This window comes from Glycomyces sp. L485 (assembly GCF_022548875.1).
In the GTDB taxonomy this organism is placed as follows: domain Bacteria; phylum Actinomycetota; class Actinomycetes; order Mycobacteriales; family Micromonosporaceae; genus Glycomyces.
In genome coordinates this window covers 1-56007 of the sequence record NZ_JAKZEW010000009.1, presented here as the reverse complement: position 1 = coordinate 56007, position 56007 = coordinate 1, and the positions used below count along the sequence as shown (strand labels likewise).

Annotated in this window: 52 protein-coding genes, 3 tRNA genes and 2 pseudogenes (1 of these 57 only partly in view); 21 read left to right on the top strand and 36 right to left on the bottom strand. The window is 68.6% G+C overall.

Translation table 11 applies throughout. The annotated features are described in order from the left end of the window. Positions 1 to 535: the 5' portion of an SseB family protein gene (locus tag L0U85_RS07290; RefSeq protein WP_241377092.1), read on the bottom strand. The gene continues 1694 nt to the left of window position 1, outside the view; the window shows 535 of its 2229 coding nt (coding positions 1-535); the start codon lies at positions 533 to 535; the stop codon falls past the left edge of the window. 258 nt (positions 536 to 793) lie between these two features. Between L0U85_RS07290 and L0U85_RS07285 the strand changes: the two genes are divergently transcribed. The 9 genes from L0U85_RS07285 (at position 794) to L0U85_RS07245 (ending at position 8373) form a co-directional block, all read left to right on the top strand. Then, entirely contained in the window at positions 794 to 1876 is a 1083-nt protein-coding gene (locus L0U85_RS07285) for a S8 family serine peptidase (protein ID WP_241377148.1), read from the top strand. A gap of 23 nt (positions 1877 to 1899) precedes the next feature. Further along, a complete protein-coding gene (gene nth / locus L0U85_RS07280; protein WP_241377091.1) occupies positions 1900 to 2658 on the top strand; it encodes an endonuclease III in 759 nt (252 codons plus the stop codon). Continuing rightward, positions 2655 to 3224, top strand: coding sequence for a TlpA disulfide reductase family protein (locus tag L0U85_RS07275; RefSeq protein ID WP_241377090.1), 570 nt, complete (start codon positions 2655 to 2657; stop codon positions 3222 to 3224). Before nth ends, L0U85_RS07275 begins: the two co-directional genes overlap by 4 nt. Then, entirely contained in the window at positions 3221 to 3910 is a 690-nt protein-coding gene (locus L0U85_RS07270; protein ID WP_241377089.1) for a CoA pyrophosphatase, read from the top strand. The genes L0U85_RS07275 and L0U85_RS07270 overlap by 4 nt, the downstream gene beginning before the upstream one ends. Positions 3911 to 3931: 21 nt before the next feature. Then, positions 3932 to 5128 carry a MarP family serine protease gene (locus tag L0U85_RS07265; RefSeq protein ID WP_241377088.1) on the top strand — a complete coding sequence of 399 codons (1197 nt, stop codon included), beginning with the start codon at positions 3932 to 3934 and terminating at the stop codon, positions 5126 to 5128. Positions 5129 to 5466: 338 nt separating this feature from the next. Continuing rightward, positions 5467 to 6144 carry a Crp/Fnr family transcriptional regulator gene (locus L0U85_RS07260; RefSeq protein WP_026924818.1) on the top strand — a complete coding sequence of 226 codons (678 nt, stop codon included), beginning with the start codon at positions 5467 to 5469 and terminating at the stop codon, positions 6142 to 6144. A 156-nt stretch (positions 6145 to 6300) separates the two neighbouring features. Further along, positions 6301 to 6579 carry a F0F1 ATP synthase subunit epsilon gene (locus L0U85_RS07255; RefSeq protein WP_241377087.1) on the top strand — a complete coding sequence of 93 codons (279 nt, stop codon included), beginning with the start codon at positions 6301 to 6303 and terminating at the stop codon, positions 6577 to 6579. Between the two features lie 3 nt (positions 6580 to 6582). Continuing rightward, positions 6583 to 7017 carry a DUF2550 domain-containing protein gene (locus L0U85_RS07250; RefSeq protein ID WP_241377086.1) on the top strand — a complete coding sequence of 145 codons (435 nt, stop codon included), beginning with the start codon at positions 6583 to 6585 and terminating at the stop codon, positions 7015 to 7017. Between the two features lie 114 nt (positions 7018 to 7131). Then, positions 7132 to 8373 carry a beta-lactamase family protein gene (locus L0U85_RS07245; protein ID WP_241377085.1) on the top strand — a complete coding sequence of 414 codons (1242 nt, stop codon included), beginning with the start codon at positions 7132 to 7134 and terminating at the stop codon, positions 8371 to 8373. A gap of 52 nt (positions 8374 to 8425) precedes the next feature. Here L0U85_RS07245 and L0U85_RS07240 read toward each other — a convergent pair whose 3' ends face one another. The 4 genes from L0U85_RS07240 to L0U85_RS07225 all read right to left on the bottom strand — a co-directional run bounded on the left by L0U85_RS07240 (position 8426) and on the right by L0U85_RS07225 (position 12328). Beyond that, entirely contained in the window at positions 8426 to 10108 is a 1683-nt protein-coding gene (locus tag L0U85_RS07240) for an AAA family ATPase (RefSeq protein ID WP_241377084.1), read from the bottom strand. 215 nt (positions 10109 to 10323) lie between these two features. Beyond that, the gene (locus tag L0U85_RS07235) at positions 10324 to 10551 is read right to left on the bottom strand and encodes a helix-turn-helix transcriptional regulator (protein ID WP_241377083.1); all 228 of its coding nucleotides are present in this window, start codon (positions 10549 to 10551) and stop codon (positions 10324 to 10326) included. A gap of 5 nt (positions 10552 to 10556) precedes the next feature. Continuing rightward, positions 10557 to 11408 carry an ABC transporter permease gene (locus L0U85_RS07230; protein ID WP_241377082.1) on the bottom strand — a complete coding sequence of 284 codons (852 nt, stop codon included), beginning with the start codon at positions 11406 to 11408 and terminating at the stop codon, positions 10557 to 10559. Continuing rightward, a complete protein-coding gene (locus L0U85_RS07225) occupies positions 11405 to 12328 on the bottom strand; it encodes an ABC transporter ATP-binding protein (RefSeq protein ID WP_241377081.1) in 924 nt (307 codons plus the stop codon). The genes L0U85_RS07230 and L0U85_RS07225 overlap by 4 nt, the downstream gene beginning before the upstream one ends. Positions 12329 to 12528: 200 nt before the next feature. Here L0U85_RS07225 and L0U85_RS07220 point away from each other — a divergent pair, with 200 nt between their 5' ends. Next, positions 12529 to 14643: a heavy metal translocating P-type ATPase gene (locus L0U85_RS07220; protein ID WP_241377080.1), complete on the top strand. Its 2115-nt coding sequence runs from the start codon at positions 12529 to 12531 to the stop codon at positions 14641 to 14643. 48 nt (positions 14644 to 14691) lie between these two features. On the opposite strand, the gene yjfF is transcribed toward L0U85_RS07220, so the two are convergent. The 5 genes from yjfF to L0U85_RS07195 form a co-directional block, all read right to left on the bottom strand. Next, a complete protein-coding gene (gene yjfF / locus L0U85_RS07215) occupies positions 14692 to 15714 on the bottom strand; it encodes a galactofuranose ABC transporter, permease protein YjfF (RefSeq protein ID WP_241377079.1) in 1023 nt (340 codons plus the stop codon). Beyond that, positions 15711 to 16763 (bottom strand): ABC transporter permease, encoded by a 1053-nt coding sequence (locus L0U85_RS07210; protein WP_241377078.1) that lies wholly within the window; start codon positions 16761 to 16763, stop codon positions 15711 to 15713. The genes yjfF and L0U85_RS07210 overlap by 4 nt, the downstream gene beginning before the upstream one ends. Then, a complete protein-coding gene (locus tag L0U85_RS07205; protein WP_241377077.1) occupies positions 16760 to 18283 on the bottom strand; it encodes a sugar ABC transporter ATP-binding protein in 1524 nt (507 codons plus the stop codon). Before L0U85_RS07205 ends, L0U85_RS07210 begins: the two co-directional genes overlap by 4 nt. Positions 18284 to 18395: 112 nt before the next feature. Beyond that, positions 18396 to 19391: an ABC transporter substrate-binding protein gene (locus tag L0U85_RS07200; protein WP_241377076.1), complete on the bottom strand. Its 996-nt coding sequence runs from the start codon at positions 19389 to 19391 to the stop codon at positions 18396 to 18398. Between the two features lie 167 nt (positions 19392 to 19558). Then, entirely contained in the window at positions 19559 to 20140 is a 582-nt protein-coding gene (locus L0U85_RS07195; RefSeq protein WP_241377075.1) for a cob(I)yrinic acid a,c-diamide adenosyltransferase, read from the bottom strand. A 25-nt stretch (positions 20141 to 20165) separates the two neighbouring features. Here L0U85_RS07195 and L0U85_RS07190 point away from each other — a divergent pair, with 25 nt between their 5' ends. Continuing rightward, positions 20166 to 21014: a 3-hydroxyacyl-CoA dehydrogenase family protein gene (locus L0U85_RS07190; RefSeq protein WP_241377074.1), complete on the top strand. Its 849-nt coding sequence runs from the start codon at positions 20166 to 20168 to the stop codon at positions 21012 to 21014. On the opposite strand, the gene L0U85_RS07185 is transcribed toward L0U85_RS07190, so the two are convergent. From L0U85_RS07185 to L0U85_RS07155, 7 genes are all read right to left on the bottom strand, one after another. Beyond that, complete coding sequence (locus L0U85_RS07185) at positions 21001 to 21420, bottom strand: MaoC/PaaZ C-terminal domain-containing protein (protein ID WP_241377073.1); 420 nt, start codon at positions 21418 to 21420, stop codon at positions 21001 to 21003. The genes L0U85_RS07190 and L0U85_RS07185 overlap by 14 nt on opposite strands. After that, complete coding sequence (locus L0U85_RS07180) at positions 21417 to 21785, bottom strand: MaoC family dehydratase N-terminal domain-containing protein (protein WP_241377072.1); 369 nt, start codon at positions 21783 to 21785, stop codon at positions 21417 to 21419. The genes L0U85_RS07185 and L0U85_RS07180 overlap by 4 nt, the downstream gene beginning before the upstream one ends. A gap of 44 nt (positions 21786 to 21829) precedes the next feature. After that, positions 21830 to 22000, bottom strand: coding sequence for a 50S ribosomal protein L33 (gene rpmG / locus L0U85_RS07175; RefSeq protein ID WP_347177382.1), 171 nt, complete (start codon positions 21998 to 22000; stop codon positions 21830 to 21832). A 98-nt stretch (positions 22001 to 22098) separates the two neighbouring features. Then, positions 22099 to 22170 (bottom strand) — tRNA-Met (locus L0U85_RS07170). Between the two features lie 111 nt (positions 22171 to 22281). Beyond that, positions 22282 to 22354 (bottom strand) — tRNA-Thr (locus tag L0U85_RS07165). A gap of 103 nt (positions 22355 to 22457) precedes the next feature. Continuing rightward, positions 22458 to 24902, bottom strand: coding sequence for a GGDEF domain-containing protein (locus L0U85_RS07160; protein WP_241377071.1), 2445 nt, complete (start codon positions 24900 to 24902; stop codon positions 22458 to 22460). Positions 24903 to 24992: 90 nt separating this feature from the next. Then, a complete protein-coding gene (locus L0U85_RS07155) occupies positions 24993 to 25265 on the bottom strand; it encodes a hypothetical protein (protein WP_241377070.1) in 273 nt (90 codons plus the stop codon). A 277-nt stretch (positions 25266 to 25542) separates the two neighbouring features. Between L0U85_RS07155 and L0U85_RS07150 the strand changes: the two genes are divergently transcribed. Continuing rightward, on the top strand, positions 25543 to 26532 hold the full coding sequence (locus L0U85_RS07150) for a biliverdin-producing heme oxygenase (protein ID WP_241377069.1): 990 nt from the start codon (positions 25543 to 25545) through the stop codon (positions 26530 to 26532). 120 nt (positions 26533 to 26652) lie between these two features. Then, the gene (locus L0U85_RS07145; protein ID WP_241377068.1) at positions 26653 to 27441 is read left to right on the top strand and encodes a M23 family metallopeptidase; all 789 of its coding nucleotides are present in this window, start codon (positions 26653 to 26655) and stop codon (positions 27439 to 27441) included. On the opposite strand, the gene pcrA is transcribed toward L0U85_RS07145, so the two are convergent. The 4 genes from pcrA to L0U85_RS07125 form a co-directional block, all read right to left on the bottom strand. Then, a complete protein-coding gene (pcrA, locus tag L0U85_RS07140; protein ID WP_241377067.1) occupies positions 27438 to 29684 on the bottom strand; it encodes a DNA helicase PcrA in 2247 nt (748 codons plus the stop codon). The two genes, L0U85_RS07145 and pcrA, sit on opposite strands and share 4 nt — an antisense overlap. A gap of 59 nt (positions 29685 to 29743) precedes the next feature. Next, entirely contained in the window at positions 29744 to 30013 is a 270-nt protein-coding gene (locus L0U85_RS07135; protein ID WP_241377066.1) for a chorismate mutase, read from the bottom strand. Between the two features lie 235 nt (positions 30014 to 30248). After that, entirely contained in the window at positions 30249 to 31424 is a 1176-nt protein-coding gene (locus L0U85_RS07130; RefSeq protein ID WP_241377065.1) for a thioester domain-containing protein, read from the bottom strand. A gap of 394 nt (positions 31425 to 31818) precedes the next feature. Beyond that, the gene (locus tag L0U85_RS07125) at positions 31819 to 32925 is read right to left on the bottom strand and encodes a Cys-Gln thioester bond-forming surface protein (RefSeq protein WP_241377064.1); all 1107 of its coding nucleotides are present in this window, start codon (positions 32923 to 32925) and stop codon (positions 31819 to 31821) included. Positions 32926 to 33166: 241 nt separating this feature from the next. Between L0U85_RS07125 and L0U85_RS07120 the strand changes: the two genes are divergently transcribed. Then, on the top strand, positions 33167 to 34417 hold the full coding sequence (locus tag L0U85_RS07120; RefSeq protein ID WP_241377063.1) for a phosphatidylserine decarboxylase: 1251 nt from the start codon (positions 33167 to 33169) through the stop codon (positions 34415 to 34417). Here L0U85_RS07120 and L0U85_RS07115 read toward each other — a convergent pair. Together L0U85_RS07115 and guaA are read right to left on the bottom strand one after the other, a co-directional pair. After that, complete coding sequence (locus L0U85_RS07115; protein ID WP_241377062.1) at positions 34398 to 35327, bottom strand: NUDIX hydrolase; 930 nt, start codon at positions 35325 to 35327, stop codon at positions 34398 to 34400. The genes L0U85_RS07120 and L0U85_RS07115 overlap by 20 nt on opposite strands. 65 nt (positions 35328 to 35392) lie before the next feature. Next, positions 35393 to 36937, bottom strand: coding sequence for a glutamine-hydrolyzing GMP synthase (gene guaA, locus L0U85_RS07110; RefSeq protein WP_241377061.1), 1545 nt, complete (start codon positions 36935 to 36937; stop codon positions 35393 to 35395). 58 nt (positions 36938 to 36995) lie between these two features. Between guaA and L0U85_RS21195 the strand changes: the two genes are divergently transcribed. From L0U85_RS21195 to L0U85_RS07090, 4 genes are all read left to right on the top strand, one after another. Continuing rightward, on the top strand, positions 36996 to 39074 hold the full coding sequence (locus L0U85_RS21195; protein WP_241377060.1) for an FUSC family protein: 2079 nt from the start codon (positions 36996 to 36998) through the stop codon (positions 39072 to 39074). Positions 39075 to 39286: 212 nt separating this feature from the next. Next, positions 39287 to 40051 (top strand): ATP-binding cassette domain-containing protein, encoded by a 765-nt coding sequence (locus L0U85_RS07100; RefSeq protein ID WP_241377059.1) that lies wholly within the window; start codon positions 39287 to 39289, stop codon positions 40049 to 40051. Beyond that, the gene (locus L0U85_RS07095; protein WP_241377058.1) at positions 40048 to 41316 is read left to right on the top strand and encodes a hypothetical protein; all 1269 of its coding nucleotides are present in this window, start codon (positions 40048 to 40050) and stop codon (positions 41314 to 41316) included. Before L0U85_RS07100 ends, L0U85_RS07095 begins: the two co-directional genes overlap by 4 nt. Continuing rightward, positions 41309 to 41938, top strand: a complete 630-nt coding sequence (locus L0U85_RS07090; RefSeq protein ID WP_241377057.1) for a hypothetical protein — start codon at positions 41309 to 41311, stop codon at positions 41936 to 41938. Before L0U85_RS07095 ends, L0U85_RS07090 begins: the two co-directional genes overlap by 8 nt. A gap of 110 nt (positions 41939 to 42048) precedes the next feature. Here L0U85_RS07090 and L0U85_RS07085 read toward each other — a convergent pair whose 3' ends face one another. The 4 genes from L0U85_RS07085 to L0U85_RS07070 form a co-directional block, all read right to left on the bottom strand. After that, positions 42049 to 42714 (bottom strand): ABC transporter ATP-binding protein, encoded by a 666-nt coding sequence (locus L0U85_RS07085; protein WP_241377056.1) that lies wholly within the window; start codon positions 42712 to 42714, stop codon positions 42049 to 42051. Between the two features lie 2 nt (positions 42715 to 42716). After that, positions 42717 to 44051, bottom strand: a complete 1335-nt coding sequence (locus L0U85_RS07080) for a hypothetical protein (protein WP_241377055.1) — start codon at positions 44049 to 44051, stop codon at positions 42717 to 42719. Then, positions 44048 to 45034 carry a hypothetical protein gene (locus L0U85_RS07075; protein WP_241377054.1) on the bottom strand — a complete coding sequence of 329 codons (987 nt, stop codon included), beginning with the start codon at positions 45032 to 45034 and terminating at the stop codon, positions 44048 to 44050. The genes L0U85_RS07080 and L0U85_RS07075 overlap by 4 nt, the downstream gene beginning before the upstream one ends. A gap of 282 nt (positions 45035 to 45316) precedes the next feature. After that, positions 45317 to 45670 (bottom strand): lactococcin 972 family bacteriocin, encoded by a 354-nt coding sequence (locus L0U85_RS07070; protein ID WP_241377053.1) that lies wholly within the window; start codon positions 45668 to 45670, stop codon positions 45317 to 45319. A 368-nt stretch (positions 45671 to 46038) separates the two neighbouring features. Here L0U85_RS07070 and L0U85_RS07065 point away from each other — a divergent pair, with 368 nt between their 5' ends. After that, the gene (locus L0U85_RS07065; RefSeq protein WP_241377052.1) at positions 46039 to 46296 is read left to right on the top strand and encodes a hypothetical protein; all 258 of its coding nucleotides are present in this window, start codon (positions 46039 to 46041) and stop codon (positions 46294 to 46296) included. A gap of 137 nt (positions 46297 to 46433) precedes the next feature. Beyond that, positions 46434 to 46547: pseudogene (locus L0U85_RS21190) on the top strand (DUF397 domain-containing protein); the annotation flags it as partial. Between the two features lie 50 nt (positions 46548 to 46597). Here L0U85_RS21190 and L0U85_RS21185 read toward each other — a convergent pair. From L0U85_RS21185 to L0U85_RS07045, 3 genes are all read right to left on the bottom strand, one after another. Beyond that, positions 46598 to 46882: a hypothetical protein gene (locus tag L0U85_RS21185; protein WP_347177381.1), complete on the bottom strand. Its 285-nt coding sequence runs from the start codon at positions 46880 to 46882 to the stop codon at positions 46598 to 46600. Positions 46883 to 46914: 32 nt separating this feature from the next. Further along, positions 46915 to 47724 carry a Bax inhibitor-1/YccA family protein gene (locus tag L0U85_RS07050; RefSeq protein ID WP_241377050.1) on the bottom strand — a complete coding sequence of 270 codons (810 nt, stop codon included), beginning with the start codon at positions 47722 to 47724 and terminating at the stop codon, positions 46915 to 46917. A 140-nt stretch (positions 47725 to 47864) separates the two neighbouring features. Beyond that, positions 47865 to 49589: a bifunctional metallophosphatase/5'-nucleotidase gene (locus L0U85_RS07045; protein ID WP_241377049.1), complete on the bottom strand. Its 1725-nt coding sequence runs from the start codon at positions 49587 to 49589 to the stop codon at positions 47865 to 47867. A gap of 404 nt (positions 49590 to 49993) precedes the next feature. Here L0U85_RS07045 and L0U85_RS07040 point away from each other — a divergent pair, with 404 nt between their 5' ends. Continuing rightward, positions 49994 to 51187: an acyl-CoA dehydrogenase family protein gene (locus L0U85_RS07040; RefSeq protein WP_241377048.1), complete on the top strand. Its 1194-nt coding sequence runs from the start codon at positions 49994 to 49996 to the stop codon at positions 51185 to 51187. Positions 51188 to 51263: 76 nt separating this feature from the next. On the opposite strand, the gene L0U85_RS07035 is transcribed toward L0U85_RS07040, so the two are convergent. The 6 genes and pseudogenes from L0U85_RS07035 to L0U85_RS07010 all read right to left on the bottom strand — a co-directional run bounded on the left by L0U85_RS07035 (position 51264) and on the right by L0U85_RS07010 (position 55488). Continuing rightward, positions 51264 to 51839, bottom strand: coding sequence for a GAF domain-containing protein (locus L0U85_RS07035; protein ID WP_241377047.1), 576 nt, complete (start codon positions 51837 to 51839; stop codon positions 51264 to 51266). Between the two features lie 22 nt (positions 51840 to 51861). Beyond that, positions 51862 to 52455: pseudogene (locus L0U85_RS07030) on the bottom strand (ATP/GTP-binding protein); the annotation flags it as partial. Next, positions 52433 to 52804 (bottom strand): DUF742 domain-containing protein, encoded by a 372-nt coding sequence (locus L0U85_RS07025; protein ID WP_241377046.1) that lies wholly within the window; start codon positions 52802 to 52804, stop codon positions 52433 to 52435. The gene L0U85_RS07025 and the pseudogene L0U85_RS07030, both read right to left, overlap by 23 nt. Beyond that, positions 52804 to 53238 carry a roadblock/LC7 domain-containing protein gene (locus tag L0U85_RS07020; protein ID WP_241377045.1) on the bottom strand — a complete coding sequence of 145 codons (435 nt, stop codon included), beginning with the start codon at positions 53236 to 53238 and terminating at the stop codon, positions 52804 to 52806. Before L0U85_RS07020 ends, L0U85_RS07025 begins: the two co-directional genes overlap by 1 nt. Next, positions 53238 to 54887 carry an ATP-binding protein gene (locus tag L0U85_RS07015; protein ID WP_241377044.1) on the bottom strand — a complete coding sequence of 550 codons (1650 nt, stop codon included), beginning with the start codon at positions 54885 to 54887 and terminating at the stop codon, positions 53238 to 53240. Before L0U85_RS07015 ends, L0U85_RS07020 begins: the two co-directional genes overlap by 1 nt. Before the next feature lie 518 nt (positions 54888 to 55405). Beyond that, positions 55406 to 55488: transfer RNA gene (locus L0U85_RS07010), tRNA-Leu, on the bottom strand. Positions 55489 to 56007: the final 519 nt, after the last annotated feature.

The window sequence follows — 56007 nt, the reverse complement described above, 5'->3', positions numbered from 1 at the left end:
CGGGGACGGGCGGGGCGGCCGGCATGAAGCTGTTCTCACGGGCCGGCGGGGCCGGCTCCATGGGGTTGGCGAACGGGTCGGACTGCGCCATGGAGGCGAAGGACTGCTCGTTGGAGTGCTGCTCGGGCTGGACCGGGGCAGGGTCGGCGGGGACGGTCGTCATGCCTTGGGCCACTTGCGAGACGAACCATGCCGGGAGGTATCCCTCGATGGGCAGGCCGGGGTTGACCGCCAGCCACCACTCCTCGTCGGGCCAGGCCTCGGCCAGCGCGGAGAAGCGGACGCGGCGAGAGGACCCGGCATTGTCCCTGAGGCACATGCCGAGGGAGGTCTCGGAGGTGAAGGCGAGGATGTGGGTGCGGTCGTCGGTGGTCCACGTGGCCCAGGTGTCGGCTCCGCCCAGCCCGTTGGGGTCCTCGTACGACAACGGGAGCACGAGCTCGATCTGGGAGAGGATGCGGAAGTAGCCGTCCTGGTCGTCGGCTCGCAGCGCTTCGCGAAGACGATGCTCGATCTCGTTACTCGGTTCCCACATCGATCCCATTCAGCCCTTCCCCCCTACCGGTCCTCGATGGGGCAACGACGAGCGAACTCGGCGTTCCCTCGCGATGGTCACCGTAACGCGAGGCTGTTGTCAAGTTTCCGTCAGTAGGGCAGAAATAACGAATTCATAAAGGCGCACGCGTGTCATTCCCGTGCGCACGCCGTTCCGCTGTGTGACGATCCCGTTCTCATGGGGGACCGCTCTGCACGCATCACCGTCGCATGTCTTTGCTCAACGTTGTTGGCAGTCATGCTGGTCGCCCCTGCAGGCTGGTCGTCGCCGACACTGGCGTGGCATCTGCGCGCGGTCGGCGCGGAGGAGGCGTGGGCCTCGGCGACCGGTTCGGGTGTGACGGTCGCCGTGATCGACTCCGGGGTGGATGCGGACCATCCGGATCTCGCCGGAAGGGTGCTGCCGGGCCGCAGCTTCATCGACGCCGACCGGGGCGCCGAGCCTCGACTGCTGGCATTGGGCGCCGATCCGGGTCCGGCGTTCGATCGGGCGTTCGCGCAGGCCGATCCGGTGGGGCACGGCACGGCGGTGGCAGGGCTCATCGCGGGCCGGTCGGCGTCGCGGCACCCGGGGGTGGCGCCGGGGGCGCGGATACTGCCGGTGCGGGTGCTCGACGACCAGAACCGGTACCACGATTCGGCGATGGTGGGCGAGGCCGTGCGGTGGGCGGTGGACAACGGCGCCGACGTCGTCAATCTCTCACTGGGCGGGCACTACGACTCGCAGGCGTTCGCGGAGGCGATCGACTACGCCGAGCGCCGGGACGTGCTCGTGGTGGCCTGCACGGGCAATCAGGAGCACGCCGGTTCGGGCGATGCGGTGTGGTTCCCGGCGCGCGAGGACCCGGTGCTGGCAGTCACGGGGGTGGACAGCGACGGCCTGCGATGGCCGACCGCGATCACGGGCGACGAGACGGACCTGGCGGCGCCGAGCGCCCGGTTGACGGTGCCTGCCGCCGGGGGCGGGCACAAGACCGCGACGGGGACCTCGTTCGCGTCGGCGATCGTGTCGGGGACGGCGGCGCTGGTGCGTTCGGCGCGTCCCGAGCTGAGCGCCGCGGAGGTGCGCCATCTGCTGACGGCGACGGCCGGTGCGGACGGCGAGGGCTTGGGTGCGGGGGTGGTGGACGCGGCTCGGGCGGTGGAGGCGGATCTGGACCGCTTGCCGCCGCCGCCGTTCGAGGCGTCGACGCGCCAGGCGGTCTCGCCGCTGTGGGTGGCGGCGGTGACGGGCTCGGGCGCGGCCATGCTGTGTGCGGCGGCGCTGCTGCTGCGGTCGCGCAGTCGCGTCGCGGCGCGGCGCTCTGCTTCGGCCGCGTGACGAAGTCCGCGTAACATGGCCGGGTGACCGCCGCCGACTCCCGCAATGGAACCGAGAGCGAGCTGGCCAAGAAGCGCCGCGCCCGCGTCATCGACCGCCTGCTCGCCGCGGCCCATCCCGACGCGCAATGCGAGCTCGACTACTCCGATCCCCTCGAACTCGCCGTGGCGACGATCCTGTCGGCGCAGTGCACGGACGTGCGCGTCAACCTGACCACGCCGGCGCTGTTCGCGAAGTACCGGACGGCCGAGGACTACGCGCAGGCGAATCCGGAGGACGTCGAGGCGATCATCCGCCCGACGGGTTTCTACCGCAACAAGACCAAGTCGATCATCGGTCTGGGCAAGGCCTTGGTGGAGCGCCACGGCGGGAGGCTTCCCGAGCGCATGGAGGAGCTGGTCAAGCTGCCGGGCATCGGCCGCAAGACCGCGAACGTAATCCGCGGCAACGCGTTCGGGATTCCCGGCCTGACGGTCGACACGCACATGATCCGGCTGACGAACCGGCTCGGCCTGACCGAGGGCAAGGACCCGGTCAAGCTGGAGTTCCAGTTGCAGGAGCTCATTGACCGTCGTGAGTGGACGATGTTCTCGCACCGGATCATCTTCCACGGCAGGAGGGTGTGCATCGCCCGCAAGCCGGCCTGCGGCGCCTGCACGCTCGCGCCGCAGTGCCCCTCGTTCGGCGAGGGCCCGACCGACCCGGCCGAGGCCGTGAAGCTGCTGCGCGGCGACAACGTCGAGGAGCTCGCGAAGCTGGCCGGGATCGAGGCGAGCATATGAGGTCCGCGCCGGGAATCGTGGCTGCGCTGGTTCTTCTGGCGGGATGCTCCAGTGCCGCCGATGACGAGAGCGGCGCCGGCCCCACCGCGCCCGGCCCCGACCCGACCTGGTCGGTGGCGTGCGAACCGGCTTCGACGCCGGTCGAGCCGATCGGCGACCTGGAACTGCCGTGCCTGGGCGACGAGGCCTCGACCGAGGTCGGAGTCCGCGACGGCCGTCCCCTGGTGATCGTCCTGTGGGCCAGCTGGTGCGGTCCGTGTGTCGAGGAGGCCCCCGAGGTCGAGGCGTTCTGGCAGGCGCACGGCGACCAGATCGACGTCCTCGGCGTCGACACCGCCGACACCCGCGACAAGGGCCGCTGGTTCGCCGAGGACTTCGCGTTCACCTACCCTTCGGTGTTCGACGCCGAGGAAGAGGTGCGGATCGCCTTGGGCGTGCCGGCCCTGCCGGGCGTCGCGTTCGTCGCGCCCGACGGGACGGTCGCCGAACTCGTCAACGAGCCGGGCGTGACCACCGAGTCCCTCACGCTGACCGCCGAGGCCGCGTTCGGCCTGGAGCTGTCGTGACCGCCGAGTCCGGGCCGCGCGGAGGGTTCGCCGCCCCGCCGCCGTGGTGGGGCCCGCTCAACGACGCCGCCGGGGAGGCGACCGGTCCCGAAGTGCCGCAGGTCCTCAAGGACTCGGCGCTGCGCCGCTCGCCCGACGACGCCCGCGCCGCCTCGGTCCTGGTCCTGTTGAGCGACCGCGGTTCCGGTCCGTCGGTGCTCCTCCAGCAGCGCGCCACGAGCCTGCGCCACCACCCCGGCGAGGTCGCGTTCCCCGGCGGCGCCGCCGACCCGGGTGACACCGACGCCGCCGCCACCGCACTGAGGGAGGCCGCCGAGGAGCTCGCGGTCGAGCCCGCCAGCGTCGCGGTCGGCGCCGAGCTGCCGCCGATCTGGATCCCCGTGTCGGGCTTCGCCGTCACGCCCATCATTGCATTGTGGACAGATCCGCACCCGGTGACGCCCGTCGACGGCGCCGAGGTCGCCGCCGCGCACCAGGTCGCCATCCCCGCCCTGGCCGATCCGGCTTCCAGGGGATCGGTGCTCTATCCTTCGGGCCGAAGCGGACCGGGCTTTCGCATCCCTGGCGTGCCCTTGATCTGGGGGTTCACGGCCGGAGTACTGTCATGGCTGCTCGACCTGGGCGGTTGGGCCCGTCCGTGGAACACTGGCCGGACGATGGAACTCGAGCGGTTCCGGACCACCTGAGAGCGAAGTCGAGGAGGGCCGATGGAGTCGAACAGCGGGGGCCTGCTGGTGGATGTCGTCATCGTCCTGCTCGCCTTGCTGTTCGCCGTCAACGGCTACCGGCAGGGCTTCATCCTCTCCGCGGCGACCTTCCTCGGCTTCCTCGGCGGGGCGCTGCTCGGCGTCCAGCTCGCCCCGTTCGCCGCCGACATCTACGCCGATCCGCTCGCCAAGCTCATCGCCGCGCTCGTCGTCGTATTCGCGCTCGCGCTCGGCGGCCAGGCGATCGCCACCGCGCTCGGCTTCAGGCTCCGCAAGAGGCTGAAGACCAACGGCACCAGGCGCGTCGACCACCTCGCGGGCCCGGTCGTGTCGGTCCTCGCGGTCCTCCTGGTCACCTGGATGGCCGCCGCGCCGCTGGCGAACTCGTCCATGCCGTCCGTGGCCGCGGCCGTGCGCAATTCGAGCCTCGTCGGCGGCATCGACGAGCACATGCCCGAGGCGGTCAAGGGCGTCTACGACTCGATGCGCGATTCGCTCAACACCTCGCAGATCCCCGACGTGTTCAACGGGCTCAACCCGACCCCGGTCTATCCGGTCGAGCCCCCCGACCCCGAGCTCGCCGCCTCCGGCGTAGTGGTGAACGCCGAGCCGTCGGTGCTGAAGGTCCACGGCTCGGCCCCGCGGTGCGACCGGCAGATCGAGGGCTCCAGCTTCGTGTACGCCGACGGCCTGGTGGCCACGAACGCGCACGTCGTCGCCGGTACCGAACGGGTTCAGGTCGAATCGGACGGGCGGCGGCTCGACGCCGACGTGGTCGTCTTCGAGCCCGCGAAGGACCTGGCGGTCCTGTCGGTGCCCGGGCTCGAGGCGCCCGTGCTGCCGATGAGCGACTCGGTCGCCGACTCCGGTGACGACGCGATCGTCGTCGGCTATCCCGGCGGAGGCCCGTACGCGCCCGTCGCCGCGCGCGTCCGCGAGGCCCGCATGGTCTCCGGGCCCGACATCTACGACTCCGGGACCGTCACCCGCGAGGTCTACCAGCTGTACGCCCGAATCATCGGCGGCAACTCCGGTGGGCCCCTGCTCAACCCCGACGGGGAGGTCTTCGGCGTGATCTTCGCTGCCGCGGTCGACGACCCCGAGACCGGGTACGCGCTCACCATGGCCGAATCGGCGCCGGTCCTCGCCGAGGGCGAGACCGCCTCGGGCGCGGTCGACACCGGTGACTGCACCTGAGTCGCGCCCATACTCGCACGATTTCGCGCGCCGACACGGCGGTTCACTCATGTGATGTCAACTCACTGTTGGGCGGAGCGTCACATTAGCGGTAGGCTGTACCGGTCGTCGCCGATTGCAACTGCCGCTTGCGAGCAAATCCCCTGCTCATCGGGTGAGTCATTGCTCACGCTGTGATTCTCACAAGCGCCGGAACACAGTCATTCGGATACGAAGGTCGATTTTCGGCGTCGACGGTGCGCATGTGGATTTACGGGGGTCTCGCTCCCGCAATGCGGACAAGAGGCATAGACTCAGTACTTGCACTAGCGGTGCGTTGAAGAAAGGTGCGAACGGACATGGAAGATGTATTGGCCAGGGCCGCTCTGTTCAAGGGCGTCGATCCCGAAGCTGTCGAGTCGCTCATCAAAGAGATGGAGTACGTCGACGTCAACAAGGGCCAGACCGTCTTCACGGAGAACGAGCCGGGCGACAGTCTGTACATCGTCATGTCCGGGAAGGTCAAGCTCGGGCGCCGCTCCGCCGACGGCCGCCAGAACCTGATCGCGGTCATGGGCCCCTCGGACATGGTCGGCGAGCTCGCCCTGTTCGACCCCGGTCCGCGCACCGCCACCGCCACCGCGCTCACCGACACCCGCATGGCCAGGCTGTCCAAGACCGCGCTGCGCCCGTGGCTCGCCAACCGGCCCGAGATCGCCGAGCAGCTGCTCCGCGTGATCGCCCGCCGCCTGCGCCGCACCAACGACTCCATGGCCGACCTGATCTTCACCGACGTGCCCGGCCGGGTCGCAAAGGCACTGCTGCACATGGCGAGTCGCTTCGGCACCCGCGACGGCGGCGTCCTGCGCGTCACTCACGACCTGACCCAGGAGGAGCTCGCGCAGCTCGTCGGCGCCTCACGCGAGACGGTGAACAAGGCCCTGGCCGACTTCGCCGGCCGCGGCTGGCTGCGTCTGGACGGCAAGAGCGTCATCATCATGGACCCCGAGCGGCTCGCCCGCCGCGCCCGCGTCTAGCGGATCGAACGACATCCGGGCCCTCGGCTTGCGCCGAGGGCTTCGTCGTCTCATGCGGGTGATCTTCAGGTCCGCCGAGGGTGGGCGATTCGACGCAGGCGCGTCCGCCGTCTAGACTTCCCGTAACCATCCTCGGAGTTTGCTTTAAGGAGCGTTGTGACCAAGCAACTGAACGTCGAACTCGTGGCCGTCGAGTCGAAGGTGTGGTCCGGCGAGGCGGTTGCGGTCTACGCCCGCACCACCGAAGGCGAACTCGGCATCCTGCCCGGTCACCAGCCGCTGCTCGGCGAACTCCAGGTCGGCAGCACCGTACGCATTCAGACCGGCGACGCCGAGCACGCATGGCGGATCGACGGCGGATTCCTTTCGGTCACCACCGACGGCGTCACCATCCTCGCCGAGACCGCCGAAGCGGTCGAGCACGCCGCGGCATAAGCCATGGTCGAAGCACTGCTCGCCGCGGCCGCCCTGGCGGCGTCCATCGCGGTGTTCCTGGTGCTGACCTACGTCCGGCGGTCCTTCCTCTCCAAGTACGGCTCGGTCGCGATGGCCGCGAGGCTCTCGCGGCGCATGGCCGGACGCGGATGGGCCCCCGGGTTCGCGGTGTACGAGCGCGGAACCCTGCGCTGGTACCGCATGTTCTCCCTGGCGTTCGGCCCCCGGTACACGCTCGCCCGCACCGATCTCCAGATCGCCGAGCGGCGCGAGCCGGCGGGCGCCGAGGCCCAGATCTTCCCAGCGGAGGTCGCCATCCTCCGCTGTAAGGGTTCGACCGGTGAGGTCGAGTTGGCGATGACCGACTCCGCCGTCACCGGATTCCTCTCCTGGCTTGAGGCCGCTCCGCCCGGGGCGGCCTATTTCGACGGCAGATGACGGTCCTCCGACCTTCGTAGGAGTTCCGGCCTCTTCACCTCCTCCCTCCGATTTAGGCGAATTTCACTCATCATGGGGTGATATCGGCCTCTCCGGGCCCCTAGGCTCGGTTCCATGACCAAACGCGTACTCACCGCGGCCGCCCTCGCGCTCTGCCTCCTCGCACCGCCCGCCGCCGCGCAAGCGAACCCCCCGACCGACACCGAGCTCGACACCGAGCTGCTCGAAGCCAAACTCGAAGACCTCTACAAGACCGGCGACCACTCCGTCATAGCCGAGGTCCGCTCCGGCGACGCGACCTGGTCCGAAGCGATCGGTCCGCGAAGCATGGATCCGGGCTCGCCCGAGGCGCGGACCGGCGACCGCGTCCGCATCGCCAGCCTCACCAAGTCGATGATCGCCGTCGTCATGCTGCAACTCCAGGACGAAGGCGAGCTCGACCTCGACGACAGCGTCTCCGACCACCTCCCCGGGCTCCTGCCCTACGAGGACGAGCCGACCATCCGGCAGCTCATGCAGCACACCGGCGGCCTGTCCGACTACTTCCCGCACCTGTACCCCTCGCTGTTCGAGAACGGCGACATGACCGATCTCTACGACCACTACCGGGACTACCGCGCCCCGGAGGAACTGGTCGAGATCGGGACGCAGGACCCGCCGCTGTTCGAGCCGGGCACCGACTGGTCGTACTCCAACACCGGCTACATCGCCCTCGGCCTCGTGATCGAGGAGGCCACCGGGCACTGGCTCGGCCATGAGCTGCACCGACGGGTCTTCAAGCCGGCCGGCCTGCGCCACACCTACTTCCCGCCCGGCTTCACCGGCGGGATCTGGGGCCCGCACCCGGTGCCGCACACCACCACCGGCGACGAAGCCGACCCGTACTTCGACTCCACGAAGCTGTCCAACAGCCACATGTGGGCCGCCGGGGCCGCCGTCTCCACGATGGAGGACGTCAACGACTTCTACGACGCGTTCCTCGACGGCACGCTCCTGACCGACGAGCAGCTCGCCGAGGCCACCGAATTCACCGACATCAGCGTCGGCTACGGCTACGGTCTCGGTCTGCTCGGCATGGCCGTATGCAGCGCCGACGACCTCGTCGTCGGCCACACCGGCGGCGGCATCGGCCACCTGACCTACTCGTTCCACTCCCTCGACGGCCAGCGCCAGGTCTCGTTCACCTGGAACGTCGACGACTGGCACGGCTACACCGACCCCGAAGAGTTCGACGCCGCCTTGGCCGGCCTCTTGGTCGCGGGCCTGTGCGGGGTCGACATCGACGACACGACCGGCCTGCGCACGCAGGACCTGCCCGACTTCGCGGCCCTGGACGAACTCATGCACCTCGGCTGACACGCCCGGAAAGAGTGCGGGGGCCGCGCCGTTCGGCGCGGCCCCCGCGCTGTCAGTCGACGAGCTCCTCGTAGGCGTTCGCGATGTCGGTGGCCTGGATCGTGGTCATCTCCGCTGAGGTCGGCGTGCCGCTGTCGCCGTAGTGGTCGAGCAGACGCAAGTCTCGCTGAGCGGAGGCCTTGTGGCAGAGTTCGCGGGCGAAACGGGCGTTCCCGAGCGCGTCGATCCGTCCCGAGCCGACGGCCCTGTCACATCCGGTCTGCAGGTTGATCGCCGCGTTGGTCGTAAGGGTTTCGCCTGCGGCAGTGAGGATCGAGGTGGCGATGGCGGCGAGTTCCTCTGCGGAGTACGACGGGAACTCAATCACCGTGGAGAACCGAGACTTCAGGCCCGGGTTGGTGGACAGCAGTTCGTGGATCTCATCGGTGTAGCCGGCCAGGACGATGACGAGTCGGTCCCGCCGGTTCTCGGCGGCCGTCAGGATCTCCTGCATAGCCTCCTCACCGAATGTGTCCTTGTCGCCGTCGTAACCCTGGTTGGCCAGGGAATAGGCCTCGTCGACGAACAGGACGCCGCCGGTCGCCTCGTCGATCTTCTCCCGGGTCTTCATCGCGGTATGCCCCAGGTATCCCCCCACCAGGTCGCCGCGTTGGGTCTCCACGACTCTGCCGTGCTCGAGCAGGCCGAGACCCGCGAGGATCTCGCCCATGATGCGGGCGACCGTGGTCTTTCCGGTACCGGGTGGCCCGGTGAACACGAAGTGCTGCGGGCGTGTCGAGGACCGCAGGCCGCGCTCCTTCCTCAGGGCCGCCATTCTGAACTGGGCTTTCAGAGTTTGGATCTGGTCTTTGACCGGTTTGAGTCCGATCATGGCGTCCAGCTGCAGTCCGGCCTCCTCGAGCAGCTTCTCGCGATCATCGGCGTCCAGCTCGTCTCCTGGGGTCGCCTTCGGGGTTGTCCGGTCGGCGGCGGCCTCCCTCGCTTCGGCGGCGCGAACCGCCCGGGCGCGCTCGGCGAATTCCTCGATCTCCGGGGCGAGACGGTAGGCGCGCTGGAACGCCTGCGCCGACTCCTCGGCCTCCCCCAGAGACCCCAGCGCCACGCCCCGCACGAAGGCGACGTGTGCGTTGTAAGAAGGATTGTTCGTCATCGCGGTCGGCAGGCCCTCGGTGACGTTCAGGGCCTCGTAATAGGTCTCCAGGTGCGCCAGGGAGGCGGCGACGTAGAACTGGGCCTCGTCGTTGAGCAACGCGTCCTCGATGCCGTGCGCCGCCCCGAGCACCTGTTCGAACTCGCCTTGGCCGAAGGCACAGCGGGTGCGCAGGAAATTGATCCGGCCCCCCAGGTCCTGGTCGCCGGCCGCGGCCAGCTGCTCATCGGCGAGTTCGAACTGCTCGGTGTCGATCAGCCCCGCCACGTAGGCCAGCCAGACGTCGTAAGCGTCGCTGATGGCGTATCCGACGAACATCCCGATGGCGAACGACGACTCGAGCGCGAGTCCCGTGACATGTCGCAGCCTGCCCAGGTTGTCCTGGTAATCGAGCATTCGGAGCAGCGCTTCCTCCTGCTGCTCCCCGCAGGCGTGGATGCCGAGCCAGGCGTCCGCAGCGCGGGGATCGTATTCGAGGACGTGCTCGAAACAGTCCGCCGCACGCACGAGATCGCCGTTGCCGAGGAGTTCGACCCCGCGCGACCAGACTTCCGACGCTGATTCTGTTGCCGTAGAGAAGGGCATGTCCGCTCCGGGTTGAGAAGAGGTATAACCAGGGTTTCCGATTGGCGCGCTCCAGGGTATTCGACCGAGTCAATGTCGCGCGGCAGCGCCCGGGCCGCACCGATCGGTGCGGCCCGGTCTCGCGCCGGTGCCGGCGCGGCGAACGACGGCCCTGCGCCTCGGCGGCCTGTGGGTGTTGCGGCCGGGCCGAGGCGCAGGGCCCACACCCCCTCGGTTCAAGCTCCTATGCGCGGGAACGGCTTGGTGGAGAACACGACCTCGGCAGGCACCTCGAAGTACTCGGCGATCTTCAACGCCAAGTGCAGGCTCGGCGAGTATTCGCCGCGTTCGAGGTAGCCGACGGTCTGGTAGTGGACGCCGAGGGCATCGGAAAGCTGGCGCCGCGAGATGCCCCTCTCGGCGCGCAGCATCGCGATGCGGTTGTATACGACGTCGTCGGCCATGGCCGTTACCCCCAGTTCTGTTCGACCATCTTGCGCCTCGCCGCCATGCTGGATCCCGACTCGCGTCGGGCCATACGGCTGAGCAGCTTCGGGGCGATCACCATCGACAGGGCCGCCCAGGCCGCGAGCACGACGAACATCGTAGGCGTCCGCCAGCTGTCGCCGATCTCCACCGCCACGGCCGCGTCCGGGAGCATGGCGTGGCGCATCCCCAGTCCGAGCCAGTAGGTCGGAAAGACCTGTCCGATCGCCTGGAGCCAGCCGGGCAGGGCGGTGATCGGATAGAAGATCCCCGAGATCGCGATCAAGCCCATGAACGGAATCGTGACCAGGCCCATGTTGCGCGGGTTGTCGATGAGCGCGCCGAGGACGGCGCCCATCGGCATCGTCGAGGCCAGACCGAGCGCGAAGACGGAGACGAACAGGAGCCACCGGTCGGGCGAGGCGAATTCGAGTCCGTCGAAGAAGACGAGGCCCACGACCATGAGCTCAACGACGCTGAACGCCGTGAAGATCGCGATCGATCCGAGGTGGCCGACGAGGTAGCCGGTCATCCCTCCGGGCATCGACTTGGCGCGCAGCAGGGTCCCGTTGGTCCGGTCCATGACGAGCATGCCCTGGACGCCGATGACGCCGCTCCAGACGATCATCATGCCGATCAGGCTCGGCATGCTCATCGATCCGAGCGAGACCGAGGTGCCCTCGATGTCGACTCCGCGCAGGAACAGCAGGACCGTCACCATGATGGCGGCCGGGATCACGAAGCCCAGGAGGTCGGACGGGGTGGTGAGCGAGACCTTCGTCTCGATGAGCGCGCGTCGCCACCCGGTCCGATAGGCGTGTGCGGTGGGGTTCACGTCGTGACCTCCTGAAACGTGTCGATCGCGGTCTCGGCTTCGCCGCCCTCGAACTGCTCGACGAGGCTCAGGTAGGCCTCTTCGAGGCTGGCGCGGTGGATCTCCAGATCGGTGACCGCGCCGTCGTCGGTGGCGAGGAGCTTGCGGGCGAAGGCGGTCGCGTCATCGGTGGCGTGGACCTGGAGCCGCCCGTCCTGCATCCATTTGACTTCGGCGGTGGTGGCTGCGGCCCGCGCCAGCGAGTCGGGCGAGCCGTCGGCGATGATGCGGCCGCCGGCGAGGATGAGGATGCGCTCGGCGAGCTTCTCGGCTTCGTCGAGGTCGTGGGTGGTGAGCAGGACGGTGGTGCCTTCAAGGTCGCACAGCCGGTGGATGAGCTCGTGGAACTCACGGCGGGCGTGCGGGTCGAAGCCGGTGGTGGGTTCGTCGAGGAACAGCAGGGTGGGACGTCCCACGATGCCGGCGGCGACGTCGAGGCGCCGCCGCTGGCCTCCGGAGAGGGTCGAGATGCGCTGGCCGGCCTGTTCGGCGAGTCCGACGAGTTCGAGCAGTTCGTCGGCGCCCCAGGGTTCGGCGTAGGGGCGGTAGTACTCGGCGAAGTGGACGAGGAGGTCGCGGACTCGCCACTTGTGGTTGTCGCGCCATTCCTGGAGGACGATGCCCATCAGTGCTCGCCAGCGTTCGTCGCCGCGCTCGGGGTCGGCGCCGAGGACGCTGACGTCGCCGCCGGAGCGAGCGCGGAAGCCTTCGAGGATCTCGACCGTGGTGGTCTTGCCGGCGCCATTGGGCCCGAGCAGGGCCGTGACGGTGCCGGGTTCGATGGTGAATTCGAGGCCGCTCAGCACGTCTTTGTCGCCGTAGCGCATCCGCAGATTTGACACGGCGATGGCGGGTCCGGTCGGGGACTGTGGGTCCGCCATGATCACCTCCATCGTAGAAGTCTTCTTATCAATAGTAGTCATACTACATTTTGCCGCAGGCATGTGCAGTCCGATATCGAGCCGCGTGGTTTCGCATTGCCACAGCCGGGAATTCGCGAGCAGGGGTGGCATCCGTTAAGACGCTTTACATACCCCCTAGGGGTATGTTAGCTTGAAGTCGATCCGGAAGGAGACCCCCGATGAGCGACCACGAAGACCACACCGGCCACGAGCACCGTTCCGCCACCGCGACCGACGAGACACTCAAGCGGCACGAGCACCACGGAACGCACGAGGCCCACGGCGAGCACCGCGCCCACGACAAGCACGCAGGACACGACCCCGAGGCGTTCCGCCGCAAATTCCGGCTCAGCCTCATCCTCACCGTCCCGATCGTCGTCACCAGCGAGATGATCATGGACTGGTTCGGGTACACGCTTGCCTTCCCCGGCATCGCCCTGGTCGGCCCAGTGCTCGGCTCGGTGGTGTTCCTCTACGGCGGCTGGCCGTTCCTGGCCGGCGCCGTCAACGAGCTCAAGGACCGGGCCCCGGGCATGATGATGCTCATCGCCACGGCCATCACCGTCGCCTACACCGCCTCCCTCGCCACCAGCTTCGGCCTGCTCGACCTCGACTTCTGGTGGGAGCTGGCCGCACTGGTCACCATCATGCTGCTGGGCCACTGGCAGGAGATGAAGGCGATCGGCCAAGCCCAGGGCGCGCTCGCCGCGCTCGCGGCGCTGCTGCCCGACGACGCCGAGCGAATCGGCGGGGACGGCCGCACCGAGTCCGTCCCCGCTTCCGAACTCGCCGTGGGCGACCTGGTCCTCGTGCGCCCCGGCGCGCGGGTCCCCGCCGACGGCGAGATCACCGATGGAGAGGCCGAACTCGACGAGTCCATGATCACCGGAGAGTCCCGCCCGGTCCCCCGCCGCACCGGCGACCGCGTCGTGGCAGGCACCGTCGCCACCGACTCCTCGATCCGCGTCGAGATAGGCGCGGTCGGCGAGGACACCGCCCTGGCCGGCATCCAGCGGCTCGTCGAACAGGCCCAGTCCTCACGCGGCCGCGCCCAGGTGCTCGCCGACCGATTCGCCGCCATGCTGTTCTACATCGCGCTCGCCTCGGCCGCGGTCACCTTCACCGTGTGGTCGCTCATCGGCGACCTCACCGGCGGCGTCGTGCGGACCGTGACGGTCCTCGTCATCGCCTGCCCGCACGCCCTCGGGCTGGCGATCCCCCTGGTCATAGCGATCTCCACGGCGATCTCGGCCAAGAGCGGGATCCTCGTGAAGGACCGGTTCGCGATAGAGCGGATGCGCACGGTCGACGCGGTCCTGTTCGACAAGACCGGCACCCTGACCAAGGGCGAGCACACCGTCGCCGGCGTGGCCGGCGCCGAAGGCGTCGACTCCGACGAGGTCCTGCACCTGGCCGCCGCGGTCGAATCGGACTCCGAGCACCCGCTCGCCCGCGCGATCGTCCACCACCACGACCACGCCCACCGCGGCGGCGCCTCGGCGACCGACTTCCGCTCCCGCACCGGCAAGGGCGTCGAGGCGACCGTGGACGGCCGCCGCTACGCCGTCGGCGGGCCAGCCCTGCTCAGGGAGCTCGAGGTCACCGCCCCGGACGAACTACGCGAGGACATCGACCAGTGGTCCGGGCGCGGCGCCACGGTCCTGTACCTCATCGACACCGAGTCCGAGCCGAGGGTGCTCGGGGCCGTCGCCCTCGAAGACGAGATCAGGCCCGAGGCGAAGCAGGCCGTCGCCGACCTTCGCGCCCAAGGGATCGAGAAGATCGCGATGATCACCGGCGACGCCCGCGCCGTCGCCGAGGCCGTCGCCGCCGACCTCGGATTCACACAAGGCCGCGACGAGGTCTTCGCCGAGGTGCTGCCCGCCGACAAGGACCAGGCGGTGGCCGACCTCCAGGCGAGGGGCCTGACGGTGGCGATGGTCGGCGACGGGGTCAACGACGCACCGGCGCTGGCGAGGGCCGACGTCGGCATCGCGATCGGCGCAGGCACCGACGTGGCGATCGAGTCGGCCGGGGTGGTCCTGGCCTCCTCGGACCCGCGCGGGGTGACCGGCGTGATCCGGCTGTCGAAGGCGAGCTACCGCAAGATGGTCCAGAACCTTGCCTGGGCCGCCGGGTACAACATCGTGGCGATCCCACTCGCCGCGGGCGTCCTGGCCTGGGCCGGGTTCACCCTCAGCCCGGCGGTCGGCGCGATCCTCATGTCCGCCTCGACGATCGTCGTCGCGCTCAACGCCCAGCTGCTGCGCCGCGTCGCCATCGCCCCCGAGTAGACGGCAGGGGCCGCGGACCGTCACCGGTCCGCGGCCCCTGCCCGTAGCTCAAGCCTTGCGTTTCTCTCCCGAGCGAGCCAGGACCCTCTGGAGCAGGATGAACGCCAGCAGCAGGATGCCGACGACGATCCGGGCCCACCACGACGACAGGTTCCCCTGGAAGGCGATGATCGTCGACAGCAGGCCCATGACCATGACGCCGGCGACCGTGCCGAGCACGAAGCCGGCGCCGCCGGTCAGGAGCGTGCCGCCGACCACGACCGCGGCGATCGCGTCGAGTTCGAGGCCGACGCCGGCGAGCGGGTTGGCGCTCTTGGTGTAGAACGCGGCGACCACGCCGCCGAGCGAGGCGCAGAACCCGCTGATGGCGTACACGCCGACCTTCGTGCGCACCACCGGGAGGCCCATCAGCAGCGCGGACTGCTCGGAGCCGCCGACGGCGTAGACGCCGCGGCCGAACCGCGTGTAGTGCAGGACGATGAACGCGATGACGACGACCGCGAACGCGATGAACGAGATGTACGGGAGGCTGAAGCCGCCCTCGCGCGGGCTCCCGAACTCGATGCGCTCCATGCCCCACGAGAAGAACTCGACGTCTCTCATGGACACGTCCCGGTCGGAGATCTGGAGCGTCAGTCCCCGGTAGAGGAACAGGCCGGCCAGGGTCGCGATGAACGGCTGCACGTCGAAGTAGTGGATGACGGCGCCGGTGAACGTCCCCGAGAGCGTCCCGAAGACCAGCACCACCGGGACGGCGATCTCCGCAGGCATGCCCAGGTCGACGGTCATCCAGGCGAGGGCCATGGTCGAGAACGCCATCATCGACCCGACCGAAAGGTCGATGCCGCCCGAGAGGATCACGAACGTCATGCCGACGGCGATGATGAGGAGCCCGGCGTTGCCGATGAACAAGTCCGGGATCAGCTGCGGGTTGTCGAAGTTGTTGTAGTTCGCCAGCCCGCCGAGGTACATGGCGACCAGCAGCGCGACCGTCGCGCCGATGGGGATGTACCGGCTCAGGCCGTCGAAGAGCGTGGAGTGCGCCGGGCGCTCGGTCAGCGTGGTGCTCATTTGGCGAGGGCTTTCTCGGTGGCGGGCTCGGCTGGGGCGTCCGGGGCCCGTCTGGGCCGGAACGGTTTGAGGATCCAGGCGCGGAACTCCGGGCTCTGGAGCATCGCGACGACGAACACCACGATCGCCTTCGCGGTGAACTGCCACTGGCTGGACAGGCCGACGTTGATGATCGTGACCTCGAGGGTCCCGATGATCGCGACGCCGATGGTCGTGCCCAGCAGGAAGAACCGTCCGCCGATGAGCGCGGTGCCGCCGATGACGACCGCGAGGATCGCGTCGAGCTCGATCCACAGGCCGCCGTTGTTGGCGTCGGCGCTGCCGAGGTTGGCCGCGCCCATGAGCCCGGCGAGTCCTGCGCAGAAGCCGCACACGAGGTACACCAGGACGGTGATGCCCTTGGAGCGGATGCCGGCGAGACGGCTGGCCTCGGGGTTGCCGCCGACCGATTCGAGCAGCATCCCCAGAGCCGTAGTGCGGGTGAGGAGCACGAGCGCGGCGAAGACGGCGATGCCGATGATGATCGGCACCGGGACCGTGGCGACGGCGCCGCGTCCGAGCTCGACGAACGGCGTCGTGTCCGAGACCGACGGAATCTGGCCGCCGGTGATGAGCTGGGCGATGCCGCGCCCGGCGATCATGAGGATGAGCGTCGCGACGATCGGCTGGACCCCGAAGTACGCGACCATGGTGCCGTTCCAGGCGCCGATGACGGCCGCGACGAGCAGGGCGAGGCCGATCGCGGTGAAGACCACGACGAGCGAGGACTGGTCGCGGTCGAGGATGTACTGCGCGCCGATGGCCGCGCCGATGGCGTAGACCGCGCCGACCGACAGGTCGATGCCCTTGGTGGCGATGACGAGCGTCATCCCCAGCGCGATGAGCAGCAGCGGCGCGCTTCGGCGCAGGATGTTCACGAACGCGCCGCCCAAGCGTCCGTCGTGGACGCTGGGGATGATGAAGTCGAAGCCGGTGACGGCGATGTTGACGACGATGAGCGCCACCAGGACCGCCAGCGGCCACATCAGCCGCTTGAAATAGGGGTTCACTGCTCACCGCCCTTCGTCACGATGGTGTCGACGATGCGTTCGGTGGTCATGTCGGACTCCTCGTGGAGGATGTCGATGAGCTCGCGGTCGCGCAGGACGCCGATCCGGTCGGACAGCCGGGTGACCTCGTCGAGCTCAGCGGAGATGAACAGGACGGCCATGCCTTCGCCGGACAGCTCGGCGACCAGACGCTGGATGTCGGCCTTCGCGCCGATGTCGATGCCGCGGGTCGGCTCGTCCAGGATGAGCAGCCGCGGCTGGATGAGCATCCAGCGGGCCAGCAGGACCTTCTGCTGGTTGCCGCCGGAGAGGTTCTTCACCGGCAGGTCGGGGTTGGCGGGGCGGATGTCGAGCTTGTCGATGAAGTCGGCGACCAGTTCGGCGCGGCGGACCGGCGGGATCGCCCTCGCCCAACCGCGGGAGGCCTGCATCGCCAGGATCATGTTCTCGGCGATGGTCAGGTCGCCCACGAGCCCTTCGGTCTTGCGGTTCTCGGGGCAGAAGCCGATGCCGCGGGCGGCGGCGGTGCGCGGGTTGTGGCCCTTCACCTCGACGCCGCCGAAGGCGAGCGCACCGGAGTCGGACCGGTCGGCGCCGGCGATGAGCCGGGCCGTCTCGGTGCGGCCCGAGCCGAGGAGCCCGGCGAGGCCGACGACCTCGCCCTCGCGGATGTCCAGGTCGAACGGGGCGATGGAGCCCTTGCGGCCCAGGCCCGTCGCGGCTACGAGCGGCTCGACGCCGTCGCCGGGCCGCCGTCGGGAGGACTCGCGCTCGATAGCGTCGAGCGCCTCGACCTCGCGGCCGAGCATGTGACCGATGAGCTCGCTCTCCGGCAGCTCCGCCGTGGACCATTCGCCCACGAGCTTCCCGTTGCGCAGCACGGTCATCCGGTCGCAGATCTCGTAGACCTGGTCGAGGAAGTGGGAGATGAAGACCATCGCCGTGCCCTGGTCGGCGAGCTTGCGCATCACGCGCAGCAGCACTTCGACCTCGTCGCGGTCGAGCGAGGAGGTCGGCTCGTCGAGGATGAGGACCTTCGCCTCGATGTCGACGGCGCGGGCGATCGCGACGAGCTGCTGCATCGCGATCGAATAGGACGACAGGGGCGCGGCGACGTTGAGGTCGACGCCGATGCCGTCGAGGAGTTCCTTGGCGCGGCGGCGCATCGCGCGGAAGTTGATGAACGGGCCGAAGCGGGGTTCTCGACCGGCGAAGAGGTTCTCGGCGACTGACAGGTTGTCGGTGAGGTTGACTTCCTGGTAGACGGTCGATATCCCTCCGGCTTGGGCGTGGCCGGGGCTCGCGAAGCGGACCGGCTCGCCGTCGAGGTGAATCTGTCCGGCGTCGGGGCTGTGGACGCCGGTGAGGACCTTGATCAACGTGGACTTGCCGGCGCCGTTCTCCCCCATGACGGCGTGGATCTCGCCGGGCCTGAGGGTGAAGTCGACGCCGTCGAGGGCGCGGACACCGGTGAAGTCCTTCGTGATGCCCGTCATCTGGACGATCGGCTCGTCGGACATAGGCTTCTGACTTTCGGTTCGTGGGGGCGGATGTCTGGAGTCGGGAACGTCCGGGCGGCACTGGGCCGCCCGGACGCTTGCTCACTTCATTTGAGCGAGGGTGTTCCCGGGGCTAGAACTGTCGGTTGGGGAGCTCGGCCTCGAAGTCGGCCTCGCCGTAGACGCCCTCTTCGACCGCGATGAACTTGTCGAACTCTTCGCCGCCTGCGACGTCGACCACGAGGTCCATCAGCTGGTCGCCGAAGACCGGGTTGCACTCGACGATGTAGTTGACCTTGCCGTCGACCGCCGCTTCGAAGCCGGCCTTGGAGCCGTCGACGATGATGATCTGGATGTCCTCGCCGGGCACCTTGCCCGCCTCTTCGATCGCCTGGATCGCGCCGAGGCCCATCTCGTCGTTGTGGGCGTACAGCAGGTCGATGTCGTCGAGGCCGTGCGTGGAGATGAAGGTCTCCATGACCGACTTGCCGCCCTCGGCGGTGAAGTCGCCGGACTGGGAGTCGACCAGGTCGTACGACAGGCCCTCGGAGTCGAGGATCTCGTAGAAGCCGGTCTTGCGGTCGTTGGCCGGGGCGGAGCCGACGGTGCCCTCGAGTTCGAGGATGCGCGTCGAGTCGTCGTCGGCGAAGGTCTCCACCGTCCACTGTCCGGCCTTGCGGCCCTCTTCGACGAAGTCGGAGCCGAGGCGGGTGACGTAGAGGTCCTCGTCGGCCTGCTCGATGCCGCGGTCGGCCAGGATCACGGGGATGCCGGCCTGCTCTGCCTCACCGAGGATGTCGGTCCAGCCGGTCTCCACCACCGGAGCCAGGACGATGACGTCGACCCGCTGGGTGATGAAGTTGCGGACCGCCTCGATCTGCTTCTCCTGGTCCTGCTGCGCGTCGACGAACTGGAGGTCGGCGATGCGGTCGTCGGCCTCCGCGGAGGCCTGGACGGAGTCGGAGTTGGCGGTGCGCCAAGCGGATTCGGCGCCGACCTGGGCGAAGCCGACGACCAGCCCGTCACCGGAACCGCTGTCGTCGCCGCTGGAGTCGTCTCCGGACCCACAGGCCGCGGCGCCGAGGAGGAGTGCGCCGGCTCCGATGCCGGCAAGAGCTTTCTTAAGCACGCGTCAGCTGCCTTTCGTCTAGTGAAATTTGAGGGATTTCTATTTATCTGGCAGATGTTACCGTTCATATCTTTGCCCGTGTCACCGGCCGGGTCAAGCTCAGGACGGTCTCAATTGGCGTAACAATTTGACAACACGGTGACAGCACCGCAGGGCGCTGACGTGCGTTACTCCTGCGAGCCCCCCGGGCGCCACAGCACGTCCTGCCCCCTGTTCGCCGTGCGGGCCAAGACGAACAAGAGGTCGGAGAGCCGATTGAGATAGGTGACGGGAACGGGGTGCGTGGAGTCCGGCTCATCGGCCAGGAGTGTCCACGTTGAACGCTCGGCGCGGCGGGCGACAGTGCAGGCCTGGTGCAGCAGCGCGGCGCCCGCGGTGCCGCCGCGGAGGATGAAGGAACGCAACGGTTCCAGGTCTGCGTTGTACTCGTCGATCCAGGTCTCCAAGCGCGTCACGTAGTCCTGGTCGATCCGCATGGGCGGGTGCTTCGGGTCCTGGGTGACCGGGGTCGACAGGTCGGCGCCCACGTCGAACAAGTCGTTCTGGACGGCCAGCAGGACGCTCTTCATCGACTCGTCGAACTCGCCGCCGTGCAGTGCGAGCGCGGTGCCGATGACGGCGTTCAGCTCGTCGACGTCGCCGTAGGCGGCGAGTCGGGGATGCGTCTTCGGCACCCGGGAGAAGTCGGCGAGGCCGGTCGTGCCGTCGTCGCCGGTTTTGGTGTAGATCCTGGTGAGATTGACCGCCATACCCAAAACCATATAGCCTCGGCGCATGGCGCATGTGGCGGTAATCGGTTCGGGACTGATGGGTTCGGGGATCGCGCAGGTCGCGGCCCTCGCGAAGTGGGACGTGACGCTGATCGACAGCGATCCGCGCGCGCTGGAGCGCGCCGGGGAGGGCATCGGCGACTCACTCGACCGCTTCGTCGCGAAGGGAAAGGTCGACTCGCTCGAGGCCAGGGCGGCTCGGGAGCGGGTCGCCTCGACGACGGACATCGCCGCGGCCGCTCAGGCCTCGATCGTCGTGGAGGCGGTGTTCGAGCGGCTGCCGGTCAAGCAGGAGGTCTTCGGCCGTCTCTCGGAGGTCTGCTCGCCCGATACGGTCCTGGCGACGAACACCTCGGCGATCCCGATCACCGAGATCGCCGCGGCGGCCTCGCGCCCCGAGCGGGTCGTGGGGACGCACTTCTTCTCCCCCGTCCCCATGATGCGGCTGTGCGAACTGGTGCGGGGTATGCACACCGGCGATGCGGCACTCGACGCGGCGCGGGCGTTCGCCGAAAGCTGCGGCAAGACGTGCGTGGTGGTGAACCGGGACGTCGCGGGCTTCGCGACGACGCGGCTGATCTGCGCGTTCGTGAACGAGGCGGCGCGTCTCGTGGAGGACGGCGTCATCTCCGCCGAAGACCTCGACACCGCCTGCAAGCTCGGTTTCGGCCACCCGATGGGTCCGCTGGCGACGGCCGATCTGACCGGCGTCGATGTGATCACCCACGCGACGGAGAACATCTACGACGACACCGCGGACCCGAAATTCTTCCCGCCGGCGCTGCTGCGCAGACTGGTCGCCGCCGGTGAGCTGGGCCGCAAGAGCGGCAGAGGGTTCTTCAGCTACGAGTGAGGGTGGCCCGCGAGGGGACCAGGACCTTCTCGCCGCCGCTGTACGCGGTGAGGGCCAGTTCCACGGAGTCGTCGTCGGCCTTTCGGACCTTCGCCTCGACCTCGACGATCGCGCCGGTTTCGGCCGGGACGACGACGGGCTTGGCGAAGCGGGCCGAGAACTCGGTGAGCCTCGCGTCGATGCCGGCGCCGTCGATCCATTCGAGGACGGCGCGGGAGACCAGGCCCATCGTGAACATGCCGTGGGCGATGACGTCCGGCAGGCCGGCGGCCTTGGCGGCGGCCTCGTCGAGGTGGATCGGGTTGTGGTCGCCCGAGGCGTCGGCGTAGGCCGCGAGGTGCTCGCGTGAGACGGGGAAGGCCGCGGTGAACACCGCGTCCCCGGGGGCGAGATCGGCGAAGGTCATGCGGGGTCTCCGGCGACGAAGAGGGTGGTCCACACCTCGGCCGCGAGGCCCTCGGCGTCGGCGACCTCGGTGTGAATGGTCAGCAGGTCGTTGCCGGCGACGGTCTTGATCGACTCGACCGTGGGCGTGAGGGCGACTTCGGTGCCCGCCCGCAGCTCGCGGTGGTAGACGAAGCGCTGGTCGCGGTGCAGGACCCTTGACCAGTCGAGCCCGAATTCGGGGTCGGCGATGAGCGGATCCGCCGCGGGCATCGTGAGGGACACCAGGTAGGTAGGCGGAACCGCCGCGTCGCCCGGCAGCCCGAGGGCGCGCGCGAAACGCGAGACCGAATCAGCGGTGATCACCACCGGCTCGGTGGTCGGCAAGGAACGGCCTACGTACGAAGTGTTGAGCATGCCGGGCCGAGGGCCTAGCGAGTCTCTTTGTGAGCTCGCGAGGTCTTGCAGCGCGGGCAGTACTTCTTGAGCTCGAGCCGGTCGGGGTGGTTCCGCCGGTTCTTCTTCGTGACGTAGTTGCGCTCCTTGCACTCCACGCACGCCATGGTGATCTTCGGGCGAACGTCGGTAGCCTTGGCCACGATGAGTGCCTTCCTCTGAACCGGCAGACCTGTCGGCCCGCCTCGACGGACAAAAACAAAGCGTCGACCAGCCTAGCTCGGTAGTCGACGCTGAACAAAAGTAGCGATGGGCGGGATCGAACCGCCGACACAACGATTATGAGTCGTTTGCTCTACCACTGAGCTACACCGCCGTGCGCCCGCTGCCACCGGACGAATCCATCGGAGGCAGTCAGAACACTGCGCCGACCCACGGCCGACGAGCCGCAGATCTGCCTTGCTGAGGCATGTCAGCAGTGCTTCCGAGCCCCAAAACGGAATCGAACCGTTGACCTTCTCCTTACCATGGAGACGCTCTGCCGACTGAGCTATTGGGGCGCTCGCGCTCTCGCGCGGGCCTTGACAAGAGTACATGATCCCGCCCGGTCTTCCGAAGCGGGCCCGACGTTGCGGCACAGACCACAACGGCCGCCGGGCGCGGTCAGACCGCCCGCAGGCGGCTCGCGCCGCCCCCGCCCTGGGCGTCCAGCCAGGCCGCGAAGCGGTCCGGCGGGAGCGGCCTGGAGAAGTAGTATCCCTGGCCCGTCTCGCACTCCATCGCCCGCAGCTCCTCGACGGTCTGGTGCGCCTCGATGCCCTCGGCGACCACGTCGATCTCGAAGTGCCGCGCCAGGCCGAGGACCGCCTTGACGATCGCCCGGTCGTCCGCGTCGGTAGCCATGCCCTGGATGAACCGCAGGTCGATCTTGATCTCCTGGATCGGCAGCCGCCGCAGATAAGCCAGTGACGAGTAGCCGGTGCCGAAGTCGTCGACCGAGAGCCGCACCCCCATCTCATGGAGCCGGTCGAGCACCGGCGTCAGGCGCGAGCCGTCGGCGACCATGTCGTCCTCGGTGATCTCGAACGTCAGCCGCCCCGGCGGCACCTCGTGCTCGGCCAGCAGCTCGGCCACCCGCTCGGGGAAGCCCACGTCGGCGAGTGTCCGGGGCGAGAGGTTCACCGCCATGCGCAGCGGCCCGTCCTCCCGGGCCCACTCGGCCGAGCGCCGCAGCGACTCGTCGAGCACCACCTCGGTGAGCCGCCCCAACTGCCCGGTGCTGCCCGCGATCGAGATGAACTCCTCGGGCGAGACCGGCCCGTACATCGGATGCGACCAGCGCGCCAGAGCCTCGGCCCCCGTCGGCGCGCCGCTGCCGAGGTGGACCTTCGGCTGAAAGTGGACTTCCAGTTCGTCTCGGTCCAGCGCCTGGCGCAGGTCGGCGGCCAGGCCGATGCGGCGCAGGCTCTCGGATTCGAGCCCGGAGTGGTAGACCTGGACGCCGTCGCCGACGTTCTTGGCCTGGCGAGTCGCGGTGCCGGCGCGTTGGAGCAGCTCGTCGGCGTCCGTGGCGAAATCGGGGTGGGTGACGACGCCGATCGCGGCCGAGACGTCGACGGCGACGCGGCCGAACTTGAAGGGGCCCTGGAGCCCCTCGCGCAGGCTCCGCGCGGTCTCGACGGCGGCCTCGGTTGACGGCAACCGGGTCTGGAGGATGAACTCGTCGGAGTCGATGCGGCCGATGAAGGACGCGTCGGGGGCGTGCTCGGTCAGGCGGCGGCTGAACTCGACCAGAAGCGCGTCGCCGGCCTCGTGGCCGAGCGCGTCGTTGATCTCGTGCATGCCGTCCACATCGAACATGAGGACGGCGACGACCTCGCCTGGCACGGTGATCGCCAGGGCCTCTTGGAGGGCTTCGAGAGACCGGCGCCGGTTCGCCAGCGACGTGAGCGGGTCGTGATAGGCGTCGTATCGGAGCTGGTCGATCAGGCGCGTGTTGTCGACCGCGACGCTGACGTGGGCGGCGACGGTCTCCAGCAGTTGGAGGTCGACCGGCTGGAAGTGCGAGAGCTCGCCGCCGATCCGGTCGGCCACCGACAGGCAGCCGTAGACGTCGTCGCCCGAGCGCAGCGGCACGAGGATCGCGCCGCGCAGCCCGGCCTCCTCGAGCTCCGCCCGCAATCGGCCCGAGCGCGGCCCGACGAGCATGGGCCGGTTGGTCTCGATGACTTCGCGCTGGAGGCCCTCGGGAACAGGGTCGAGGTCGGTGAGTCCGATGTAGTCGACCTCGGCGGTGAGGCGGATCTCGGGGTAGCGGCCGCCGGCGGGCACCCAGACGGTCGCGTATTCGGCGGAGAGGATCTCCCGCAGGCGCCCGAGCATGGCGTCGATGAGGCGGTTCGAGCGGACCGAGTCGGCCACCAGCTGAGTGAAGTTGTTGAGTTCGCGCAGGACATGGCGCTGGCGGCGCAGCTGCATGTAATTGCGCGCCAGGTAGACGGTCGCGGCCGTGACGATCCCGATGAGGACGGCGGTCCACCCGCTGGCGTCGAGGAGGACCAGGAAGATCAGCCCGAGGCAGGCGGAGATGACCGGGCCGATGAGGGTCATGTAGAAGGCGAGCCAGGCTCTGACGACGCTGGCCCATCCGGAGAGCAGGAGCAGCATCAGGGAGATGAGAATCGTGGTGACGAAGCCGTTGAGCACGATCGCGCCCACGATGACGGCCCAGGTGCGCGGGTCGGTGGCGCTGCCGAACCCGGCGAAGTGGACGATGACGGCGACGACCGCGGTGCCGCTGGTGGTGAGCCCTATGTTGAACAGGGGCTTGAGCAGTCCGATGTCCTTGCGGACGTAGCGTCCACCGTAGAAGAGCACGGATGAGGCGAGACGGGCCGCGATCACCCAGAACGGCGGCAGGAAGAAGACCGCCACCGCCAGGGGGATGTCGGTGAGGTTGAGGGAGATCCGCAGCCCGCGGACGTGCTGCTGGATCAGCAGGCCCTGGGTGACGAGGAAGGAGGCTGCTAGAAACGGGGCCGCGAAGGCGGGGAATTCACCGGGCGGGCCGAACCATGCGAGCGCGACGGGGCCTCCAGAGAGGACCACGGCCGTGAGGATCCACGGCAGCACTTTGAACAGCCGCGGGTACCGTGCTCGAATCGCCGCCCCGCCCAATTAACGAACCAGCCGAGGCAACTAGGCGATCTCGCCCGAGCTGGAGGTGGTGAACTCGATGTCGCCGGAGGATTCTTTGGCGTCCGCGATCTCGCCGGAGCTGTCGCCGGTCTCGGTGTCGGCGATCTCGCCGGAGCTGCCGCCCGTCTCGACGGAGGCGATCTCACCGGAACTGTCCGGAGAGGTCTCCGGGCCGGCGGAGGCTGCGGAGGCGGTCCCGGCGACCAGGCCCAGCGCGAGAAGGCCGGCTGCGGCCGCAGCGGCGAGCTTCTTGAGCATTCTGACCGGTTTCACAAGGCCTCCCTGAATTTGCTAGTGCGAACAGTCGTGGGGACCAGTCAAGCCCATGGTGCCACAGTCCTATCGCACAATGGAAGGGCTGGCGGGGTGTACCTCAGGCTATTTCTGGCTCAGCCATACGGTTGAGTAGGGCTTCGGCCATTGTCCCCGAAGCGGGTCGGCCGTTCGCGGACGGGTCCATCCGTTGCGGACCGTAGCCGGGACGCCTCCAGTGAGTTAGGCTTGCCTTACCGATTGCCGCGAATGCCGTTCGACCCTTGGGAGCCCGTCCATGTCTGCGAACTCCATTGACGCGAACGACGTTGAGACGCTGCCGTTCTCCGGCCGAATCCGGCGGGCCAGCTGGTCGCGGCACCAGTCCCTCGACCCGGGCTCCGACGGATCAGACCGCGCCCCGGGCGTGTTCGACCGGCTCTTCGACGGGACGCTGACGATCGGGGACTACGCGCGATGGCACGCCCAGCAGTTCTTCGTCTACGAGGCGATCGAGTCGGCCGCCGAGCGTTGGAGGGGCCACCCGGTCGCCGGCGCGTTCGTGTTCGACGAGCTGCTGCGGCTGGACGCCATCACCGAAGACCTCGAATTCCTCATCGGACCGGACTGGCGCCCCAAGACCGCCCCGCTGGCGGCGACCCGCCGCTACGTCGAGCGGATCGAGGCGTCCGCGCACACGTGGGCGGGCGGCTACATCGCCCACTCGTACACGCGCTACCTCGGCGACCTGTCCGGCGGGCAGGCGTTCGGGAAGGCCGCACGGCGCGTCTTCGGCTTCGACGGGCGCGGCGCCGGGTTCTACGACTTCGCGGCCGTCGAGGACACGAAGGCGTTCAAAGACCTCTACCGCGCCCGGCTCGACGCCGCGGCGCTCGACGCCGGAGAGCAGGACCGAGTCATCGACGAGGTCCTGCTGGCCTACGACCACAACGGAGCGGTCCTGGAGGCGCTGGCATCGCAGCTGAGCGAGGAGGAGAACCCGTTCGACGCCGACGTGATCGCCGCGATCTGTCGGCACATGAACGACGACCACGCCGCCGACACGCTGGTGATGTGCCGGGGCCTCGGCGGCCGTCCAGAGGCGACGGCGGCGCGGATGACCGGCCTGGACGGCGAAGGCGGTGACTACGCGGTCACCGCGGGCGGCGTCGAGGAGTCCATCCGGATCCCGTGGGCCCGAAGACTCACCGAGCGTGACGAGGTCCGCCCCGAGGTCGTGCGGATCTTCACCGAATCGCGGGAGCTGTTGCGACACGCCGGGTCGTGACGGATCGCGCCTTCGCCGCCCTAGCGGCGCTACCGTGATCCGGTTGTCAAGCTCACGTCAGGCCGGCGCCCTCAGGGCGTCTCCCCCGGCGATGAGCGCAGCCACGGACCCGGAGGATCGATGCCCCAAACCGGATCGGCGGACGAGATCACCATGCGCCGTCATGCCGCCCGGCCGCACCGCGTACGAGGCCAGCACCGCGCCTCGTGGGCGGCCGAGCTCGCACCGCTGGTCGACGGGACGCAGCGGCGCTACACGGCCGTCGTCGGCTCCGCCGTAGCCGGAGCGTCCATCGTCGCCATGGCCACGGCCGGCGGGCTCCCCGACGGGGACCCCGACCCGGCCGCGTCTGAGGCCGTCGCCGACATCGCCGCGCACGCCGAGGAGTCCGCGCGCACCGGCACTGGCACCGCGCCGCGCGCCGGGCCCGCCGAGGCTCCGGACGAGGCCGAGCCGCCCGGTCGGGCCGAGTCGAAGAGGCTGGAGCGGCACTCGCCGGTGGCGGCGCAGCCTGCGGAGATCAAGTGGATGCCGATGCTCGACGACGTCACCATCACGTCCCTGTTCGGGCCGCGGTGGGGCCGCAACCACAACGGCATCGACTTCTCGGCGCCGACCGGCACACCGGTCTACGCGGCCTACTCCGGCACCGTCGAGCACGCCGGCTGGGAGTCGGGCTTCGGAAACCTCGTCATCATCGACCACGGCGACGGCGTCGAGACCTACTACGCGCACAACTCCGAGATCCGCGTCTACGAGGGGCAGCGGGTGGAGGCCGGCGCCCACATCTCCGACGCGGGCAACACCGGCTTCTCCTTCGGCTCCCACCTGCACTTCGAGGTGCACGTGGACGGTGAACCGGTGGAGCCGCTCGGCTACCTCGAATCCGCCGGGCTCAGCCTGAGTTAGATCTTCGCGATCGGGGCGAGCCTGAGGATCACCCATTTGGGTTCGCCGTCGCCGAAGTCGATGCGCGCCTGCGCCCTTGGCCCGGAGCCCTTGAGCTCGACGACGCGGCCGAGCCCCCACTTGTCGTGCGTGACCCGGTCCCCCACTTCGAGGGACGGGACGTCCGCGGCGCTGCGCATGGAGATCGGCTGCCCGAACGAGGGCGATTTGCTCTTCATCACGCGCGCCGGCGGCGCGGACTCGGTCCACTCGATGAGCCCCGTCGGGACTTCGGACAGGAACCGGCTGGCGGCGTAGAACTCCGGCTGTCCGAACACGTTCCGCGTCCCGGCGCGGGTCACGTGCAGATGCTTGCGGGCCCGCGTGAGCCCGACGTAGGCGAGCCTGCGCTCCTCCTCCAGCTCGCTCGGCTTCGACATGGACCGCTCATGCGGGAACATGCCGTCGTCCATGCCGGTGAGGAAGACCGTGTCGAATTCGAGGCCCTTCGCGGTGTGCAGCGTCATGAGCGTGACCACGCCGCCGTCCTCCGCCTCGGGGTCGGGGATCGAGTCGGCGTCGGAGACCAGCGCGACGTGCTCCAGGAACGAGGCGACGTCGGGTTCGGCGTCCGGCTCCTCGTCGGCCGGGTCGACCGCGCCGCGCACGGTCTGCTCGGTGAACTCGTGGGCGACCGCGACGAGCTCTTGGAGGTTCTCCACGCGGCCCTCGTCGCGCGGGTCGTTGCTCTGTTCGAGGCCTTCGAGGTAGCCGGTCTCGGCGATGAGCTTGTCGAGGACCTCCTCGGGCGGGGCGGTGCGGGCGAGCTCGGTGGCCTCGTCGAGGATCTCGCAGAACCGCTTGATGCCGCCGCGGGCGCGCGACGATACGCCGGGCGCCTCGTCGGCGCGGTGCAGGGCCGCGGGGAACGAGATCCGCTCGCGGGCGGCGAGCGCCTCGATCTCGGCGACCGCGCGGTCGCCGACGCCTCGCTTGGGGACGTTGACGACCCGCTGCGCCGAGACGGTGTCGTCGCCGTTGACGGTGAGCTTGAGGTAGGCGAGCATGTCGCGGACCTCCTTGCGCTCGTAGAAGCGGACGCCGCCGACGACCTTGTAGGGGATGCCGCGGCGCACGAACACCTCTTCGAACGCTCGGGACTGGGCGTTGGTGCGGTAGAAGATCGCGACGTCGCCGAAGGTGGTCTCCTTGGCGTCGACGAGCTCGTCGACTCGGTTCGCGACCCAGGCGGCTTCGTCGTGCTCGTTGTCGCCGGCATGCCCGAGGATCGGTGCTCCGGCGCCCTCGTCGCTCCACAGGCGCTTCTCGCGGCCGCGCTCGGTGTTGTGCTTGATGACGCCGTTGGCGGCGTCGAGGATCGTCTGCGTGGACCGGTAGTTCTGTTCGAGGAGGATCGTCTTCGCGTCGGGGTAGTCGCGCTCGAACTCGATGATGTTGCGGATGGTCGCGCCGCGGAAGGCGTAGATGGACTGGTCGGCGTCGCCGACGACGCACAGCTCGGCGGCGTCGTCCCCGGTGCCGACGAGTTCGCGCACCAGCACGTACTGGGCGTGGTTGGTGTCCTGGTACTCGTCGACCAGGACGTGGCGGAACCGCATCCGGTAGGCCCGCGCCACCTCGGGGAAGGCCCGGAGGAGGTGGACGGTGGTGCCGATGATGTCGTCGAAGTCGACGGCGGCGGCGAGCCGGAGCCGCTCGTCGTACCGGGCGTAGACGTCGGCGATGAGCTTGACGCGGGCGTCGTCGGCCTGGCCGGCTGCCTGCTCGGGGCCGATGAGCTCGTTCTTGAGCCTGGAGATCTCGGCGGCGAACCAGCGCGGGGAGTGCTTCTTGGAGTCGAGGCCGAGCTCCTTGACGATCTGGGTGATCAGGCGCCGGGAGTCGTCGGAGTCGTAGATGGTGAAGCTGGACTTCCAGCCGAGCCGGTGGGCCTCGCGGCGCAGGATGCGCAGGCACGCGGAGTGGAAGGTGGAGACCCACATGGCGCGCGAGCGGGGGCCCACGAGCGCGGCGACGCGCTCGCGCATCTCGGCGGCGGCCTTGTTCGTGAAGGTGATCGCGAGGATTTCGCCGGGGTGGGCGCCGCGTTCGGCGAGGAGGTGGGCGATGCGCTGGGTGAGGACGCGGGTCTTCCCCGAGCCCGCCCCCGCGACGATGAGCAGGGGGGAGCCGGCGTGCTCGACGGCTTGTCGTTGCGGTTCGTTGAGGCCGGTCAGCAGGGCTTCGGAAGCGTCGTCACTCATAGGGGACCAATTATGCCGCGCCGGGTGCGACGTTCCGGCGCGGCATGGGCCCGGACGGTTTAGAGCGGACCGCGGCCGGCGCGGAGTATGAGCATCGCGATCTGGGTGCCGTCTTCGCCGAGGGCGGAGCGGTATTTTTCGAGGATGGCGCGCTCGCGGTCGAGGACGAGGCGGGTGCCGCCGTTGGCCATGCGGATCTCGCCGATGCGCTTGGACAAGCCGGCGCGCTCCTTCCAGATGCGGACGATCTCGGCGTCGAGCTCGTCGATCTGGGTGCGCAGCTGGTCGAGCTCGTCGGTTCCGGTCTGATCGGCTGTGGTCGCGTTCATCAGGGCTTCTCCTTAGGCGTTTCGGATCGAGTATCCGGGTTTTGGCCCTGGGCGTACGAAAACCCCGGGCTCATCGCCCGGGGTTGTAGGTCTGTGTTCAGCGCGACGACCTACGACTCGGACGATCCGTGCCGTAGTAAAAGTAAAATCGCGCGTTCTGATTCACGTGGGCAAGTATGCCACACGCCCGCCGGTGGGACCGGCGGGCGTGTGGCGATCGTCTCAGTCTTCGGGCTTAATTCTTGTCGTCGCCCCAGTCGCCGCCCGCGGTGACGGCGCGGCGGCGCATGAGCACGAGGGCGACCACGCCGGCGACCAGGACGGCGCCGCCGACTCCGGCGACCATGGTGAGGTCGGTGCCGGTCTCAGGCAGCTTCGGCGGCGCGGGAGGCGTCTCGGAGGGGACGTCCTCGACCGTGATGTCGAACTCCATGGTGCTGTCGATCGGCTCCTCGTGGGACTCGCCCAGGATGAGGTTCTGGCCTTCGAGGGTCTCGGAGTTCTCGTCGACGGGGACGAAGGCGCGTCCCACCGGGGTGACCCAGGTGACCGTGTCGGTCACGACGGTGACGGAGCTGGTCTCCTCCTCGTCGAACTCGACGTAGAAGGTCTGGCCGTCGGCGAACTCGCTGATCGGCTCGCCGTTCTCGTCGACGATGGTCGCGCCTTCGGGCTGCTGGAAGGTGACCGAGCCGAGGTTGGTGGAGATGGAGAAGGGGCCGACGGTGGCGCCGTCGACTTCGGCTTCGGAGCGGTCGTAGTCGAAGTGCGGCTCCATGTCGGGCTCTTCGACCGGTTCGGTGTTCTCGAGCAGGTAGGTCTGGATGCCGGACACGGCGTTGTCGACGCCTTCGCCGGCCATGGTCGGGTCGCCGGGCTCGGCGAGCTCGATGTCGGACGGGTCGGGGGTCTCGACGTAGCCGATCTCCCAGTCGTCGGTGAGCGACCAGACGGCGGCCTGAGTGCCGGCGTAGGCGATCTGGTCGGCGCTGAAGGTCTCGAAGTTCTCGCCGCCGACGCCGGCGGCCTCGACGAGCGCGTCGGCGTTGTCGCCGTTGTAGCCGTTGAGCAGCACGCCGAGAACGAGCGGGAGGTCGGCGACCGGAACATCGTCCCAGGCGCGCTCTTCGTGGTTGGAGCCTTCGAGAAGGTCCACATTGATCTGGATGCAGTAGACGACGCGTTCGTCGCCGTCGCCGAGCTCCAGGCTCAGCATCTGCGCGTAGACGTCCTTCTCCGAGCCGTCGATGGATCCGTAGAGGCCGACGCCGTCCCGCTGGGTGACGTCTCCGGCTGCGAAGGGAGTGATCGCTTCGCCTTCTTCTTGTGCCGGCGCGGTTCCGCCGACCCCGAGGCCGAGCGCGATTCCCGCGGCAGCGGCCAGCGACCCTTTCAGGGCTTTTCTCATCATCTGTGGAGTCCCTTTTATAATCCGAGGGATTGACGCATTGATTCTGCCTACGACACGTTAGTGACCATGCATCGGTTGCACTAGACCCGGTCTGGTCATCGAACGGCGACTACCTGGTATTTCAGTTGCGTCACAAGGGTTTTCCATCAGCACACATGAGCGGCGGAATTATAACGATTCGGCAACGACGAGCACCCGGCACTTTCGACGGTGACAGGTGAGAACTCTTGGGGTGGAAGATGTCGGGGCCGAAGCGCTTGCGCTTCGGCCCCGACTGCACCATGCGTTGGAATCGAGTATGTGAGCCGCCGGGGCGTGCCCGGCCCGAACTGGATCGACATGGTTCGGACGCCCCGGCGGCAGCGGAGCCTCGCGTCCCCGCGTTGGATCGGGCCTATTCGGCGGCGGTCCTCCGCCGCGCCAAGGCCAGGACGGTGAGCCCGCCGACGAGGAGGGCGAGCCCGGCGACGAACGCCATGGTCAGGCTCGCGCCGGTGGCTGGCAGCTTGGGCTGGGCCGACTCCTCGGTGGGCCGGTCGGTGTCGGGCAGTTGCAGGGCGAAGCCCCATTCGGCGGGGACCTCGGACTCCCTGGGCTGGGCGAGGATGAGCTGCTGGGAGTCGCCGGAGGTGACCGGCTTGCCCGCGTCGCCCGAGAGCGATTCGGCGGTGGTGGCCCGGAAGACGCGCCCGACCGGCAGGTCGTAGGTGGCGCGGCCGCCGATGGTGATCTCCGTCGATCCCTCGTCGAGGACGATGTAGAAGTCCTCGCCGTCGTCGAGGTGCTCTACCCGGTCGCCGCCGGAGTCGACGAGCCTGCCTCCTTCGGCGCTCAGCTCCACCGGCCCGGCGCCGGATCGCACGGTGTACGGCCCGAACCTGCCATCCTCATAGGAAGCCTCTTCGACGCCGTCGAGTTCGATGTAGAACTCCGAGGGGTCGGGCAGGCGCCCGGCGTTGCCGGTCAGGTGCTCGTAGACCGCGGCGACGCCGTCGATCTGCTCGTCGGTGCCGCCGATGACGGCCGCTTCGAGGTCGAGTTCGAAACCGTCGGTGAAGTGCCATACGGCGGCCTGGGTTCCGGCGTAAGCGACTCGGGCCGCCTCGGTCTCGTCCCAGCTCTCGGCGGGCTGGACGCCGGACTCGGCGAAGAGGCGCTCGGGAGCGGCGTTCGGGTGGCCGTTGGTCAGCACCCAGCGGACCTTCTCCAGGTTCGCCACGCCCGACTCCTCCCATTCGCCCTCGGTGTAAGGGCTCTCCTGGTCGAGGTCGGTGCGGATGTCGATGCAGTACACCCGGAGCACTTCTTCGCCGCCGTGCGGCTCGAGCCCAAGGACGTTCGCCCACACGTCGAACGGCCCGTCGTCGAGCGTGCCGCGCAGTTCGAGACCCTCCTCGACGACGATGTCGCCGCTGACCGGCTCGGTCTCGCCGCGCTCTTGGGCGGCCGCGGTACCGGTGCCCGCCAACGCGGTCAGTGCCGCGGCGGCGAGGCCTGCCATCGGGGCGAGTCTGGAGTGTCGTGTCATCGTTCTTCCGTCCTCCTGGAGCGGTGAGGTTGGGATCCGCTTCATACGAGGGGAAACGAGGCGGCCGGTCGGCCCGGCGCGGGCGCTCATACGAATGATTCCCAGGTTTCGCCGAAAGTACGATGACAAAACGGTCCACTCATAACCATTCGCAACTGATGCCACGGCTCCGGTCGGGGCGGGTCTGCGACCGGAGCGCTCTATAGTCTGGGATATGCCGATCTCGAAAGCCGCGGCTCGCGGCATCACCGACGAATTCAGCCGCCGGCGCGGGCCCAAGACCGGACTGATCGTGAACGCCGCCTGGGGCGACCCGGTGCTGACGGCGGCGCTGGAAGCGCTCATGCCGTCGGATCGCCTCACCGTCGTCGCCGACCGACGTTCCATTGAGGACCTGCGCGCCGCGTTGGACGCCGAGGGCTCGTGGACGGCCGGGATCGTCACCGTCGTCGCCGACCTCGGCGAGGCCGAACCGGCCGAGCAGGTGATGCTCGCCGCGCCGGTCACGGTCGAGGCCGAGGCGTTCATCGCGGACATCGAGACGCTGCGCGCGAAGGTCGCGCCCGGCGGCGTGCTGTCGTTCGCCGCGACGCTGACGGCGCCGGCGCGCGAGGAGATCGCCGAGCTCGTCGCCGAGTACGGTATCGGCACCGATCTGATCCTCCGCTCGTTCCCGCCGTTGCGGATCCACAAGCTGCGCATCGGTTCGGCGTCGGACGACGAGGCCGCGCCGCGAGCCGTCGCCCCGGCGGAGGACCTCGCCCCGGCGTGGCGAGCCTCGTCGGTGTCGGTCACGCCGGGCCTGCACGTCGACTCGAACGGCCTGATCATCGGCGGGATGCTCCTGGGCGCGGCCTGGGCGGCGAAGCGGATCCGGCCGTCCTCGAAGGCGTGGATGCTCCCCGCCGCGGCGGCCGTGCCCGCCGCGGCGTTCTTCCGTGACCCGCAGCGGGAGGCGGACATGCGCGGCGAGGACGACGAACCCGAGGAGATCCTCGCCGCCTCCGACGGCAGGATCATGGGAATCGAGACCGTCGTGGACGAACGCTTCGGCGCGGCCACCGGGACCGCCGGGGCCGAGTGGCTCCGGATCTCGGCGTACCTGTCGCTGCTGGACGTCCACATCAACCGCTCCCCCGTCGCCGGGGAGGTCGTCGACGTGTTCGTCGAGAAGGGCGGGTACGCGAAAGTCTCGACGGCAGAGGCCGAGCACAACGCGGCCTGCTACACGGTCCTGGCCACGCCGCGCGGCCGCATCGTGGTCGCGCAGCGCACCGGCGCGGTCCTGCGCAGGATCGTCAACCGCACCAAGGTCGGCGCGGCGCTCTCGAAGGGCGAGCGGTACGGACTGATCCGGTTCGGTTCGCGCACCGACGTCTACCTGCCGGCCGGCTCCGCCGACGCGATCGTCGCCCCCGGCGAACCGGTGCGGGCCGGCGAGAGCGTCATCGCCCGCTGGCGCTAGGCGGCATCGCGAGCTTCGTGAGGTCGACGACCTGGAGCGCGTCCTCGACCGCCGGCGAGAGCGGCAGGTCGGCGAGCGCGTCGGCGTCGAACCAGCGCGACTCGGAGGTCGAGCCGCCGGCGGCCTCGACGACCTGCGCGGCGGAGGGGTCGGCGACCTGGGCCGAGTAGATGGCGCGGACCCCGTGCCAGTCGAGCGGATAGCCTTCGGGACCGATCGCGCGGCGGTGCCGGAACGAGGTGACGTTCAACAGAGACCCGACACGGGCGTCCTGGCCGGTCTCCTCGTAGATCTCACGCAGGACCGCGGCTCGCGGCGACTCGCCGAAGTCGACGCCGCCGCCGGGCAGGTGCCAGGTCCCGCCGCCCGGATAGCCCTCGGAAATGCGGGCGAGCAGAATCCTGCCGGTCGCGTCGGCGACGACGCCGTAGGCGCCGAAGCGCTGGCCGCGGCGCCTGCGGCCCTTCTTGGCCTTGGTGGGCGGCGTGGGCCGCAGCTCGGTGGGCGTCTTGTCGACGCGCCCGGCGAGCCGGTCGTCCGCGAGGCCGAGGCAGGCTGAGACGAACGGCGAGTGCGCGTCATCGGCGGCTCGGACAGGGTCGACCCATTCGACGTCCTCGCCGTCACCGGCCTGCGGGCCGCCGGTGACGGCGGCCCGGTAGATGATGGCGTTGGTGTGCGTGCCGCGTCTGGCGACGGCGACGGCCTCGATCGGGTCCTGGACGGCGACGTCGTGGCCGGTGTGCTCGTGCACCAGGCGATGGGCCGCGTTCTTGGGTGGTTCCCCGTGGTCGACCAGGCCCCCCGGAAGGTGCCATGGTCCCGCGCCGCGCCCTGTGCGGCGGCGGGTCAGAAGGAGCCGACCGTTCTCGTCACGTACCTCCCCGTACGCAGCTATCCGGAATTGCATTCCTCAACTGTACGACCTTGGCCAGGGCACCTGCCGAAGCTTGCTCGGCCGCGGCCCGTCAGGACCTACTCCCACTCGATCGTGCCCGGCGGCTTGCTGGTGACGTCGAGGACGACGCGGTTGATCTCGGGCACCTCGTTGGTGATGCGCGTCGAGATCTTCGCGAGCAGCTCGTAAGGCAGGCGCGACCAGTCGGCGGTCATGGCGTCCTCGGAGGTCACCGGGCGCAGCACGACCGGGTGGCCGTAGGTGCGGCCGTCGCCTTGGACGCCGACCGAGCGGACGTCGGCGAGGAGCACGACGGGGAACTGCCACACCGACCGGTCGAGACCGGCGGCCGTGAGCTCGGCGCGGGCGATCGCGTCGGCCGCCCTGAGCAGGTCGAGGCGCTCGCGAGTGATCTCGCCTACGATGCGGATGCCGAGGCCGGGACCGGGGAACGGCTGGCGCCACACCATGGCCTCGGGCAGGCCCAGTTCGATGCCGATGGCGCGGACCTCATCCTTGAACAGGGCCCGCAGCGGCTCGATCAGGTCGAACTGGAGGTCTTCGGGGAGCCCGCCGACATTGTGGTGGCTCTTGATGTTCGCGGTGCCGGTGCCGCCGCCGGACTCGACGACGTCGGGATAGAGGGTGCCCTGGACGAGGAACTCGATGTCCTTCTCGGCGGCGATGTCGCGCGCGGCGGCCTCGAAGGTTCGGATGAACTCCCGGCCGATGATCTTGCGCTTCTCCTCGGGGTCCGACACGCCCTTGAGGGCGACGAGGAACTGCTCGGAGACGTCGACGGCGCGCACGTCGATGCCGGTGAGCTGCGCGTAGTCCTTCTCGACCTGCTCGGCCTCGCCGGCGCGCAGCAGCCCGTGGTCGACGAAGACGCAGGTGAGCTGGTCGCCGATCGCGCGGTGCACGAGCGCGGCAGCGACCGAGGAGTCGACGCCGCCGGACAGGGCGCACAGGACCTGCTTGTCGCCGACCTGCTCGCGGATCGCCTCGACCTGCTCGTCGATGATCTGCGCGTTCGTCCACGACGGCGCCAGGCCGGCGACGTCGTGCAGGAAGTGGCGGATGACGGCCTGGCCGTGCGGGGTGTGCGCGACCTCGGGGTGGTACTGGACGCCCGCGAGGCGCTGTTCGAGGTTCTCGAACGCGGCGACGGGGGCCCCCGCGGTGGAGGCGACGACGGTGAAGCCCTCGGGAGCGGCGGTGACGGAGTCGCCGTGGCTCATCCACACCGACTGGCGCTCTGGGAGCCCGGCGAGGAGCTTGGAGCCGGCGCTCACGTTGAGCTCGGTGCCGCCGTACTCCGAGGTGCCCGTCCTGGTGACGGTGCCCCCCAAGGACTGGGCCATCGCCTGGAAGCCGTAGCAGATCCCGAGGATCGGCACTCCCGAGGAGTAGACCGCCTCGTCGACGTGCGGAGCGCCCTCGGCGTACACGCTGGCCGGGCCGCCGGACAGGATGATGGCGGCGGGGTTCTTGGCGAGCATCTCGCTCGCGGGCATGTCGGAGGGGACGATCTCCGAGTAGACCTGGGCCTCGCGGACCCTGCGGGCGATGAGCTGCGCGTATTGGGCCCCGAAATCGACCACCAGCACCGGTTGTTGCATGAGGTCAAGCCTAACCGGTCGCAGCCGTCACACCACGAGGCGCGGCTAGCCTATGCGTGTGGTCAATCCAGGGGTGGCGGAGTCGTTCAGGCGGGTCGGCCGCGACCTGCGGTCCTGGACCGCCGGAGAGGCCGCGCCGGTGCTGGCGGTGCGCGCCGCCTCGGGGATCGCCGTCGTCATGGTCGTCGTCCAGTTCCTCGACATGCCCGGCTGGGGGCAGGCCGCGATCATGGGCGCCTGGCTCGGCGGCGTCGGCCTCCTCACACCCGGGACCAGGACCGAGCCGAGCGTGCCGCTGCTCATCGGCCTGGTCGGCGCCGGCGGCATCGTCCTGGGCGCGCTCGACCAGCCCGTGCTCCTCGTCGCCGCCTCGGTGATCTACGCGCTGACGCTCACGTTCCTCGGCTCGATCTCGCAGGCCACCGGCGTCACGCTCACCGTTTCGGGCCTGCTGTTCTTCCTGTCCGACCACCTCACCGAGGACACCGCCGTGTGGACCGCCGCCGTCGCGGTGTGCGCGGGCGCGCTCGTGCAGGCCCTCGCCGCGCTCCTGCCGCCCCGCTACCGCTGGGCCGAGGACCGCAGGATCCTCGCCGAGGCCTGGCGGGCCCTCGCCGACGACGCCGAAGCTCTCGCGGACGACCCCAACGCGCCCTTCCACACCGAAGCGCTCGCCGAGGCCGCCCGCGAGCTCGACAAGCGCCGCGCGCTCCCCGCCGCCGTCGTCGACGCCCGCGCCCAGATCTACGCCCTGTCCACCGCGATCGGCCGAGTCGCCTCCGCCCGCGCCCGCGCCGACGCCCGCGAAGCCGACACCGTCGCCTTCCACTCCGAGGCGCTCGGCCTCGCCGCCAGGCTCCTGCGCCACCTCGCCGACGAGATCACCACCCGCCGGCCCACCGCGCTCGACTGGGAGGCACTCCTCGAAGGCCTCGCCCGCAACCCCGTGGCGACCTCGACGGGCTCGATCCCCACCGAGATCAGCGGCCTCCTTCGCACCCTGCACGACACCGAGGGCTACGCCGGGCGCATCGCCACCGGCTCCGACGACGTCATCGCCGACCCAGCGCTGGCCTACGCCACCGGGCAGGCCCGCGAGGCCGTCGAGCAGCTGGGCTCACGGATGCGCTGGAAGGACCCGAGCGTGCAGCACGCGCTGCGCCGCGCCGGGGTCATCGCGCTCGCCGTCGCGCTGAGCCTCACCTGGCCCGGCGGCCACGGGTACTGGATCCCGCTCACGGCTTGGCTGGTGCTCCAGGCCGACTTCGCCGGGACGCTCACGCGCGGGGTGACGCGCGCGCTCGGCACCCTCGGCGGCGTCGTCGCAGCGTCGATGGTGAGCCTCGTCGTGCCGCACGTTCCACTGTGGTTGAGCCTCATCGTGCTCGGCTGCGCGCTGCTCGCCTACTGGACCAGGCCCGTGTCGATGCTCGTCTTCGCCGCGGCAGTCGCCGGTTTCACGGTGTTCCAGATCGACCTGTCCGGTGACGACCCGCTCCGCGCGGGCCTCGACCGGGGCGTGTCCACCGCCGTCGGCGCGTCGCTGTCGATCGGCTTCTACATGCTCGCGCCGACGTGGCAGACCAGGCGACTCGGCGACCTCCTGGCCGAACTCGTCGACGCCTACAGCGACTACGCGCGGCTCGCGCTCGACCGCCAGGCCCACCCGGACGACTACGACGCGAAGCTCATGCACTCGGTGATCGACAAGGTCCGGGCGAAGCGCGCGGCCCTGTCGACCGCCGCAGACCAGGCGAAGGCCGAGCCGGTGGCCGGGCCGGGGCCGCTGTCGTCGGACGCGCTCGGCGCCGAGGAGGCCCTGTCGAGGGCGGCCAGGGCGCTGGTGGCCGTCAATGCGAGCGTCGGCAAAGAAGAGGCGGCGGCGCTGCCGGGCGTCGACGTGTTCGCCGACGCGGTCGACGGCGCCTACCGGCGGCTCGCGGCCCTCGCGAAAGGCGAGCACTCCCCCTCCCGTGTGGACCTGGAGACGGCCGCGAGGCGACTGGAGGCCGCGCTGGCGGAAGGCGATTCGGAGACCCGCACCAGGCGGAGCGTGCTGCGCTGGGAGATCGACAACCTCGTCGAGGCCCTCGACGACGCCGGGCTGCTCATGGCCTCCTGGGACCGGCGAGCTTGACACCACGACCTCGCACGGAACCGGTAGGCGCTCATCGCGTTACAAGGGTCCATCTCGGAGACTCACTCAACGCGGGCGATCTTGTTATGCTTCGTGGCGAATTGCCCGGCCCCCCGAGAGAGCCCATCCCGACGACTCTCTGATGATCAGTTTGAGACGACCATCTGCGACAGCACCGAATGCAAACGCTTGCTTCACGTTGAAGGACGACTATGACGAATCTGCTGAAGGCTAGTGGTCTGGTCCAAGGTTATGGAACCAAGACCGTCCTCGACGGCATCGACTTCGTGGCACGACCCGGGGTCACCGGGCTCCTCGGTCCCAATGGAGCCGGGAAGACGACACTGCTGCGGACACTGGCGACCGCCGAGCCGGTCCGGGCCGGTGCGCTCACCGTCGCGGGCAGAGACGCCACCGTTCCCCGCGAACTGCCTTCCATCCGACGCGAACTGGGCTTCCTGCCTCAGGAGTTCGGCTACCCGAAGGGGTTCACCGTGCGGGAGTTCGTCGACTACAGCGCATGGCTGCGCGGTGTGCGTTCCGAGGACCGAAGCCGCCTGGTACGCGAGGCACTCGAAGCGACCGCCATGTCCGACAGTGCCAGCACGAAGATGTCCAGGCTCTCGGGTGGGATGCGGCAGCGGGCGGGCATCGCCGCCACGATCGCCGGCGACCCGAAGGTCGTCATCCTCGACGAGCCGACCGTAGGACTGGACCCGATGCAGCGGATCGGATTCCGGGAGATCATGACCTCCATACCCGCCCGGTTCGAAGCGGTCGTCCTGCTGAGCACGCACCTGGTCGAGGACGTCGGAGCCTGCTGCGACGAAGTCGCCGTCATGCGTTCCGGCGAGATCGTCCATTCAGGTCCGGTGAAGGACTTCGCAGAGGTCGCTGAGGCCGAAGCCCCCGGCGCCACGGACCTGGAACGGGCGTACGCCACCGTCCTCGGCGCCGCAGAGGAGGTGCGCCGATGAGCGTCTTCTGGACCGAGCTGCGACGCTCCCCCGCCAAATGGTGGGCCCCGGTCATCGCCGCGGTCATCGGCGCCTACCTTGTCGCGCGGTACGGGCACTGGGAGGGCGTCTGGACTCAGGCGAGCACGGCTGTGCAGGTGGGGACCGGCCTGGCCGCCCCGTTCATGACGGCCGCGGCGGCCTGGACCGCCTACCGCCGGACGGCTTCGCGCCTGGACCGGCAGGCGGCGGTCTCGGCCACCAGCCCCTGGAAACGCGAACTCGTGACACTCGCTGCGGTCCTGTCCTACGCGTGGGTGCCCGTCTTGGCCGCCTACGCGGTCGTGACGGTGATGACGGTGCCGGCAACGAGCCGCGGGACGATCTGGCCGACCTACATTCTGTTGGCGCTGTCGATCGCCTTGCTCGCGGTCGCGTTCGGCTATTTCATGGGCCGCGCGCTCCCGTCGCCGTTCACGGTGCCCGCCGCCTCGCTGTTCATGATGATCCTGGTCTTCCTCGGCGACACGGACGAGCGGTTCGCGCTGATGACCCTCTACGGTTACCCGGATGTGGTCGTCTCCTGGTCGGCCCTCGCCGCCCGCGCGGGTCTGGCCCTGTCGATACTCGCGCTCGCATTGGCGGCCGGGGCGATACGCGACTGGCACCGGTCCCGGCACGCGGTGGTCCGACGCTTCAGTTGGGGGCTCGTCTGCTGCATGATTCTGCTCGCGGCCACCATGACGTATACGGCCGGGCCTCTACAAGTCCCCAGGTACTACCACGGGAACAACGGCGCCTGCACCGACACCTACCCCATGGTGTGCGTCTGGCAGGAGCACGAGAAGTACCTGCCCATGATGGCGGACTATGTCGAACGGTTCAACGAACTCGATGAATTCCTGTTGCTCCCGAACGACCCGTACCAAGGGATGGACCAATTCTGGGAAGAGGGCATGCGCGGCGACGTGGGCGACCAGCTGACGTTCTTCGGCGGCGGGTTCGGGGCGGCCAACGGCATGGTGGCCTATGCGATGGACGTGTCCGGTTTCCCCGGTTGCGAAGTCGGCCCCGAGCACCCGGACGCCGAGCGACTCGCCGCGGCCTACTGGCAGTTGAGCGACTGGCTCACCGCCTACATCATGGAGGTCGACTCAACCGCCGACATGGGCGTATCGGCCCCCGGTCTGGACTCGATCGACGAAGTGCTCGCCATGCCCGAGGACCGGCAGTTCGAATGGGCGCATGGAAAGGTCGCCGAGTTGCGGGCCCCTTGCGATGTCTGACCGGCAATCGCTCCGGCTCTGGCTGCGAGTCCGCCAGGTGCCGCTCGTGCTCTGCCTGCTCGCGGCCCTGACCGTGACAGGCCTGGCCTGGGGCTACCAGGTCGTTCCACTCCCGACCATCAGCGGCATCGGCGGGGCGGTGGGACTGCTCTGGTTCTACCCGATCTTCGCCTCATGCGCGATCACGCTGGTTCTGACCTCGCCGTTCCCCGAACGAGAGGCGGTGTCGGCCCTCAAGGTCGCACTGCACACCCGGATGCTCGTGATCGGCCTGGTGGGATTGGCCGCGCTGGTCGTCGCCTGGATGGCGGCGGTCGACGACGGACCGCACTCGGCTTCGCAGCTCGTCGGGGGCCTGTTCTATTGGACGGCGCTGTCGCTGATATCGGCTCGTATCCTCGGCCCGTCTCAGTCGTGGGTGCTGGTGATGATCGCGATCCTGCCCGTCACCGCGTTGGGTCTGCAAGCCATGCAGGACAGGACGACGGCCTGGTGGGTCCTCCCCATGCTGCCCGGAGACGCGAAGACGGTCGGCATCGGCGCGCTGATGCTGTCAGCGGCACTGGTGATCTCAGCGGTGAGCAGACACAGGACCCGCAGACTGCTCCGATCGAGGACCTGAACCTCCCCGACGGCGTGGCTGTCCGAGGCCGCCGTTGCTTTGGAGGAGCCGGCCATTGACCCAGCCGCCCTCCGCCGAGCGGAACCAGGTTGCGGGATCGCCGAGGACCTCTAGCGGCTGATCGAACGACTTCCCGTGCCGTTCAGGTCCACGGCTCGCGAGCAGGCGGACACCACGGCCTCATCGTGGGTCGCGATGACCACGGTCTTGCCGGCCTTGTTCAGCTCTCGGAGAAGCCCGAGCACGATGTCGCGGTTCTCGAAGTCGAGCGATCCCGTCGGCTCGTCCGCCAAGACGATCTCGCAGGGCTTCAGCAGCAGCCGCGCTACGGCGACACGCTGCTGCTCCCCGCCCGACAGCGAGAAGATCCTGCGGTTCTCCGCCCCGGGCAGGCCGACGTGCGCGAGCGCTTCGGCGATACGGCGCTTCTTCGAGCCCCGCTCACTCGAGTAGGTGAGCGCGATGTCGAGGTTGTGCTCGACCGAGGCGCTGTCGATGAGCGCGTAGTTCTGGAAGAGATATCCGAGGTGATGGCGAAGGTAGCGGTTGGCGGCGCGACTGCGCGGCTTGGGGGCCCTGTCGCCGAGAATTCGGACCTCGCCGTGGTCGGGCGCCTCCAGCAAGCCGATGATGTTGAGCAACGTCGACTTCCCCGATCCGCTCGGTCCGGTGAGGGCGACCATTTCCCCTGCCTCGATCTGGAGATCGAAGCCTTCGAGGACCGCATGCGCACCGAACTGCTTCCGCACCCCGATGAGTTCGCTGTGGATTTCCATTGCTACATCTCCTTCAGGCGCTTGACGGCGTTCCGGCGCTCCACGATCGACGCGGTCACGACGACGAACAGGACCTCGACCACCAGCGAGGCGGCGAGGACGGCGAGGAGTTCCGGTGTCTGGGCGAATGGACGCGCCTCATCGCCGGGCATCGTCCCCGAGGAGCTCACCTCGTAGAACGCCAGCACGGCACCGGCGAGGAGCGCCTGGACCAGCCACGTCACGCCCAGGACGACGAGCAGCTCCCGGTAGGCTCGCGTGAAGCCGACTCCGTGGAGCCTTCGCACGGTGATCCTCCTGCGCAGGCGGTCCGAGGTGATGAACACCAGCGTCGCGCTCAGCACGAGCATGACGAGCAGCGCGCCGGCCGCGAACGCCGAGACCCACGCGACACCACTGCGGATGTCGCTGACCTCCCTGGCCATGGCCTCCTCGCCGGTCACCAGGTGCTGCAGGTTGTCGTCGAGCCTGAGCTCCCGCAGTAGCGGCGTGAGCTCGCCGAGCGCGGCCGCGGGGTCACCGTCGACACGGACCTTCAAGGGGGCGTTGATCTCGCCGGTGATCGCATTGAGCCGGTCCACCGTCAGGCTGTTCGCGGGGGTCATGATCTCGATGACGGGGTCGGTGATCGTATTGCCGCCCTCGGGGTTCACATTCGAGTTGAAGGAGAACACCTCCTGCCCCGAGGCCGTCCAGATGATCCTGACCTCCTGGTCCGTGAACTGCTCGGGGGCGGGTTCGCCGACTATGCGCTCCTCGGCCTGTACCGCGCCGGTGAGTCCCGGCCCGCCGGCCCGGGCGGCCTGGACGAATTCCCTGAGCTGCGCCTCGTGCGGCTTGTACTGCTCCGGCACCGCGACCACCCAGGCCTGCTCGTCGCGGCCGACGTCGATCGGGCTCCCGGACTCGTCCATGACCGGGTACTGCTCGATGTAGTTGCTGTTCACGCGGATCGGCGGCACCGGCCAGGGCGACGAGGGGTCGTCGGGCACCCCGGTCTCGTAGTTGATCGCGTCGACGTACAGCGCGCCGTCCGCTTCGAGGACCGGATACAAGTCACGTGCCTGAGCTATCGACGTGGCGTTGCCGCCGGACTGCATCTCGTCGCTGTCGTTGCCCATCGCGAAGGGGTAGAAGACCGCGTAGTCCTGGATGTCCGCCCAGTCCTCGCTCAGCTCCTGTCGCTCCCGCAGGTCGGCGAGCTGCTGCCACACCGCCACGGCGAAGAAGGCCAGCAGCGCCCCGCAGACGGCCTTCGCCACCGCCGGCACCGCTATCGCCGGGCCGAATGACGAACGGCGCCTTGCCCGGTCCGTGGTCCGCGTCTGATCGTTCACTGGAGGCTTCCTTTGATGAGATCGGCGATTTGCACGCGATGGACGATGACCAGCCCGACGACCATCGTGGCCGCGAACGCGGCCACCGCGACCTCGGCCCACGCTACGGCGAGGGCCCTGAGGAACCAGGCGTCGACGCCGGGGACTGCGAGCGCGACGACCGCGCAGGCTGCCAGTCCGATGAGGACTGATGCGATCTGCAGTCGGCCCACGACCCTGTACCAGATCCGCATCGGGGAGTGTCCGGTCAACCGCAGCACGCCGATCCGCTTCCCCTCTCGCAGGAGGATGAAGGCGACTACGAGCACGGCGGCCCCTGCGAGGAGGTAGGCCAGGACCATCAGGCCGCGGTTGCCGTGGACGGAGCCCTGTGCGCCGCCCGGCGTGAGGTCTTCAGCGGAGATCTCGTCGAGCCCCGCTTCGCCGAGTCGCTGTAGGACGAGGGTGAGGAAGCGGTCCGCGGCGGCGGCGTCGGGGGCCTCGACGGCGTACCTGCCCGCGACCGGCAGGGACTCGTACGCTTGACTCAGCGGCGCGAACGTCAGCTCGTACCGGCCTGCGAAGACCGCGGGCACACCCACGTTGCCGTCCTCACCGGTGCGCGCCGAGGAGACCGTCGCCGATCCGAGGCGCGACTCGGCCGGCGAAAGCCAGCGCCCGTCCGCGAGCGTGAACTCGTCGAACAGGCCGGTCCCGTCCCGACCCATGAACACGTAGTGCGCGATGCGCTTCCTCCCGGACTCGGAAGTGCCCACCGAGGTTCGCAGCACATTGGACCCGGTGGCTTCGGCCGCCTCGGAGAGGATGCGCAGCGCCGCCTCGGGGTCGGCCGCCCGGGAGTCGTCCGGCCAGAGAAACTCGGTCCCGATGCCGGTGATGGCGGCCTGGCTCTGTGATTCCCGTTCGAAGGCCGAATCGGCGATCACAACCGCCGGGATGGCGAGCAGCATGCCCATGAAGAGAACCGAGAGAGTCAGTCTCATAGATGTTCGCAATTCCTGTCAGGCAGGTCGGTACACCGGACTGGTGATCCGCGCTCGGCACAGGGCGGGCGACACGCCCTCTTCCTATGGTTGCTTTGGGGGACATAAGGATTAAACTAGTGCATTCATCGCCGTCAGGTGAGCATACCACGTATGCAATCACCACTCGGGACCACAAGGGAAGCCTGGTGCGGGTCGACCGTCGCGACGGCGTCGGACCCGGACATGCCGGGGCCGACGCCGTCGCGACGCGATCGACTGCGGGACTTCAGCCCGACCTGATCAAGCGTTCGGGTTGTAATACGTGTAGCAGGTGTAGGCCCAGCCGGCGGTGACGTCGGCCCGGGACGTGTACCCGGCGCTGGCGAACCGCTTGGAGACTCCGCCCGCCATGGCCGCGGTCGAGCTGTGGTAATTGCTGTTGTGGGTGTAGTTCGAGTAGCAGTTCTTGAGCACGCCGTCGGGTTGGGTGCCGTGGCACCAGGTGCCACCGCCGACGTTCTCGCAGGCGGCGATCGAGACGCCGCCCTCCTGGACAGCCCCGCCGATGTCCTCGGCGCTCGCGGCGCCGGCGCTGGCGCCCAGCAGGGCCGCCGCCATCACGGTGGCCGTAATGACTCGTCTGACTAGCGTCATCCGAAGTCCTCCTAGAATGATCTTGGGGCCGCTGGTCATCGAGTTCGCCTCGGTGACGCGGCTGTTTCACGGCGCACGGCCGGTGGTGTGGGAACTTCTCGGTCGTGCGCCCTTGTCCACTTCAACCTATCGAGGGCGCGACACCGTCCACAAGCGCGACGTTCGGTTCCGCACATCGTGCGTCCGCCCGTCGCAGGAGACTTCGAGCACTCTTGCTGCGCTCCACGACTTATGCGGTTTGCGTAGACCACACTATTCGCAGTTGCTTTGTTACATTTAGGTGGCCGCCGTTGCATGCGGCAGGACTCCCCCGCTGCACCCCAAGCGAAGAGAGCAGAGTGATGGTCTCATCTCCTCCCGCGACCACTGTGAGTTTCACGGCAAGCGATGTCGAGCTGCTCGCCTGCGTCATCTGCGCCCCGAGCCGCGACGCCGCGGCCGAATGGATCGGATGCTCGTCGACGCACCTGCGCCGCCGCCTCCGCGATCTGCGGGACCGATTCAAGGTCGACACGAACGAGCAGTTGATCGTCCTGGCATCGGTCAGCGGACTCATCGATCCTCGCAAGGTCCTGCCGTTCGGACAGGAAGTCCCCCGCAACGGCATGGAGTCGGCGGCGAACTGACCGTCGGTCCACGAGGCCCGCAGGTAGTCCAGTGTCGTGAACCGGTTCCTTGAGCCTGCGAGAGCCGCTTCGGTGAGGTAACGAGCGAAGGCACCGCGGCAGATCGGACACCACAAGCCTGACCCTGGGAGACTTCCTCTCGCAGCGGCGGCGCCGACGAGGCCTGCGTCGAGGTCCGCGTCCACGCGGGTGTGGTCCAGGTGCGTGACACCAAGCTGCGCGAGTCCTCGCCGACCCGGTCGGCCGACTCGCCATGCTGGAGCGCTAGAACCCGATCGCTACATGCCCGATCGGCCCGCGCTCAGAACAGGGCGGCGCGGGCCGTCTTGACGGCGGCGTCGATCTCGTCGCGCTGCACCGGGGTGAGCTTGTCGGCCACGTCGAGCAGATCGAGGCCGACCACTTGCAGCTGGTCGGGCAGACTGAGGTCGCTGGGCAGCCGCGGGACCTCACGCCTGGGCTCACCCTCGACATCGGCGCACACGTCGGCGAGCGCCTGCACGAGGGCGTGCATCGCCTCGGCGCGCTCCCCTTGAGACCAACGGGCGGGCGACCAGTGGCGCGTGCCTTCCACGACGCGCCCGATCGCCCGCTCCAACGTCCGGTCCACAGCGGAGGCTAGTCGCCTTGGAAGTAGCTGAGCAGGCGGAGCAGGTTCCAGTACAGGAAGATGAGCCCGGCGGTGAGACCGAAGGCCCCTGCCCAGGCGAACTTCTTGGGCGCGCCTGCGGCGGCGGACTGCTCGATCATGTCGAAGTCGAGGATGAACGAGAACGCCGCCCAGACGGTGATGCCGATGGCGATGATCCACTGGATCGCCGAGACCGACTCACCGGGAGCGGCGAACAGTCCGAGGTTGGCGCCGAACATGCCCGCTACGAAGTTGACCATGATCAGCGCGAAGATGCCGAAGCCGGCACCCACCATGACCTTGGTGAACATCGGCGAGTTCCTCAGGATGCGGAACTTGTACAGCGCCAGCATCCCGCCGAAGACCAGGACGGTACCGAGCAAGGCGTTGACGACGATGCCCTCGAACCGGGACTCGAAGAAAGCGCTGACGCCGCCCAGGAGCAGACCCTGTCCGATGGCGTAGACGAAGCAGACGAACGGGTTGGTGATCGGCTTGAACATCGAGAAGATGATGACGCCGAGACCGACGAACATGCCGATCGTGCCGAGCGTCATGGCGGTGTTCAGGGCCGACTGCTGCTCGGCGGTGATGAACTCGGCGCCCTCCGGTGGCAGGTTCGGGTACACCATCGACCAGGTCACCATGGCCGCGACGAAGGTCGCCGCGACGAGCGCGACGGTGCGGACGATGACGTCGTCGATCCGCATGGCCTCGACCTGCGGCGCCTGGGTCATCTGCCCGTAAGGTCCGTACGCCGCGCCCATGCGCTGGTCGGCGTGCTGGTTCTTCATCATGTTTCTGAGGGATGAGTTTCCGCTCTGCATGTCTCCGGTCCTCCGTATATGTCAGGGCATCCCTAGACTATCCGGTCGCCGCTCGGATACGTAGAAGCGGCGGAGGACTTCGCGTCCTCCGCCGCTTGGAATTCTCTCGACTAGATGAGGTTGACCCTGCCCGTTTCAGGCGCTTCGACCGGGTTGTCCGGCGTGGAGTTCTCGCCGAACCACGCTTCGAACGCGACGAGGTCGACCTCGCCGAACAGACGGTTCTCGCCCTCGGCGAGGACGTAGAACGAGTCGCCGCCGTCGGCCAGGAACGAGTTGACCGTCACCCGGTAGGACTGGTCGGCCGCGATCGGCTCGCCGTTGAGCATGAGCGAGTCGGCCACGATCTGGTCGGCGCCCTCCAGTGAGGTGTCCCAGGTGTAGGTGAAGCCCTCGGAGACCTGGAGGAACAAGGTCGTCCCCCGGTCCTCGCTCGGCAGCTGCTGCTGGAGCAGCGTGAGGATCTGCTCGCCGGTGAGGTCCATGGTGACCAGGTAGTTGTTGAACGGCTGGACGCTGTACAGCTCGGCGTAGGTGACCACTCCCGGCTCGCCCTCGTCGTAGAGCAGGTCGGCGCGGACGCCGCCGGGGTTCATGAACGCGATCTGGGCGCCGCCGATGTCGGGGTCGGCGGTGCGGTCGAGCTGGGCGTCGGCGATGAGGCTGCCGAGGGGGAACTCCTCGGCGCGGGTGGCTCCGCGCGTGATGTCCTCGGCGATGTAGCCGACCTTGCGGCCGGCGACTTCCTCGACCTCGTCCTGGTAGCCGGCGATGAGGTCGGACTGGACCTGATCGGCCTCGACGTCGCGCTCGACGACGGTGTTGGAGCCGGTCACCGAGGAGCGCACGATGTCCCTGGTGCGCCTGTCGTAGGTTGCCTCGATCTCGGTGAACACGCGGCCGTAGGAGGACGCGGAGGTGACCATGCGGGGCTGACCGGCCGGGTCGGGCACCGAGCAGACGTACTCCTGGTGCGTGTGGCCGGTGACGATCATGTCCACCTTGGAGGACATGGTCTCGGCGATGTCGACGATGGGCCCGGACATGCCGACCCCGGAGCCGTCGAGCGACTCGCAGTCGTGGCCGGTGTCCTCTTCGACGGGGTAGCCGCCCTCGTGGAGCAGGACCACGATCGAGTTGACGCCCTTGCGCTGGAGCTCTTTGGCGTACTTGTTCGCGGTCTCGACCTCGTCGAGGAACTCGATGCCCTCGATGCCGGACTTGGCGACGATGTCGCCGGTGCCCTCCAGGGTCATGCCGATGAAGCCGACCTTGACGCCGCCGCGGAACTTCTTGATCCAGTACGGTTCGATGACCGGCTCGCCGGTCTCCTCGTCGACGACGTTGGCGCCCAGGAACGGGAAGGCCGCGCCCTCGTAGTCGCCTTCACCCTCGATGTGGCGGTAGAGGTCGTCGATGCCCTTGTCGAACTCGTGGTTGCCGACGCTGGAGACCTCGACGCCCATGGCGTTGAGGGACTCGATGGTGGGCTCGTCGCCGAACGCGGCCGAAAGGAAGGGGCTGGCTCCTATGAGGTCGCCGGCGGCGACGGTCGTGCTGTACTTCTCGCCCTCGCGGGCCTCTTCGAGATAGGTGGCGAGGTACTCGGCGCCGCCCGCGGAGACCTCTTCGCCGTCGACCTCGTAGGTGAGACCGTCGGAGGCCTCGATGTTGCCGTGGAAGTCGTTGATGGCCAGCAGCTGGAGGTCGACCTCGCGGCCGTGGCCGTGTCCCGGCCCGTGTCCGGGGAACCAGGACCAGGCGCCGACGGCCATGGTGACCACCGCAAGCGCGGCCGCCCCGGCCATGTGACGTTTTGATTTGGACTTGAACATTGCGCTCCCGGGGAGTCGTGTGGGGGATGGCGGGCATGCCGCCTCAATGGTGATCCAATCATGGGACCATTGCGCGCGCAACAATGTGGCATAACGGCTTGGCAAAAGCCCGATAAAGCCCCAGAGGCGATCCGAGAAGGCCTCCGCTATCACATGCATATGCAGAGCGCACCCTCAGTCTCGAATTCTGAGAGTAGTCAACCGTATTCATTTCCCTTGGGCCCCAACGGTATGTTACCGGCTCGTAACAGCGCTATGTCCACATTGCTCACCCTTGCCCCACGCGATAGCGGTTGCTACAGTCACTCCGAGACAAATTCATGTAACAGCTCGTCGTGTCTCATGGTGGGGGCTGCTGACCGAGCGGTCTTTGGCGAGCATTAGCTGCCCACAGGGGGTAACCTATGACCGGCTACTTCACCGACGACCAACACGACGCTCTCAGGAGCGCGGTCAGGGACTTCGCCGAACGCGAAGTCAGGCCCCGCATCCCTGAAATGGAGAACAAGAAGGCCGTCCACCGCCGATTGTCGAGAATGATCGCCCGCCAAGGCTGGATCGGCGTCACCGTGGGCCGCGAATACGGCGGTATGGGCATGGGCCACTTGGCGAAGACCATCATCATCGAGGAGCTCTCCCGCGTCTCCGGCGCGATGGGAGCCATGGTGCAGGCCTCCCAGCTCGGTGTCGCCAAGATCCTCCACTTCGGCAACGAGGTCCAGAAGAAGACCTGGCTCCCCGCCATCGCCTCCGGACGGTGCCTGCCCACGATCGCGGTCACCGAGACCGTCTCCGGCGGCCACGTCCTCGGCATGCAGACCACCGCGGTCCGGGACGGGAGCGATTACATCCTCAACGGCCACAAGGTCTTCGTCGGAAACAGCCACGTCGGCGACCTGCACGGTGTGGTGGTGCGCACCGGGCCCGGATCTAAGGGGCTGTCGGCGTTCCTGGTGGAGTCGGACCGGCCGGGCTTCGCCCTCGCCCCCCAGCAGTCGACGATGGGCCTGCACGGCTTCAGCTTCGGGGAGCTGCTGTTCGAGAACTGCCGAGTCCCGGCGACGAACATGCTCAGCACCGAAGGAGACGGGCTCTCGGTCGCGTACTCCTCCTCCATCCTCTACGGACGGTCGAACCTGACCGCCGTGTCTCTCGGGATCCACCAGGCGATCCTCGAAGCGACCGTCAAGTACGCATCGGAACGCACGCTCTACGGCAAGCCCATCAGCGAACTGGACAACATCAAGCAGAAGATCGGGCAGATCCAATCCAGGCTGATGACGGCGCGCATCACCGCGTACCACGCCGTTCACCTGCTCGACAAGGGCCTGCCTTGCGATGTGGAACTGATGAACGCCAAGCTCGTCAACGTCGAGTCGGCGCTCGACTCGGCGAGGGAGGCCATGGAGATCCACGCCGCGGCCGGCCTGTCGACCGACAGGCCGATCGAGCGGTACCTCAGGGACGCCTTCCACATCTTCGCGCCCGCGGGCACCTCGGACGTCCAGCGCCTGCGCCTCGCAGAAGAGGCCCTCGGGCGCTCCAGGGGCCAGTGGTCCGAGAAGATCGTCGGAGGCGAGCCGGTCGCGGTCGGATAAGGGCAAGTCTGGAGGATCGGCCAGACCTTGCCCCGCGCGGTCACGGAGGAGGCGGCGGACGCTGCCTCCTCTCCTGCTACATCTCGCCCTGCTTCTTGCGCTCGCGGATGCGGTCCATGACCTTCGCGGCCATCTCCTTGATGACGTCGAGGCCGGGACGGCCCCACTCGTGAGTCTCGGTGTCGACCACGCAGACGGTCCCCAAGGTGTTGCCGTCGTCGTCGATCAGCGGCGCGCCCATGTAGGAGCGGATCCCGATCTTGTCGACCACCGGGTTGCCGGCGAAGCGCGGATAGTCGCAGACGTCCCCGAGGACGAGGGCCTTGCCGCGCACCACCACATGCGGGCAGTAGCCGTGGTCGCGGTCCATCTCACGTCCGACCTCGGGCGGCGGCTCTGCGCCCGCCAAGGCCTGAGAGGCGTCGCCGCCGTCCGGGGCGGCCAGGCCCGCGAAGTACTGGCGGTCCTCGTCGATGAAGTTCACCATCGCGTAGGGCGCGCCGGTGATCTCGGTGAGCTGCTTGGCCAGATCGTCGAACTCCGGGTCGGGATCGTCGCCGATCCCGAGCTCGCGGAGCCTCCGGACCCGATCGGGCGCGCGGGGGTCGTCGGGCGTGATGGTGAGTCGGAAGTCTTTCTCGGGTGTGGTCATGCAGGGCTCCTAACCGGACGGTCGCAGACGCGGCCGACATGAGGTGCTTGGTCAGCGTGACCAGCACCAGTGTTGCGGAACGTGGATCGCGAGCATCGCAGCAGACGATCGGGGTATTCGGTTTGAGGTCCAGGGCGGTGCGCACTTCCTCGGGGTCGTAGTGGTACGACCCCTCGAACTCGTTTACCGCCACGATGAACTGCGTGCCGCGTCGCTCGAAGAAGTCCAGCGCGGCGAAGCAGTCCTCCAGCCTCCGGGTGTCCGCCAGGACGACCGCGCCGAACGCGCCGTCGGACAGCTCGTTCCACATGAACCAGAACCGGTCCTGCCCCGGGGTGCCGAACAGGTACAGGATGTGGCGCTGGTCCAGCGTGATGCGCCCGAAGTCGAGAGCGACAGTGGTGGTCACCTTTTCCCCCAGGCCGGTGAGGTCGTCGGTGCCGATGCTCGCAGTGGTGATGGTCTCCTCGGTGCTGAGCGGTTCGATCTCGCTCACCGAACCGACAAAGGTGGTCTTGCCGACTCCAAAACCCCCGGCGATGAGGAGTTTGATCGCGGTGGGCAAGGGTGGCTGTGGTTGTGCAGGCGAATGGTCAGAGTCGCCGTTGTAGGCCATTGAGGAGTGCCTCCAATACGGTTCGGTCGGTGGGATCTACGGCGGGGTCGGGCGAGTGGGCGGTGACGGCGCCGCAGTCGACTAGGTCGGACAGCAATACCTTAATGACCATGGCGGGGAGCCGAAGATGGGCCGAGACCTCGGCCACCGAGATCGGCTCCCGGCACAGCAGCAGCGCCTCGGCGTGCTCGGCCTCCAATTGCGAGGGCCTCAGCTGCCCGGTCGAGCGAACCAGCGAGAGCAGGTCCAGCTTCGCGGTCGGGGCGGTGCGTCCGTTGCTGACCGTATACGGACGGACCAGCGGACCGGCGTCGTCGTCGAGCAGCGGATGGTCCTCGAAATCGGACATCAGCCCACCATTTCACCGCTGGTGGCCGCGGGTCGGCGGACGGGCGTCTCCAGGTAGGGCCGAACGCTCTTGACCAGGATCGACATCTCGTATCCGAGCACGCCGGCGTCGGCGTCGCGCCCAGCCATGACGGCCAGGACCGCGCCGGAGCCGGCGGTGGAGACGAACAGCAGCGTGTCGTCGAGCTCGGCGACGACCTGCCTGACGCCACCTGCCGAACCGAACTGGGCGCCCGCGCTCCTCGCCAGGGAGAACATTCCCGAAGCGATCGCGGAGAGCTGGTCGGCCTGGTCCGTGGTGAGCCCGTGGAACGCCTTCTTGATGCCGTCCGAGGACAGCAGGAGGGCGCTGCGGGTGTTGGGCACCCGTTTTATCAGGCCGGCCAGCAGCCAACCTAGATCCGTCGCTTGCGCCGCTGCCTCATCGCCTGCCATTAGGCCTCCTCGTGTCGGTTTGGAGTAACAGAACTGTCCGAAGTGGGAATCTGGGGTTCGTCCTGTGCGTCGGCCCGGAACCGGCCTTGCTGGAACGCCTTCATCAGCCGGGGGTCGTGGCCGGACTCGGACCCGCGCTGGACCTGCTGCGGCGCGTCGCGCAGCTGCGGCGCCAGGTGGGCCTGCTTGTTGCGCTTCGGCAGTGCAGGGCGGGTGTCGGCCTCCGGTCCGGGGGCCGGCGCGTGGTTGGAGCCGTTGACGGCGGCCGCCGCGACCGTCTCGTAGCCGGGAGCGGACGGGACGGTCGAGAACGCGGGAACGGGTGCCGGACTCTGCGGCGGCGGGGTGTATCCGGCCTGGATGCCGTTGCCGGCCACGGGCTGGGGGCGGGCGTGGCGGCCGGTGTCCGACAGGGAGGAGCCGAGCTGGACCGACGGGAGCGCCGGGAGCGAGGGCGGCGGGGAGGGGGCCCGGGTCGGCATCTGCTGCTGGGCGGGCTCGGCGGGGATCTCCCTGGGGGCGGGGCGCTCGGGGGCCTCGCCGAGGAGGTCCTCGCCGAGCACGGCGATCGCCTGGGTGCCACCGAAGATGTTGGTCTGCAGCTGGACGGTGAGGTTGTGGCGACGGGCCAGCGACGAGACCACGTACAGCCCGATGCGGCCGTCGGCGAGGAGCTCGTCGAGGTCGACGTCGTCGGGCGATGACAGCATCTTGTTGTAGCGGTCGCGTTCATGCTGTTCGATGCCGAGGCCGCGGTCCTCGACCTCGATGGCGAGGCCGGAGCGGACGCGCTGGACCCGGATGAGGACCTGCGTCTGCGGGGCAGAGAAGGTGGTGGCGTTCTCGACGAGCTCGGCGACGAGGTGGATGACGTCGGCGACGGCGTGGCCCTTGAGGGTGCCCTCGATGGGGCGCACGAGTTTGACGCGGGCGTACTGCTCGACCTCCGCGACGGCGCTTCGGAGCGCCTCGTAGACGTTGACCGGCCGGCTCCACTGGCGGTGCGAGGTGGCGCCGCCGAGGACGGCGAGGTTCTCGGCGTGGCGCCGGATGCGGGTGGCGAGGTGGTCCACGGAGAACAGACCCTTGAGGAGGTCGGGGTCCTCGACCTGGTTCTCGAGCTCGTCGAGCTGCTCGATCTCGCGGTGGACGAGGGACTGGAGGCGGCGCGCGAGGTTGACGAAGATGCCGACGCGAGGGTGGACGTCCGTGTCGATCGGGCCGGTCTGGGCGGAGGGCCGGGCCGGGACGCCGCGGCCGGCGAGGGCGCCGGCGACCTGGCGGAGCTGATGCGCCTCGACGGCGAGCGCACCGATGGCCTCGGCCGTGTGGAGGCCCTGACGAGGCTCTGCGGGCATGGGGACGGACCAGCGCTGCTCGGGCGGAACGGTCCGCTGGAGCTCTTCCAGAGTCTGCCAGATCTGATAATGCGATTCCACAGTAGAGCGTCGTACGGTCGCGATCCGATGGCCGAGGTCGGCGTCGATCTTCAACGCGGAGTGGATCGACAAATAGACGACTATGCATAGGAGCAGGGCGGCGGCGCCGAGCACCATGGCCGGCATCCAGGCCGGGTCCGAAGCAGAACCGGTGCGCGCCAGGAACACCGCGGCCCCCACACCGAGAACGGTCGTGGCTGCCAAAGGCATGACGGCAAGGCGCAGCAAGCGGGACTTGAGTTCCGCAGATCCGCCGGGGACTTTGGCGGAACGGCCCTGCGCCGGTCCGTCTTGTTGATAAGTATGGGTTGTGGACCGAGGTGTTTCGGGCATCGCCATCCTCACGACACAGGCCAATCGACTTCGCGATACCAATGGAGTGGCAAAGTCATTGCAGCAGAAGGGATTCGATTCCAACTGCCCGTTTCGACACGATGATATCAGCGCTCATACCCTGGATAGCATGCATACCCATCTCAGTCAACATCGAGATGAACCAGACTCGGGGTCGAGTACCGGCACATCCTCCACCAGCGCACACCGCTGACCAGGGACTCGTTCACTGTGCGAAGTGTGCGCAGCCGCGGAGGCGGCCTGGAGCGCCACCCGATCGTGAGTGGCTCCAAGTGATGGAGTCGACAGTGATCGATTCCGCTTGTACCCCGCAGAACATGGATCGACGTTAGGTTGTCACCGATTCTCTTGGCAGCCTTGCATACTCCCAGTAGTGCCCGAGACGGGACTCGAACCCGCAAGCCGCGCGACGGCCAGTTTTAAGCTGACTGTGTCTACCAGATTCCACCACTCGGGCTCGTATGCAAGCCACGCTAGCGGGATTTCGGGCCCAGTGGTTACCTGAAATCCGTGGGTTGGGACCGAAGAGCTGGACGGAACCGGTTTTGTCGGGAGTACGACAGGAGGAGAAAGGTCACCCGGAGGTCCGGCGATCGCTCCTGAGGAGCCCGGAAATGGCCCTTGTCGCGTTGGAGGCTCCAAGCGGGCGCGGATGGTTCCTCTGCACCAAGGGCGGCGGCGACGGAGAGGTGGCGGGCTTTCCCGGGGTGCGGTGCGGGGGTCGGGTGCGCGCCGGGTGGCTTTGGCGGGTGAGCTCTGCTCGTGTTGTGTTGTGCGGCAGGCGGTCCGGGCCCCGAACATGAGGGTTTTCTCCCCCTGTCGGGTGATGATTTCCGCTGGTCAGGCCCGTATCATTGAAGTATAGGACGAACAGTCGGAATCAGGGAGATTGTTCGAAAGCTTGGATGACGGAGGGGGTGTGTGATGGCGAGGATGAAGGCGAACGGGTCGGTGCGGAGCGAGAAGTCGAAGGTCA

Coding starts and splice junctions, on each gene's coding strand:
- L0U85_RS07195 (WP_241377075.1), bottom strand. CDS start 20,140: ATGGCGGTCAATCTCACCAGGATCTACACCAAAACCGGCGACGACGGC.
- L0U85_RS07095 (WP_241377058.1), top strand. CDS start 40,048: ATGAGCGTCTTCTGGACCGAGCTGCGACGCTCCCCCGCCAAATGGTGG.
- L0U85_RS07185 (WP_241377073.1), bottom strand. CDS start 21,420: ATGACCTTCGCCGATCTCGCCCCCGGGGACGCGGTGTTCACCGCGGCC.
- L0U85_RS07145 (WP_241377068.1), top strand. CDS start 26,653: ATGCCCCAAACCGGATCGGCGGACGAGATCACCATGCGCCGTCATGCC.
- L0U85_RS07100 (WP_241377059.1), top strand. CDS start 39,287: ATGACGAATCTGCTGAAGGCTAGTGGTCTGGTCCAAGGTTATGGAACC.
- L0U85_RS07150 (WP_241377069.1), top strand. CDS start 25,543: ATGTCTGCGAACTCCATTGACGCGAACGACGTTGAGACGCTGCCGTTC.
- L0U85_RS07275 (WP_241377090.1), top strand. CDS start 2,655: ATGAGGTCCGCGCCGGGAATCGTGGCTGCGCTGGTTCTTCTGGCGGGA.
- L0U85_RS07035 (WP_241377047.1), bottom strand. CDS start 51,839: ATGACCACACCCGAGAAAGACTTCCGACTCACCATCACGCCCGACGAC.
- guaA (WP_241377061.1), bottom strand. CDS start 36,937: ATGCAACAACCGGTGCTGGTGGTCGATTTCGGGGCCCAATACGCGCAG.
- L0U85_RS07220 (WP_241377080.1), top strand. CDS start 12,529: ATGAGCGACCACGAAGACCACACCGGCCACGAGCACCGTTCCGCCACC.
- yjfF (WP_241377079.1), bottom strand. CDS start 15,714: ATGAGCACCACGCTGACCGAGCGCCCGGCGCACTCCACGCTCTTCGAC.
- L0U85_RS07130 (WP_241377065.1), bottom strand. CDS start 31,424: ATGATGAGAAAAGCCCTGAAAGGGTCGCTGGCCGCTGCCGCGGGAATC.
- L0U85_RS07190 (WP_241377074.1), top strand. CDS start 20,166: ATGGCGCATGTGGCGGTAATCGGTTCGGGACTGATGGGTTCGGGGATC.
- L0U85_RS07015 (WP_241377044.1), bottom strand. CDS start 54,887: ATGCCTTTGGCAGCCACGACCGTTCTCGGTGTGGGGGCCGCGGTGTTC.
- L0U85_RS07205 (WP_241377077.1), bottom strand. CDS start 18,283: ATGTCCGACGAGCCGATCGTCCAGATGACGGGCATCACGAAGGACTTC.
- L0U85_RS07265 (WP_241377088.1), top strand. CDS start 3,932: ATGGAGTCGAACAGCGGGGGCCTGCTGGTGGATGTCGTCATCGTCCTG.
- L0U85_RS07240 (WP_241377084.1), bottom strand. CDS start 10,108: ATGCCCTTCTCTACGGCAACAGAATCAGCGTCGGAAGTCTGGTCGCGC.
- L0U85_RS07075 (WP_241377054.1), bottom strand. CDS start 45,034: ATGAGACTGACTCTCTCGGTTCTCTTCATGGGCATGCTGCTCGCCATC.
- L0U85_RS07020 (WP_241377045.1), bottom strand. CDS start 53,238: ATGGCAGGCGATGAGGCAGCGGCGCAAGCGACGGATCTAGGTTGGCTG.
- L0U85_RS07050 (WP_241377050.1), bottom strand. CDS start 47,724: ATGATGAAGAACCAGCACGCCGACCAGCGCATGGGCGCGGCGTACGGA.
- L0U85_RS07125 (WP_241377064.1), bottom strand. CDS start 32,925: ATGGCAGGCCTCGCCGCCGCGGCACTGACCGCGTTGGCGGGCACCGGT.
- L0U85_RS07285 (WP_241377148.1), top strand. CDS start 794: ATGCTGGTCGCCCCTGCAGGCTGGTCGTCGCCGACACTGGCGTGGCAT.
- L0U85_RS07115 (WP_241377062.1), bottom strand. CDS start 35,327: ATGCAATTCCGGATAGCTGCGTACGGGGAGGTACGTGACGAGAACGGT.
- L0U85_RS07135 (WP_241377066.1), bottom strand. CDS start 30,013: ATGAACGCGACCACAGCCGATCAGACCGGAACCGACGAGCTCGACCAG.
- L0U85_RS07120 (WP_241377063.1), top strand. CDS start 33,167: ATGCCGATCTCGAAAGCCGCGGCTCGCGGCATCACCGACGAATTCAGC.
- L0U85_RS07025 (WP_241377046.1), bottom strand. CDS start 52,804: ATGTCCGATTTCGAGGACCATCCGCTGCTCGACGACGACGCCGGTCCG.
- L0U85_RS07245 (WP_241377085.1), top strand. CDS start 7,132: ATGACCAAACGCGTACTCACCGCGGCCGCCCTCGCGCTCTGCCTCCTC.
- L0U85_RS07090 (WP_241377057.1), top strand. CDS start 41,309: ATGTCTGACCGGCAATCGCTCCGGCTCTGGCTGCGAGTCCGCCAGGTG.
- L0U85_RS07225 (WP_241377081.1), bottom strand. CDS start 12,328: ATGGCGGACCCACAGTCCCCGACCGGACCCGCCATCGCCGTGTCAAAT.
- L0U85_RS07235 (WP_241377083.1), bottom strand. CDS start 10,551: ATGGCCGACGACGTCGTATACAACCGCATCGCGATGCTGCGCGCCGAG.
- L0U85_RS07085 (WP_241377056.1), bottom strand. CDS start 42,714: ATGGAAATCCACAGCGAACTCATCGGGGTGCGGAAGCAGTTCGGTGCG.
- L0U85_RS07070 (WP_241377053.1), bottom strand. CDS start 45,670: ATGACGCTAGTCAGACGAGTCATTACGGCCACCGTGATGGCGGCGGCC.
- L0U85_RS07260 (WP_026924818.1), top strand. CDS start 5,467: ATGGAAGATGTATTGGCCAGGGCCGCTCTGTTCAAGGGCGTCGATCCC.
- L0U85_RS07250 (WP_241377086.1), top strand. CDS start 6,583: ATGGTCGAAGCACTGCTCGCCGCGGCCGCCCTGGCGGCGTCCATCGCG.
- pcrA (WP_241377067.1), bottom strand. CDS start 29,684: ATGAGTGACGACGCTTCCGAAGCCCTGCTGACCGGCCTCAACGAACCG.
- L0U85_RS07045 (WP_241377049.1), bottom strand. CDS start 49,589: ATGTTCAAGTCCAAATCAAAACGTCACATGGCCGGGGCGGCCGCGCTT.
- L0U85_RS07040 (WP_241377048.1), top strand. CDS start 49,994: ATGACCGGCTACTTCACCGACGACCAACACGACGCTCTCAGGAGCGCG.